General features: G+C 47.8%; 45 protein-coding genes and 1 pseudogene (1 of these 46 running past the window's edge). 38 read left to right on the plus strand and 8 right to left on the minus strand.

Annotated elements, in window-relative coordinates:
- The coding region (locus tag M3194_RS24025) for a suppressor of fused domain protein (RefSeq protein WP_251656632.1) at positions 1 to 236 on the plus strand (236 nt) is incomplete at its 5' end.
- 182 nt (positions 237 to 418) lie between these two features.
- Positions 419 to 943 (plus strand): GNAT family N-acetyltransferase, encoded by a 525-nt coding sequence (locus M3194_RS24030; protein WP_251656633.1) that lies wholly within the window; start codon positions 419 to 421, stop codon positions 941 to 943.
- A gap of 194 nt (positions 944 to 1,137) precedes the next feature.
- Here M3194_RS24030 and M3194_RS24035 read toward each other — a convergent pair whose 3' ends face one another.
- On the minus strand, positions 1,138 to 2,340 hold the full coding sequence (locus M3194_RS24035; protein ID WP_251656634.1) for an IS110 family RNA-guided transposase: 1,203 nt from the start codon (positions 2,338 to 2,340) through the stop codon (positions 1,138 to 1,140).
- A gap of 779 nt (positions 2,341 to 3,119) precedes the next feature.
- Between M3194_RS24035 and M3194_RS24040 the strand changes: the two genes are divergently transcribed.
- The 14 genes and pseudogenes from M3194_RS24040 (at position 3,120) to M3194_RS24105 (ending at position 14,368) form a co-directional block, all read left to right on the plus strand.
- Positions 3,120 to 3,581 (plus strand): hypothetical protein, encoded by a 462-nt coding sequence (locus M3194_RS24040; protein WP_251656635.1) that lies wholly within the window; start codon positions 3,120 to 3,122, stop codon positions 3,579 to 3,581.
- 182 nt (positions 3,582 to 3,763) lie between these two features.
- Positions 3,764 to 4,402 (plus strand): immunity protein Imm33 domain-containing protein, encoded by a 639-nt coding sequence (locus M3194_RS24045; protein ID WP_251656636.1) that lies wholly within the window; start codon positions 3,764 to 3,766, stop codon positions 4,400 to 4,402.
- Between the two features lie 137 nt (positions 4,403 to 4,539).
- Positions 4,540 to 5,010, plus strand: a complete 471-nt coding sequence (locus tag M3194_RS24050; RefSeq protein ID WP_251656637.1) for a DUF2691 family protein — start codon at positions 4,540 to 4,542, stop codon at positions 5,008 to 5,010.
- A 43-nt stretch (positions 5,011 to 5,053) separates the two neighbouring features.
- Entirely contained in the window at positions 5,054 to 5,425 is a 372-nt protein-coding gene (locus M3194_RS24055; protein ID WP_251656638.1) for a hypothetical protein, read from the plus strand.
- Positions 5,426 to 5,542: 117 nt separating this feature from the next.
- Positions 5,543 to 5,791: a DUF7336 domain-containing protein gene (locus tag M3194_RS24060; protein WP_251656639.1), complete on the plus strand. Its 249-nt coding sequence runs from the start codon at positions 5,543 to 5,545 to the stop codon at positions 5,789 to 5,791.
- A gap of 169 nt (positions 5,792 to 5,960) precedes the next feature.
- Positions 5,961 to 6,569: a YdcF family protein gene (locus M3194_RS24065; RefSeq protein ID WP_251656640.1), complete on the plus strand. Its 609-nt coding sequence runs from the start codon at positions 5,961 to 5,963 to the stop codon at positions 6,567 to 6,569.
- A 124-nt stretch (positions 6,570 to 6,693) separates the two neighbouring features.
- Positions 6,694 to 7,248 carry a hypothetical protein gene (locus M3194_RS24070; protein WP_251656641.1) on the plus strand — a complete coding sequence of 185 codons (555 nt, stop codon included), beginning with the start codon at positions 6,694 to 6,696 and terminating at the stop codon, positions 7,246 to 7,248.
- Between the two features lie 193 nt (positions 7,249 to 7,441).
- A complete protein-coding gene (locus tag M3194_RS24075) occupies positions 7,442 to 7,912 on the plus strand; it encodes a hypothetical protein (protein ID WP_251656642.1) in 471 nt (156 codons plus the stop codon).
- 131 nt (positions 7,913 to 8,043) lie between these two features.
- Positions 8,044 to 8,262 (plus strand): hypothetical protein, encoded by a 219-nt coding sequence (locus M3194_RS24080; RefSeq protein WP_251656643.1) that lies wholly within the window; start codon positions 8,044 to 8,046, stop codon positions 8,260 to 8,262.
- 482 nt (positions 8,263 to 8,744) lie between these two features.
- A complete protein-coding gene (locus M3194_RS24085; protein ID WP_251656644.1) occupies positions 8,745 to 9,260 on the plus strand; it encodes an RNA polymerase sigma factor in 516 nt (171 codons plus the stop codon).
- The gene (locus M3194_RS24090; protein ID WP_251656645.1) at positions 9,260 to 10,162 is read left to right on the plus strand and encodes a hypothetical protein; all 903 of its coding nucleotides are present in this window, start codon (positions 9,260 to 9,262) and stop codon (positions 10,160 to 10,162) included. The genes M3194_RS24085 and M3194_RS24090 overlap by 1 nt, the downstream gene beginning before the upstream one ends.
- 617 nt (positions 10,163 to 10,779) lie before the next feature.
- Complete coding sequence (locus M3194_RS24095; RefSeq protein ID WP_251656646.1) at positions 10,780 to 12,693, plus strand: ABC-F family ATP-binding cassette domain-containing protein; 1,914 nt, start codon at positions 10,780 to 10,782, stop codon at positions 12,691 to 12,693.
- Positions 12,694 to 13,558: 865 nt separating this feature from the next.
- Positions 13,559 to 14,117, plus strand: a pseudogene (locus M3194_RS31840) (IS110 family transposase); the annotation flags it as partial.
- 56 nt (positions 14,118 to 14,173) lie between these two features.
- Entirely contained in the window at positions 14,174 to 14,368 is a 195-nt protein-coding gene (locus M3194_RS24105) for a hypothetical protein (RefSeq protein WP_251656805.1), read from the plus strand.
- 237 nt (positions 14,369 to 14,605) lie between these two features.
- Here M3194_RS24105 and M3194_RS24110 read toward each other — a convergent pair whose 3' ends face one another.
- The gene (locus M3194_RS24110) at positions 14,606 to 18,037 is read right to left on the minus strand and encodes an S-layer homology domain-containing protein (RefSeq protein ID WP_251656647.1); all 3,432 of its coding nucleotides are present in this window, start codon (positions 18,035 to 18,037) and stop codon (positions 14,606 to 14,608) included.
- Between the two features lie 555 nt (positions 18,038 to 18,592).
- Here M3194_RS24110 and M3194_RS24115 point away from each other — a divergent pair.
- The 6 genes from M3194_RS24115 (at position 18,593) to M3194_RS24140 (ending at position 25,576) form a co-directional block, all read left to right on the plus strand.
- Positions 18,593 to 19,051, plus strand: coding sequence for a hypothetical protein (locus tag M3194_RS24115; protein WP_251656648.1), 459 nt, complete (start codon positions 18,593 to 18,595; stop codon positions 19,049 to 19,051).
- A gap of 54 nt (positions 19,052 to 19,105) precedes the next feature.
- Entirely contained in the window at positions 19,106 to 19,576 is a 471-nt protein-coding gene (locus tag M3194_RS24120) for an SRPBCC family protein (protein ID WP_251656649.1), read from the plus strand.
- A 346-nt stretch (positions 19,577 to 19,922) separates the two neighbouring features.
- Positions 19,923 to 20,717, plus strand: coding sequence for an endonuclease/exonuclease/phosphatase family protein (locus M3194_RS24125; RefSeq protein WP_251656650.1), 795 nt, complete (start codon positions 19,923 to 19,925; stop codon positions 20,715 to 20,717).
- 86 nt (positions 20,718 to 20,803) lie between these two features.
- Positions 20,804 to 21,106 (plus strand): Dabb family protein, encoded by a 303-nt coding sequence (locus M3194_RS24130; protein ID WP_251656651.1) that lies wholly within the window; start codon positions 20,804 to 20,806, stop codon positions 21,104 to 21,106.
- A gap of 304 nt (positions 21,107 to 21,410) precedes the next feature.
- Entirely contained in the window at positions 21,411 to 22,439 is a 1,029-nt protein-coding gene (locus M3194_RS24135) for a LacI family DNA-binding transcriptional regulator (protein WP_285889531.1), read from the plus strand.
- 287 nt (positions 22,440 to 22,726) lie between these two features.
- On the plus strand, positions 22,727 to 25,576 hold the full coding sequence (locus M3194_RS24140; protein WP_251656653.1) for a fibronectin type III domain-containing protein: 2,850 nt from the start codon (positions 22,727 to 22,729) through the stop codon (positions 25,574 to 25,576).
- A gap of 47 nt (positions 25,577 to 25,623) precedes the next feature.
- On the opposite strand, the gene M3194_RS24145 is transcribed toward M3194_RS24140, so the two are convergent.
- On the minus strand, positions 25,624 to 26,919 hold the full coding sequence (locus M3194_RS24145) for a Gfo/Idh/MocA family protein (RefSeq protein ID WP_251656654.1): 1,296 nt from the start codon (positions 26,917 to 26,919) through the stop codon (positions 25,624 to 25,626).
- A gap of 28 nt (positions 26,920 to 26,947) precedes the next feature.
- Entirely contained in the window at positions 26,948 to 28,483 is a 1,536-nt protein-coding gene (locus M3194_RS24150; protein ID WP_251656655.1) for a glycoside hydrolase family 31 protein, read from the minus strand.
- A 244-nt stretch (positions 28,484 to 28,727) separates the two neighbouring features.
- On the opposite strand from M3194_RS24150, the gene M3194_RS24155 reads away from it, so the two are divergent.
- From M3194_RS24155 to M3194_RS24210, 12 genes are all read left to right on the plus strand, one after another.
- Entirely contained in the window at positions 28,728 to 30,071 is a 1,344-nt protein-coding gene (locus M3194_RS24155; protein WP_251656656.1) for an ABC transporter substrate-binding protein, read from the plus strand.
- 70 nt (positions 30,072 to 30,141) lie between these two features.
- Positions 30,142 to 31,017: a carbohydrate ABC transporter permease gene (locus tag M3194_RS24160; protein WP_251656806.1), complete on the plus strand. Its 876-nt coding sequence runs from the start codon at positions 30,142 to 30,144 to the stop codon at positions 31,015 to 31,017.
- Between the two features lie 20 nt (positions 31,018 to 31,037).
- Positions 31,038 to 31,868, plus strand: a complete 831-nt coding sequence (locus M3194_RS24165) for a carbohydrate ABC transporter permease (RefSeq protein WP_251656657.1) — start codon at positions 31,038 to 31,040, stop codon at positions 31,866 to 31,868.
- Positions 31,869 to 31,946: 78 nt separating this feature from the next.
- Complete coding sequence (locus M3194_RS24170; protein WP_251656658.1) at positions 31,947 to 38,351, plus strand: S-layer homology domain-containing protein; 6,405 nt, start codon at positions 31,947 to 31,949, stop codon at positions 38,349 to 38,351.
- A gap of 132 nt (positions 38,352 to 38,483) precedes the next feature.
- The gene (locus tag M3194_RS24175; protein ID WP_251656659.1) at positions 38,484 to 40,010 is read left to right on the plus strand and encodes an ABC transporter substrate-binding protein; all 1,527 of its coding nucleotides are present in this window, start codon (positions 38,484 to 38,486) and stop codon (positions 40,008 to 40,010) included.
- 14 nt (positions 40,011 to 40,024) lie between these two features.
- A complete protein-coding gene (locus tag M3194_RS24180; RefSeq protein WP_251656660.1) occupies positions 40,025 to 41,734 on the plus strand; it encodes a sensor histidine kinase in 1,710 nt (569 codons plus the stop codon).
- A gap of 2 nt (positions 41,735 to 41,736) precedes the next feature.
- On the plus strand, positions 41,737 to 43,350 hold the full coding sequence (locus M3194_RS24185) for a response regulator transcription factor (protein ID WP_251656661.1): 1,614 nt from the start codon (positions 41,737 to 41,739) through the stop codon (positions 43,348 to 43,350).
- Positions 43,351 to 43,371: 21 nt separating this feature from the next.
- Positions 43,372 to 44,193 (plus strand): acyltransferase domain-containing protein, encoded by an 822-nt coding sequence (locus M3194_RS24190; RefSeq protein ID WP_251656662.1) that lies wholly within the window; start codon positions 43,372 to 43,374, stop codon positions 44,191 to 44,193.
- Between the two features lie 99 nt (positions 44,194 to 44,292).
- Positions 44,293 to 45,150, plus strand: coding sequence for a sugar phosphate isomerase/epimerase family protein (locus M3194_RS24195; RefSeq protein WP_251656663.1), 858 nt, complete (start codon positions 44,293 to 44,295; stop codon positions 45,148 to 45,150).
- 200 nt (positions 45,151 to 45,350) lie between these two features.
- Entirely contained in the window at positions 45,351 to 46,823 is a 1,473-nt protein-coding gene (locus M3194_RS24200) for a PAS domain-containing sensor histidine kinase (protein WP_251656664.1), read from the plus strand.
- Between the two features lie 121 nt (positions 46,824 to 46,944).
- On the plus strand, positions 46,945 to 47,781 hold the full coding sequence (locus M3194_RS24205; protein ID WP_251656665.1) for an SPL family radical SAM protein: 837 nt from the start codon (positions 46,945 to 46,947) through the stop codon (positions 47,779 to 47,781).
- Positions 47,782 to 47,884: 103 nt separating this feature from the next.
- Positions 47,885 to 48,544 (plus strand): SGNH/GDSL hydrolase family protein, encoded by a 660-nt coding sequence (locus M3194_RS24210; RefSeq protein WP_251656666.1) that lies wholly within the window; start codon positions 47,885 to 47,887, stop codon positions 48,542 to 48,544.
- Between the two features lie 70 nt (positions 48,545 to 48,614).
- Here M3194_RS24210 and M3194_RS24215 read toward each other — a convergent pair whose 3' ends face one another.
- The 4 genes from M3194_RS24215 to M3194_RS24230 form a co-directional block, all read right to left on the minus strand.
- Positions 48,615 to 50,972 (minus strand): MMPL family transporter, encoded by a 2,358-nt coding sequence (locus M3194_RS24215; RefSeq protein WP_251656667.1) that lies wholly within the window; start codon positions 50,970 to 50,972, stop codon positions 48,615 to 48,617.
- 37 nt (positions 50,973 to 51,009) lie between these two features.
- A complete protein-coding gene (locus tag M3194_RS24220; protein WP_251656668.1) occupies positions 51,010 to 51,624 on the minus strand; it encodes a TetR/AcrR family transcriptional regulator in 615 nt (204 codons plus the stop codon).
- A 193-nt stretch (positions 51,625 to 51,817) separates the two neighbouring features.
- Positions 51,818 to 52,621, minus strand: coding sequence for an alpha/beta hydrolase (locus tag M3194_RS24225; protein ID WP_251656669.1), 804 nt, complete (start codon positions 52,619 to 52,621; stop codon positions 51,818 to 51,820).
- Positions 52,622 to 52,790: 169 nt separating this feature from the next.
- On the minus strand, positions 52,791 to 53,108 hold the full coding sequence (locus M3194_RS24230; RefSeq protein WP_251656670.1) for a cupin domain-containing protein: 318 nt from the start codon (positions 53,106 to 53,108) through the stop codon (positions 52,791 to 52,793).
- Positions 53,109 to 53,310: 202 nt separating this feature from the next.
- On the opposite strand from M3194_RS24230, the gene M3194_RS24235 reads away from it, so the two are divergent.
- The 4 genes from M3194_RS24235 to M3194_RS24250 form a co-directional block, all read left to right on the plus strand.
- Positions 53,311 to 53,808, plus strand: coding sequence for a TRAP transporter small permease (locus M3194_RS24235; RefSeq protein WP_251656671.1), 498 nt, complete (start codon positions 53,311 to 53,313; stop codon positions 53,806 to 53,808).
- The gene (locus tag M3194_RS24240) at positions 53,808 to 55,103 is read left to right on the plus strand and encodes a TRAP transporter large permease (RefSeq protein ID WP_251656672.1); all 1,296 of its coding nucleotides are present in this window, start codon (positions 53,808 to 53,810) and stop codon (positions 55,101 to 55,103) included. The genes M3194_RS24235 and M3194_RS24240 overlap by 1 nt, the downstream gene beginning before the upstream one ends.
- A 102-nt stretch (positions 55,104 to 55,205) precedes the next feature.
- Positions 55,206 to 56,234, plus strand: a complete 1,029-nt coding sequence (locus tag M3194_RS24245; RefSeq protein ID WP_251656673.1) for a TRAP transporter substrate-binding protein — start codon at positions 55,206 to 55,208, stop codon at positions 56,232 to 56,234.
- Between the two features lie 76 nt (positions 56,235 to 56,310).
- On the plus strand, positions 56,311 to 57,671 hold the 5' portion of the coding sequence (locus tag M3194_RS24250) for a sensor histidine kinase (protein WP_251656674.1). The gene runs 478 nt beyond the window's last position; the window shows 1,361 of its 1,839 coding nt (coding positions 1–1,361); it begins with the start codon at positions 56,311 to 56,313; its stop codon lies off the right edge, out of view.

Genomic DNA, 57,671 nt, shown 5'->3' on the forward strand with positions numbered 1-57,671 from the left:
TTTACTTACCTGAAAGTCCATTACGGGACATCATGCTGGTTTCACCGTTTCTATGGGAAGAGAAGCTAACAAGCATCCAGTTCACAGACAAAACGGTTTCATGGCTAATGATTATTCCGATTTCAGAGGAAGAAAGTGCTTATGCAAACAAACACGGTTCAGATGCTTTAGAGGAGTTATTCGAAAAACACCAAATCGACGTATTTGATTTAATGCGGGCATCAACTGTCTGCTAAAACAATCAAACAATCGAGCCATTGTTCAACTAACTGGGAACGATAGTTGAATAGCCATTCTGAATGAAGCTGCCGGCACTAGACTGGCAGCTTTATTACGTTAATGGGCAGTTTATTCCAATATATGGTACTATGAAAACAATAGCCTGAAAGCTCTTTTAAGTCCGATAAAGAGGTGAATAATGATCAAAATACTTGAGACAGAACGGTTATATCTAAGGGAACTTGAGATCGGTGATAAGTATGAGTTATCGAAGGTTCTATCCGATCCCGTGGCTATGCAATTTTATCCTCGGCCGTTCAATAATGAGAAAGTAGAAGAGTGGATTAAAAGGAATATTGAGAATTATAAGAAGTATAAGCATGGGCTATGGGCTGTGATATTAAAAGAAGACGGTAAATTTATTGGTGATTGTGGAATAACGATGCAAACCATAGAAACTGAAATTGTTCCAGAAATCGGTTTCCACATTAATAAGGACTACTGGAATAAAGGTTACGCTACTGAAGCAGCTTTAGCCTGCAAAGAGTATGCTTTTAACGTTTTACGTTATCCTAGTGTTTTCTCGTATACCACAATAAAAAACGTTCCGTCACAAAAAGTCGCAGAGAAAATCGGAATGCAGGTTTATAAGTTCATCGAGAAAAATAGCGAAAAGCAGATTGTTCAAGTTGCCTATAATACAGCAAACCAAATTTATGATTAAGCTATCGGCGAACGATAGCATCATAAGAACAGGCAGCCGGCAATGGCTGCCTGTCCAACTATTCCAGCTAATAGCTTGTCAATATTTAATTATTAATGGCATATTCACGAGGTGGTATACTGAAAAAAGGGTATTGCAAATAACCGTCCCTTTCGGCACAGGAAGATATTTCATATGTTTCTATAGCCTGCTACTTAATCTAAACGGAATGATTCTTTCTTAGTTAAAATGGCAAAGATCCAATGGATGAGTTTATTTACACAAGCGATTACGGCTACCCTGAACAGTTTTCCTTCAGCACGTTTTTTATCGTAGAAAGCTCTTAATTTTTTGTTTCGGTTACTACGAATGCCACATCGCACGGCTTGAAATAGAGCTGAGCGAAGCCTCCTTGAGCCGTGTTTCGTGATTCTATTTTGGGTTGATACAAATTTGCCTGAAGAGAAAACACTTGGATCGACACCAGCGAAAGCTACCAACTTCTTAGCGTGTTCGAACCGATCGATCTCTCCGATCTCTGCTAAGATTGTTGCAGCAATCTTAGTACCAATGCCGGGTATTGATTGGATTAATTCATATTCGAGCAATTCTTCAGCCAGAGCATCGACCGATTTTACGAGGTCAGCTAGATGCTCCTGGTACTGAAGAAGCAATTTAATGAGCAACTGAATAGAAACTAAATGGCTTGGGAAAGCCGTCTCTTTGAATGGATTTCGCCTTGCTGCAGCCATTAGAATTTGAGCACGTTCTAGACACCATAAAGCGGATCGACCGCGTCCGGTAAGGTTTTGGATTGCTGCTGTAATTTCGTTCTCGGTCTTTTCTAGCACATCCTTGGATGTTGCATACTTGGCCAGAAGTTTAAGAGAAACCTTTGAATACAGGTCACCAAACACACCACGGTATTCGGGAAAAACCTGATCGAGTATAGCCTGGAATTGCAATTTCACTTGGACGTACATACCTGTTAATGAGTCGTATTGGCGCGTGAGATAGCGCAAATTCATGAGATGCTGGCCACGCTTTTTGATGGGCTCAAACTCTTCTTTATAAAATAGCATCCCGAGTTGAAAAGCATCAGCAGCATCTGTCTTTACCCGTCTCAAATTAGTTTTTTTGGCTTCGAATGAGATTAACGGATTAATGACGATGGTTACATACTGGTGCTCATCCAGAAACTGAACAACAGGACTATGATAATGTCCTGTAGCTTCCATAACAACGGAGGGACGTATTCCGGCAGCAGACTCTACGTCTCTGATATAGTCAAGAAAGGATGCTAAACCCTCTAGATTATGCTGGAACTTAAAGACCTTACCGTAAGGTAATCCACGTTTTAAAAAGGCTTGTGCATGACTCTCTCCCTTAGAAATATCTACACCAATGACTGGATTCATTTCATCACTCCCAGATTAAATTCGCCGGCAGCCCCTAACCTTCTTGTTGTCCACACTATCGCATGTGATACGGGATCAATGTCCCAACCAGCCTAAACATAGTTTAACAAGTAGGGGGGACGAACAGAATAGCTTACGGGATCCGAGTCCCACGGGCAGTTACGTTCGATCCCCGGCTACTGCAATCTTACGACCCTACAAAAAAGAGGTCGACCAGAAAGATCTGGTGACCTCATAATACGAAAGGGCAGGTTAGCGTGGAAAATAAGCACGATGGTAGGTGAATTTGATTTAGATGTTGAACTAATATGAATCATTGTTTTTACGCGAGGAGACCTGAGCTATTGAAGCTTTTTGCAAAGGAAGTTAAGAAGATTATAGTCAATAATTACGAGTTTCTTTGCGTAATTGACCAACGACCTGAAAGGGAATTTATTAGTTTTAAAATATACCCGTCCAATACGAAAACGTCGTGCTTTTCAATAATGTTCTCTTGGAAGGCCAACTGGAAAACCAATCTTTGTCGACCGATGGTTTGTGCAAAGTTAATTCGACATGCCATAAACAGTGGATGGGACTATAAAATTAAAAATGCTTTAGCTAAGATCCAAGATGGAGACATCTTAATTACGAACTTAGGTTTAGATGAGTTAGAATAATGTCTTTAATCGTTAAACTATCGGGGAACTTTAGTTCAACAATCCAGGAGCAGATTGCCACTGCGGCAGCTGCTCTTTGTGTCGGAAAGCGATGCAGTCAACAAAATGGAGGTGCACCTTTTGAAGAAGTTTCGCGGTAAAAAAAGATACTTCAGAAAACTATGGTCATCGGTAGAAAATTTTCAGGCACATGTTGACGATGACTCTTGGTATGATTATTGGCACAGACATCTCGACTTCTGGGGCTTAGGAAATGATAGTTTAAAAATAAGAAGGGCACACATTAAAGCACATATCTTACTATATACAAGAATTTTAAAACAACTTGAGCAACTAAATAAGCCGTATCAAACATGGGTATGTATTCATGATGAAGATACGGGAGCAGATGCAGTCTACATACACACACCAAACCCTAATGCGGCCGATTTTCCAGCGAACTTTGATTTTCTCAAATTGGATTGTAAGCTTCCAAATGCCTTTTCTGACCTTATAGATACAGCTCAATTCAATATTGGATATTATGAATCTGAGATTGAACGTGTTTATTACATACAATCAAAAAACCTCAAATTTCAATAAATCTGTTATTAAACTATCGGGGAACGATAGCTCCACAAGCACCACGGCAGCCGCATACGATCGGGCTGCCGTTCGTCGTTGAAGTAACGGGCAGATTACTTTAACAACAAGGGATAAGGGATAGAGTGCTAGAATTTATGATTTAGGAAAATAAGCATTGATTTGATATAAGGAGAAAATGAATGATTGAATATCGTGGAGTTGAAATTTTGTTTGAAAATCGATACATCGGGACAAATGGACTGTCTAAAATGATTGAAAAAGAATTCATTATTTCCATTAAAAAAAGGTCACATGATGAGTATGTAGAGCTAATCAGATACTTAATTGATTATGTAATTGATTCTAAGCCATCAATTAAGCCTGACCAAACTATTGCATACCATTCTTGGCTGCTCAAATGTTGTGAACTTTCTAAACTTAATTATGAAATATGGGAAGTCCAAAGTAATGGTGAAGGTTTTGAAGAAGGCGCAGACTATGCAATTAAAGTAGTTCAAGAACAAAAACAAGAATGTCAGAAATACGGGGCAAATCCCCAATTTCCGATTTTCAATCAAATGATGGTTATTTCTAAAGGTGTGTATGAGGGATTAGCGGTCGATGCAGTGAGGTATCCATCACCAGATCATATGTCGGGATGGTGGCTTACAACTGACCTGTATGATGAAAACATAGAATCTTTCATGAACGTTCATTATTACCATGTAGCATTTATGAGACCAGAAATAATCAAATATTTTGCTTTACCATACGGTTATAGATTTTATAAAACAGATAACGAACAAGATATTTGGTTCGATGAAGATGCATTAAAATAACCAATTTCCTCGTAGTTAGTCGATTACACTACCGGGGAACTTTAGTTCAACTTAAAAACAGAGCAGTTGGTCGAAGCCAATTGCTCTGTTTTTAAGCTATTGGACAGTAGAGATCAACAACCGAAGGGAGAACTCAAATGAAAAGAGGAATCCAGTTAGAAATACCTAATGAATGGGGGAGGCATCTTGGAGAGGTACTGGAGCCTATTAACATAAGTAACTTCGATTGGTACATTGGTGGAGAAGAGGCATATCAGAAAACTGGGGAGGGCGAATTCGAACCTTTGTTCCAAGGTGAGATATACGGAATGAAGGGACAAGAACTCAGCGAAATTCTGAAATCATCAAGTGAATATTACATAATCTTCGCGAATTTTAAAGCATATCCACAAGGTGAAAGTATTCAAAATGTACTCACCTACGAAGAATTTTTAAATAGTCAGTGCCAGTTGGTTCTGTTGGTCTTTGATTCCTCTTATGTTGCGCTTTATTGTAAAGACAACAACATGATAGATGATTTGTATCTGAATGCCACCAGAATAGGCTTTAAAAACGTTGAGTATATTACCAATGAAAATGATTTTAGAACAAAGCTATCTGTTTGGTAAACAGCGTTCTGTTAAACTATCGAGGAACGATAGTCGATAATCGATGTTGGCGGTGAGATTACTGAATAACGGGAACTACGAAGAAATTAACGGATATGATCAAAGAAAAACTTTCGATGACTTGCATTCGGGTGAAAGTAAAAAAGTTGTAAATGCTCTGCTATCACATTCCTTTCATGAAGATGATTGGAAACAGGTACAGGATATCTGTATTCATCACAGTTCAGATCAAAATTCAAACGTACGAGGGATAGCGATTCTTTGTTTTGGTCACCTTGCCAGAATTCATGGTGAATTAGAATTGGAACATGTTCTTCCTATCGTAAAAAAAGCTTTAAATGATCCAAGTGAATTTGTTAGATCGCATGCAACAAGTGCTTTGGACGATATTAAATTTTTCCTGGATTTACGATAATTCATTAAGCTAACTGGGAACGTTAGTTCAGCCATCTAGGAGCAGTTTGTCACAACGGCAGCTGCTCTATTTTTATTTTAAGATAATTTCAACGAATTCAACTACTGAGGTGAGGATATGAAAACTATATTTATTGTTCAGCATTCTTATGAGGTCGGGGAAGACGGATTATATGATGAGACAAAACTAATAGGAGTTTATTCCTCTAAAGAAAAAGCTGAATCAGTAGTTAAAAGATACAAAAGACTTCCCGGTTTTAAAGATTATTTAGATGCTTTTTATATTAGTGAGTATGAAATTGATAAAGATAATTGGACAGAAGGATTTATTAAATGGTCAGATGCGAATGATGAACAAGTGGATTAGTAACTTGGTCTAACGTTAGTTGAGCTAACGTAAGAATGATAGCTCAAGACAATACGACGGCAGTTGGAATGATTGTGATGCCGTTATATTAAAGTAACGGGCAGGATAAAGAAGTGCAATTAAGTTCTGCGTGTTACAATAAAAGGAAAATGTTGCTGGAGGGATAAAATTGCTAATATCACAATTCGACCCAGAGAACCTTCTCCCAAATCATATTGACTCGATATTATTTAATAATCTGGTGGATGATGGTTCTAAAGGCGATGTTATTTTTGTATTTGGAAGCCAAAAATCTTTAAAATATCGGGTACCAGAAGCAATTAGGTTGCACAAGCAAAACCGTGCTCCAATAATTTTGTTTTCAGGTGGGCATCAATGGGACGGACAAAGTGATGTTGAGGCAAAATTGATGAGAGAAGAAGCAATAAAACAAGGCATTCCTAAAGAGAATATTTTAATCGAAGCATTCTCTAAGTACACAAAAGAAAATGTTATATGTTCCTCAGAAGTATTGGAGAGCAGTATCGGATTAGCTAATGTTAAAAGAATTTTGATTGTTACAACTGCTTATCATATGAGGCGTTGCCATTTAACCATGAAGACATTTCTACCCGATTCAATTTCTTATATATTTTGTCCAGTCAATGACGTGGATACGAGAAGAGACACTTGGTCTACGAATGAATTAGGAACAACAAGAGTGAGAGAAGAGTGCAAAAAACTAATTACATACATTAGGAACAAACAATTGATTGACTTTGATGTTGAGTTAAGCTAACGGAGAACGTTAGTTCAGCTATCCAAGAGCAATTTATCGCAACTTGTACGCCTAACATTATTATTTAATGAGCACCCCTATTCAAAATTATTAACTCTAAGATGATGAAGGGGGATGAAGTTTATTGAGGAAGAAGATCATTATGCTTCTCGGACTCGGAGTCTTTTTAACTGCTTTGACAGCTGGTATTTGGCTCTACTTACCGCGTGAAGTGGATGTAAGTCTGGAAGGGGTAAAATACCGTCTAGGCACGGAGAATGCCCTAGAAGTCGAATCCGTCACCATTCAAATCGGAGGAACCTTCCGTCGAACGCTGAACGGGCAGCGATTGTTTCGGGGAACGCTAGAAATTGAAGGCGAGCCGTTGCCTGTACCAAAGGAACAACTGACGAATCGCACGTTTAACGCTCGAAAGGGAGAAGGTTTTCTGATAGTGTACCAATGGTTTGAAGGCGGGAGCATAGGGAAAAGTTTTTCGTTAGGAACGTTATATGCCGATGATAATTTCCGTCAAATTACTCTTACACTTTTTGAACAGCAAGAAGATAGTAAGTCTAGTAATTGGAGTGGTGAGGACGGTCTAATGCTTTCAGCCCCGGCGAAAGACCGAACAGAGGCTTTACGTTTAGCAAACAAATTAATGGCGAATTTATTAAAAGGACTTAAACCATTGAAATAACGAAGGAACGTTAGCTCAATATCAAGTAAAAAAGGCTACGGAGCAAGGATCAAATAAACAGAGTCCAACGACGAGTCTTTGAAGATATGCTTAATGCCAAAACAAATATACTTAGAACTTAAATACCTAAATGGTTAAACTATCGGGAAACTGCAGTCTAATCATTAATGCGGCGGCTGGAGCGAGGTGACAAATGCAGGTTATTAAATATCTATGCTTGGTCTTATTGATTGTTGTACTCTCTGGATGCAATAACATTGACAAATCAACAATAAATTCTTATTTATCTCTGATGGGAGAAAGTGAAACATGGAAAGTAGAACAATATAAAATCTCCATAACCTCGGAAATTCTTAAAGCAGGCAACGGAATTCTAAAAATAAAAGATAAAAAACAATATACTACTGATTTTTTCGATCTCGAAGTACATGCTGTCATGAATAACGACGATAGGGTTATACAGAAAAAAACAATAACAGGGAGAGAAAATCTAACAGATGTGACGACTGGAACAATTGAAGGCGGTATGTACTTAGATAAAGATGGAAAAGCATTCGTATCAGATAACATTAGTGAGGTTTATATGATTGTTGAGTGGCAAAACATGAACAAAGGCAAGAGGGTAATAGAAAGAATTGATTTATTTAAACGGTCATTAAAGTAACGGAGAACGATAGTTCAGCCGTCCAGGAGCAGTTTGCCACAACGGCAGCTGCTCTATTTTTATTAACGCAACTTTCCAGGTAATGGAAACGTAAAATAGGCAGGAAATTATTCTAAAGGAGGATAGTTGATATGAAACCGAATCAATCAGTATTTCTTCTCTGCAGTCTTATCATCGGCATACTCATCGCGCTTTCGCCCGTTATAGTGACAGGCAACTGGTACGATACTACACATGTCATGGGGGATTTATTGGTTGCTGAATTTATTCTAAGAACCCTTGCAATTGTTATCGGACTACTTGTTATCTTTAGTGGGTTAAAGAACTATTTTCTTTTTAAGGATAAATAGCAGGACACCCTTCTCATTCTACTTCAGGTGGGGATTACGCTGGAGACGTTAATAGAACGTACCATCGAGCAGTTTGCCGCCGGGAGATGCTTTTTTTCATTATTAACGGGCAGATTACGCTTGTAACACGATGTATACTTTTTTTAATACATGAAGTAAGGGAGCAATTGCTCACTGTGACTGTAAATAAGAAGACACCAGAAGTCCCGGCAAAAAATCAAATAAGCTGACCGGTCATCAACAAGTGCTTGAATTTCTAAATCATCTAGAGTTTCCCTTAAAAGAGGAAATCGAAGAAGTACGGAACATCATATTAAGCGCCAATGATTCCCTTACCGAAATAGCTCCAACAATTGGTATCATCTGAATGGTGATAATCAATTGACCTAGTTTATTATGCTATTTTTAGTGCAACAGGGAACTTTTAGCTCTTTTCCTTGTCTAATAGGTTGGAAGGACGGGATAATATGGAGTCTGGATACTTGAAGTATATCCAAGAAGTCGACAGTACGGAGCTATATAATCTAATGACCCAATACGGGGATGATGTATGGCGATACGCCTACGCGTTAACCAACAATTATGAGCAGGCAAGCGATATTGCGCAGGAAGTGTTTATTAAGGTCCATCTCAACCTGTCTACATTCCGTGGTCGGTCATCTTTTAAAACTTGGCTATTCTCCATCACCCGAAATCTGGCGATTAATGAGCTGAAGTCGAATTATGTTCGAAGAGTTCTACTGTTCGGGCAGGTCAAATCGCTCCAGACCACGCAATCTGCTGAGGGGGCGTATATGGCTAGTCAAGCAGCTGAGGAAATACGAGCTATTGTTATGGGGCTGTCACGCAAACTTAGAGAGGTACTGCTGCTGCAACTGGAGCATGATATGTCAATTCATGAAATGGCACAACTGCTGGAGATATCCGAAGGAACGGTCAAATCCAGACTGAACAGGGCACGTAAACAAGTCGAGAAGAGATGGAGGGAATCGAAATAATGAACAGAGAGAAGTCTCATTGGACAAACTTAGTCAAGGCAAGCTCGGCCAGACAGGGTGTGTTTTCGGAAGAAATGAAGGAAGCTGTGATCAACCAGATCCAGCAGAAGCAGAGGGGGAGACATCCTTTTTCTTATATCGCAATTCCTTTACTTGGTCTACTGCTGTGCCTCTTCTTTCTTCCTTTTATTGATCGTGAATTGGCAGGTGGTTTATCCTCAAAAACAGCCTCGCCGGTTGATCACAAGATAGCCCTGCATTATGAGCCTGCGAAAAATTTGACCGTAATTCCGGAGTCAGATAAAGGTATTCGAAGTGCGACTTTGCGGCTTATACCGCTATCCTCCGTCCATATCAACAATGCCGTAACCATTAATACTCTACTCAAGTATGTAGATTACACCAAGCCAGGTGATGATTCGATCTCCTATTTTGGATTCGCGCTCTCTAACCAGTTCAATTTGGTAAATCAGGAGTTTTATGAGATCGGTTACGGAAAAATGAGTGATCTAATGGTTCAGGAGAGTGACGCCTTTGGACTGTCGAGTCTCAGAATGGACGGGAAATGCGGTCCGGACAGAAGATGCGTATATTGGCTCTCTATTGATCAGGATAAAGTTACAGCGTACGAGCAATTGGATGCGTCTACGATCTATGAGCAGGATCTGGATGGTGATGGCAGAACTGAAGTAATCGTCTTGACCTATGCTAGCGATATTTATGTTTATAAATATATAACTGGTCAAATTCAGTCGGTGCGTGTACAGGACGCACTAAGAGCCGAGTATGGAGAAACGGTTACCTATAATCCGCAAAATAAGGAGTTTTGGGTAACAAGTGGGAAAGTTACGAAGAGATATCAGTATACAGATGAAGAAGATCAACTAGAGCAAGTTAATTAGGTTTAAAGATATTTATATCCACCCGGAAAGTAGAATTTCAACATCTAATAAGCTTTATGATATTGAGACTGAGACTTATGCTGTGAATATATACCGTATGGGTGATATCACAGATGAAGCGGATAATAGTGAACTGAACGAACGGGAGGATAGTTTAAGATCATTCACGCTGAACCCTAAAGTTTTTTGCGGAATTCCTTGCAGCGAATGGGTTTGTGTATGGTTGTAGACTACACAATAATGAAGAGGACATCGGGGGCAGAGAAGCTGCCTACTAGGCTGAAAAAGTCAAGAATGAATGCTGGGTGAACGTTGCCGAAGCGTGTTTGAATGTAGTATAGTTGGAATGAAGTACGTAAAAGGAGGTGAAGGTAGGATGAATCGAGAGCGCGTGAATAATCAAGTGAGCCGGCTGCCCATCGCGATGGCTGGCATCGTTCATGGTTATAAGCAAGACGGGAGAAGTCTGTCCATTTTTAACCATACGATTTCACAACTCGCGAAAAGGCTCCTACCTTAACCTGAACGGATCGATTCGGAAAGGGCGTAGGGAATTTTCCCTGCGTCCTTTTTTATTTGGTTGATGACGGTAGGGCCTCGCACTTGGAGGAACCCTCATGTTAACGATAAATTGTCAAAAAGTAAAAAAATATAACGCCGCCCATCTTGTCTTGGAAAGCGTAACCTTCGAGCTGAATCACGGCGAAAAGGCAGGGCTTGTCGGTCGCAATGGGTGCGGCAAGACGACGTTGCTACGCATGATCGCCAAGCTGGAGGTTCCGGACGATGGCATGCTGACCGTACGGAAGAACGCGCGTATCGGCTATCTCAGGCAAATCCCGGACTTGGAAGCGGGCATGACCGTTCTGGAAGTGCTGGCGAATGGCTTCCGGGAGCTACTCGCTTGCCGGGAACGGATGACCTTGCTTGAATCAGCGATGTCATCGCCGGAACTGGCTCCGCAACGATTAGAGGATCTGCTGGTAGAGTATGCAAAGCTGCAAGCACGCTATGATCGGGATGGGGGTTATGAATTCGATGCCCGCATCGATCAGGTCGCGGACGGTTTGCGCATCCCGAGGTCGTGGTATTCCCGGGCTTACGATTCGTTGTCCGGCGGGGAACGAACGAAGGTGGGTCTCGCCTCGCAACTTCTGACGGAGCCCGAGCTGTTGCTGCTCGACGAGCCGACGAACCATCTCGATATGGCTGCCGTTGAGTGGCTGGAGGAATTCCTGCTGAAATACAGGGGAGCTTGCCTCATCGTTTCACATGATCGCTACTTCCTCGACAAGGTCGTTACGAAGATCGTGGAGATCGAGGACGGAGAATCGACCGTGTTCCATGCAAACTACATGCAGTACTTGAAGGAAAAGGAGGAGCTACTTCTCCGACAGTTCGCCGACTATCAAGAGCAACAGAAGAAGATCAAGAAAATGCGCGAGACGATCAAGCAGCTGCTCCAATGGGGGGGAATCGGCGATAACGGGAAGTTCTTCCGAAGGGCGGCCAGCATGCAGAAAGCGCTCGACCGCATGGAGAAGTTGAAGCGTCCGGCGATCGATCGCAAGGAGGCCGAGTTCGGGCTGCGGCCTTCCGAGCGTTCCGGGAAACAAGTCGTCATCCTCGATGGTGTGGAGAAGCGTTATGGGCCGAAGACCGTTCTGGCGGGTGTATCGGGAGAGCTTCATTATGGCGAGAAAGCCGTGCTAATCGGGAATAATGGCTCTGGCAAGTCGACCCTGATGAAGATCATGCTTGGAGAGGTTACCGCAGACGACGGAGTAGTGCGGCTCGGCTCCCGAGTCAACGTCGGCTATCTCGCTCAACAGCAGCTGCCGGACGATCCGGAACAGTCCGTGTTGGATTACTACCGGGGGGGAGCCGGACTAGATGAAGGTGAAGCTCGTAACCGGCTGGCAGCCTACCTGTTCTATGGTGCTGACGTATTTAAGCCTATTCGTCTGCTCTCAGGCGGAGAATGGACTCGTCTAAGGTTGGCGCTGCTCGTGCATAGGAAGCCTAACCTGCTTATTCTGGACGAACCGACCAACCATATGGATATCGCATCGAGGGAAGCGCTCGAGGAGGCGTTGGAGGATTTCCCAGGAACGATTCTGATCGTGACCCACGACCGGTATCTCATGAACAGACTGGCCCGCAAAATCTGGGAGTTGGAGCAAGGTCGTCTCTCGATGTATTTGGGCGGCTTCGATGATTATAAGGCGGAAAGCCGGCGAAGGAATGCCCCGTCCGTCGCAGGCGATGCAGAAGATCGGCAGAGACAGCGGTCGGAACCGAATCGAACGGTCGCGATCAGAAGCGAGAAGGGTAGTCAGTCAGGCAGGAAGCTCGATGAGGAGATCGAAGAGACGGAACGACGGCTGGCAGAGCTCGATGCCGCGCTAGGTGAACTGGGGCAAGACGCGGAAGCGGTATCCCGATTGGAGAGGGACTGGACGGAAAGAGAGATTCTTCGGGAGCGACTGGATCAACTGATCGAGCGTTGGATGGAGGTACAGGGGGAATAGCCGGCATTTAGAATAAAGGGGCTGTGTCAAGGGATGTCCCGAGAGACAGCCCCTTACTTGCCGTTACAGACAGCACGGTGAACCGTATCACAAGTAGTGGTAACAGTATAGTTGATTAAGCTCCCTCGGTGAACGATAGTTCAGAAACACTATAGCAGCCGGCGTATTACGTTCGGCTGCGTTTTTGTTGAACGAAAGGGCAGAAGAGTAGTTCAACAGCCCAAGGAAACATAAACTAACAACTGGGTAGAAATAAAGAACGGATGGGACCTACGTAATTTAGTACTGCTTATCACAATAACATCCTGATACAATTGAGGAGAGGAGAACGCGTTTATAGGGGGATGTGTTTGGTGAATAACAGAGTAGTTATAAGCCTAACTTCTGGTACCGCAGTGACTGCCTCTTTACCTTTGATACTTTTGACCTTCTTCTCAGAATCCAAATTGAAGTTTTTGGACTATCTCTTCGCTGTTCTGTATGTCATGTTATTTGTTATGACTTATGGTTTGTTGGTTTCGTTACTTGCTTTAAGAATAGCAAAATTGAGAAATGTAAGGGCAACGGGTATACGCTTTTTGATTATGACATTTTTCGGTGTATTACCTTACTTTTATGACCACTCTCTAGGATACTGCTCAATCATTGCCTCAATTCAATACTTTGGCTTCAACGAATTGCTATACAGAATACCAACGAAAAGATATCATTCCCCATAACGGCATTACTCTATCTGGGAACGATAGTTCCAAACAAACACGACAGCAGCCAAAAGTAAACGGGTGCTGTTTTTGCTGAAGTAACGGGCAGCATTCTTATAATGAAGAAATGCGAGGTTTGAGAAACAAAAAGACTCCTTGGTATGATGTATGAGGATCCCAGATGCTCGCCAGCGACCGGATCCAAATACAAACCAAGGAGACTACAAAATGAACGTATTAATCAAATTACTTCTTCTACCTTAATTGTCGGTGTAGACATTGCTAAATTCAAACACGTTGCTCGAGCACAAGACTACCGCGGAGTCGAGCTCGGAAGCCCATTACGTTTGAGAACAATCGAGAAGGCTTCGAAATGTTCGTAAGCTGGTTCGAAAGATTGCGATGGAGCAGGATTTCCAGGACGTTGTTGTCGGCATGGAACCGACTGGGTTCTACTGGCGGAACCTGGCCCATTTTCTAAGAGAACAGCACGTTACGTGCGCTGTGGTTAATTCACTCCACGTGAAGAAAAGCAAAGAATTGGATGACAATTCACCAACCAAGAATGACATCAAAGATGCTAAAGTCATCACACAGCTTGTCAAAGACGGAAGATATGCTGTACCCAACCTTCCCCAGGGCATCTATGCCGAACTAAGGGAAGCGATGAAAAATCGCGATCATCTGTCGACTGATCTGCGTGTGGTGCAAGGCTGCGTCCATTTCAGTGGGTTGCCGTTAAGCCGCAATATCAAGGACTAGGGCTTGGTAAAGCGTTAATTGCGCAAGGCGTGAGACATATGATCAATCTAGAAGGCGATCAGATAATGTATATGCCTACATCAACATGCGCTTATAAAGCAATAAAACTATATAAATGGGCAGGATTTGAGTTAGAACTTAATGAAGATGCACCAGGAGGTTATAAGAATCAAACTGTACAGGCATTGGAACTTTTAAGAGGCCATACATAAGTCATACATTGTTGAAGTAACGGAAAACGTTCAATATACAGCGGCAGTTTTGGACTTCATATCTGAATCCAAGGCCACCGCTGTTTCTATTTTTAAGCAGTCTAATCGTGCACCGGACGTTCGTTGAAATCGATGACAGCAGTCATCAGACCGGAGATTTTCGTTGTAAAATAGAAGGAGACCCTTCCGGTTGGATATTGTCCAGACGGAAGGGTCCGCATTTTTCTGTTTACGCTTTTACTTAGCCAGATATTCGACGAACCTTACAAAGATAGTGGCTACTTCGGCGCGGGTGGCGGTGGCGTTGGGGTCAAAGAGGTTGTTCGGCTTGCCTGATACAATGCCGATGCCCTGCAGCGCCTGAACGGCCTCCAATGCCCATGAGCTGATCTCACTCTCGTCCGCGAAGGAGTTAGTTTGGCTTTCAGGTATCTCATAGCCCTTGTACTTCATGTAGTTGTACAGGATCACCAGCATCTGCTCGCGTGTCATCGGTGAATGGGGATCAAACAGGTCTGCGTTTATACCGTTGACTATGCCGCTTTCGGCCGCCCACTCGACTGCCGCCGTGTACCATTGCCCGTCCGTCACGTCGCTAAAGCGGGAACTCGTGTAGCCGGAGCGGTTTACTTTCTCAAGATTGGCTAGTACCTGCACGAACATCGCGCGCGTCATTGAGATGCCCGGTGAGAACGTCGTGGACGTCGTGCCGTTGAAAAGACCGTAGGTGTAGGCGAAGTTTACGTAGCTGTAGAACCAGACGTCCATGTTGACATCCCTGAAAGGATTGCCCGACATCACGAGGAAGCCCAGCGGGGTGTCGTCATCGAACACAAGCTCCGTACCCTCATGGATGTTCAGCGACTTGCCGCCGGGTAGTATCACTTCGGCGCTCTTGCCCGCCGGAATGGTCACCTTATCGTTTGAGTCTATTGTTGTGCCTTCGGGCACCTTAATTTTCGTCCCACCCTTGATCGCGATCTCGCCGCCGCCGGGTAGGGTGGTGTTGCCGTTTTTGTCTGTGACCGCGGGCTTATCCTTAGGTGTATTCACAGTGTAGTTCGACTTCGATCCCGCGTCTGTCCCGTTGCCCGTATTTCCGCTGTTGCCATCAGAAGGAATGGGCACAGTAGGAGTTGTCGTCTTCGTCGGCGTAGCCGTTGAACTGATCTCCGCGCCTTCGCCCTTCGCATTTACCGCAACGATCTTGAAGGTGTAGGCTTGGTCGTTTGTCAGGCCCGTGAAGGTATATTTGGTCTCTGCCGCACTCAGTGTGACTAGCGTCACGCTGCCGTACCAGACCTTGTAACCCAATATCGCGCTCCCACCGTCGTCAGCCGGAGCAGTCCAGCTTAATGTGACCTGTCCGTCGCCCGCCGTTGCTTTGAAGTCGCCCGGAGCACCGGGCCCGTCCGTTTTTCTCTGCGCGAACATCCAATCAAAGACGTCTGTGTAGTCATTGTTCCAAGCCGGCAAATTAGGGGACTGCGCCGTGGGAGCTATGCTCCAAGTCCCCATCGTTATCTGGTTGTAAAGAACCGCAGCTTCAACCTCGTGCGCTATATAATCAGGCAGGGCAGGTGTGTTGTTCGGATTCGGCCTCTGACTCGGCTGATCATATTGATTGTAGGGCCATGTAAGAGCCTCATTGCTCTCAAAGCGGGAAGCTCTCGCGTTGGTCATTTTCGGCATATTGGTGTTTATGAAGGTAGCGAGGTTAGTCTGGTATATTCCAACGTTATTAGCATTGATAAACATCCAATAGGCCAGTTTGGCGTGAGCGTCGTTGGTGCTCGCGTTCGGTGATCCGTTTACCGGAGACATAGGTGCTGCGGCCGCGAAGAAGCCGGGGAAGTCGTTAACTAAGGTGTTCGTATACAGGCCACCCCATGAGAAGCCGGCCACGTAAATACGGTTAGGGTCTACTGCGCCGCTTGCAACCAGGTCATCTATAACCTTCTTAACATTGGCTGTGGAGGGAGTAGATACGCCATTATAGGAAATATTCAGGATATGGCTGGCGTATTTTTTGGGATTTTCATCCATTTTCTTCATTAAAGCGACCGAGCCATTGGCGGATTTCATGGCCGCTTTGGGGTCTGTTTCAGCGTTTGTGCCGCCGCGTGACCTGCCGTGGGTATAGACATACAGCGGCAATCGTTGCACCACATTACCGTTGCCATCCTTGTGAAGGTAGAGCGCGCGATTGACCGAATCGCCCGTAGGTGTTGTAAACTTGTCAAGGATCGGATTCACAACTTTGTCCTGTTCAAAAACCACGTTGCGAAGCGAACTCCCATCTGTTAGTTGGATCTCGTCGTTCTGGACGATGTTGTAAACTTGCTTTGTCGAATTACTGTTGCCGTCCAGCGTTATATTGCCGCCGCTCTCTGAATAAAACTCAAACTCAACTACGATGTAACGGCCGCTTGCCAGTCCTTCCAGATAATCCGGTGAATGGCTTACCGTCCCCAGATAGCCGCGTACCTTTGGTTCGTTGTTGGCGTATACCCTTGTGATCTTGCGCGTCCCTTCAAAGGTCACCGAGTCGCCGCTGAGGGTCGTGTTCCTAGCCGAGACGGTAAACAAGCCCGGTTTAAGCGCGGAGCCTAACGCCGCCTTCCCATCGCCTAAGTCAATGATGACGGCCGTCGTGTACTCGCCACGGGCGAAGTTGTCATTCCATACGATAAAGGGAAGCTGCTTCGCGTTCGGATCGTTTTTGAATGTCACGTGAATGGTATGGTCAGCCTCTACATTTGCAAAGGTATAAGTGCCAGCAGTTAGAGTCACCGCCTCGCCGTCTACCGTTACGGTATCCACAATTTTGCCGTGATTGGGGGTAAACGTAAATGGTTTGCTTGAGCCCTTAGCAAGTCTCAGAACATCGCCGGGTGGGTCCGGCGTTATTATACCGCCCGGTCCCGCCGTGGCGGTGATTGAGAATCTGGTGTCCGCTTCATTGGCTGAAGTGAGCTGCAGGCTGTCTGTAAATGAAGCATCGCTGGAATAACCCGCGTCCGGAACTCCGAAAGAGGAAACGACTTCATAGCGATCACCGCCCTTTTCCGTCGAGTTATTGATATAGACCTCAAAGGTAAGCTTGCCTTCCTGTAAGGTCAAGGTTCCTTTGGGTATTCTCATCTCCACGATATATCCTGTATCCGTGATCTGGGTCCACGCAGCTCTGCCAGGAGCGGACTGTCCTGAAAACACGCCCGTCGCGCTGACACGCCATTGGTTTGAGCCTCCGGATCCATTGCCGACATAAAACTCCAGGCTGTCGTACTGGTAATCTCCGCCGGCTCCCTGATATAGATTGCTGTCCTTCACAACTACGCGGGCATACAGGTAGTCGTGGTCCCAAAGGATTCTGGCTGTGCCCGTGGCATGGGGTCTGGGGTCGTCGGGTACAGTGCTTTTGTTGATGGGATGTTCCATTGTCAAGGCCCACAGTGGGTCGTCTGACCCGAGTTCGGGAGTTCCGAAAATGGCGGTCGGCGTTTCATTCGCCTGCAAGCTTGTAAGAGTTGTAGAACTGAGGTCGCCATCAAGTGCTTCTGCGTAATCCATGTTGTCAGTGGCGGCGGCAAAGCTGGCAGGCATTAACGACGCCACCATTACCAAGCAACAGAGGAACGCGAGCATTCTGCCAAATCGTTTTGACATCAAATGAAAATCCTCCTTATTTTTCGATCCGGTGCGCCCACGGCTTACCCGCATCGTATTCGGACACATTGTCAATTTGACAAACGCCCAACTATAAGGATGTGGTATATTTACGAGGTTTTCAACCTGTCAAAATATAGAATCTTTGGAAACGCTTGCTCCGAGAAATCTTTAATAATAATCATGATTCAATTCAAATAGATGCTGATGGTAAATTGGCTTATTTATCTCAGATTCAAGGCGAAATGCTACGATTTCGTTGTTCCATAAATCCTTGATAACACATAAATAGAAGAGGCTGATCAGAAAATGCCGTATTAAAAACACGGAATAAGAAAACTTGTTGAATCAGATGTAATTCCGTACGATTTTCTAGGAAGCAAACCATAAAAACATATAACTCATTGAAGTAACGGAGAACGAGTTCAGCTATCCAGGAGCAGTTTGCCACCACGGCAGCTGCTCTTTTTTTAAAGCTTGAGGGCAGTTTCGCGCAACAATTGATTACATTTTGCGTCCTAATTTATGGGAAATTCACGAAAGGTGGTGACGCATTTGAAGAAAATTTATCTGCGGTGTTCTATAACTGTTTTATTGTTTATTGCAGCTCTTATTGTTTGGAACTTGCAAAGAGAAGAATCAATAAATCGTCAGGCTAAGATTCAAATTGAAGCGGCACTACATGCTGGTATCGTGGACATTGCGCTAGCTGCGCCAAGAGAGTATTTAAAAGAGAATAATGCTTTTTATCCTGTTATTTCGCCGTTTACCGCTTCCCAAGAAGATAAAGCTAAACTATATGATATGGTGTTTAGTAAAATTAACGAGGATGCAAACTCCCCAATTTCTAAAATAGTAGAAGTCGACTTACATGACGACCTTGGTTATATTTCAGCTAGAGCAAAAGTTCAACATAAAAACTTGTTTGGCATGACGAAAACAAAGAGTTATGGAGCATCTGAACCGGTTCCAGCATTTGTTGCAAAGACCGGAAAAGAAGAAAAGATAATCTAAACGGTTATTCAATTAACGGGAGTTCAGTTTTTTTTCGCCAAAGAGGTGTCTAATATGATTACAGTCACAACACAAACTGAAATTAATGCTCCTATTGCATTTTGTTTTGATTTGGCTAGAGATATTGAAATTCATACTCAAACAGTTTGGAAACATACAAATGAGACGGCGATAGGTGGAAGAACAACGGGTTTGATAAGTATAAATGAAACCGTTACATTTCAGGCAACTCATTTCATGATCAGACAAAGGCTAACCTCTAAAATTACTGAATATCAAAGGCCTTATCACTTTTCTGATGAGATGTTGAAAGGTGCATTTAAAAGTATGAAACACAAACATGAGTTTGAAGAACGAAATGGAATAACAGTAATGAAAGACACATTACTATTTGAAGCTCCCCTTGGTTTACTTGGACGGGCCATAGAGAAAATAATTCTTAAGAAGTATATGAGATCTTTTTTGGAATATAGGAACGAAAAGTTAAAACAAATAGCTGAAGAAGGAATATTGAACTTTATTTGAATGGATTTGATCGGGCCTCTGTTAAATAGAAGCATTTTGTTAGGACACTTTAGCGTAATCACACGATACAGCAATGACACTAAAATCTGGCGGATTTTAGGTGGATTTATTGGATTAATTTTAGTGGTCTTGTGGAAATACCTTTGTCGGTTCGTAAACAATGCTGCTTCTAGCCAAAGCGAAAAGGCGTATTCTGGCGAGCTGAACTCATGTGAGACATTATGCACTTTCTTAGGTTGGTGAAAACGATGTAAAATATAGGTGGATGTAATCGTTTTTGTTTTCCATGGCATTATATTAGGTTCAGTGTACTATTGAAAATAATAGAAAAGAGGACTGCATAGTTATGTTAGAAATCTCTGTTATGACTTTCAATTTGCGCTATCCAGAAATCAATGATGGCTCCGATTATTGGCCGGAACGAATCGACCGAGCTACCGCCGTTATCAAAGAACATCATCCTATGCTTATCGGTACGCAGGAAGGTTACCACTCGATGCTCAAAGATTTGGGGACTCAATTGAATGAATATGATTGGGTCGGGCAAGGTCGATTCGGGGAGCATGAGAATGAGCACAATGCCATTTTTTATAACCGCGAAGAATTAACAATGGAAGAAAACGGACAGTTTTGGCTGTCAGAAACACCTGAGTCGGTAGCTTCGATTAGTTGGAATAGCGCGTTTCCGAGAATCTGTACGTGGGCGCGTTTCCTTCATCGAAAGTCAGGCAAGTCCTTCTATTTTTACAACACTCATCTGGATCATCACAGCCAGGAAGCGAAAGATCTTGGGATTCAAAAAGTATGGGAATACATGAATATGAAGCGCGCTTTAGATGGGCTTCCGGCGTTGCTTTCAGGGGATTTCAACTCGGTTCCTAGTGAATTCCCGATTCGCTTTTTGCGAGGAGAGATTGAGGTTGACGGCAAGAAAAGCGATTTGAAGGACGCTTATTCTCTGGTCAAAGGGAATCCGGGTCTTACATTCCATGGCTTTAAAGGCGGCAATTCGGGAGAACCGATCGACTATATATTTGCTACCGCCGAATTCGAACTCTTGAAGGTGCAGATCGATCGCTGCCAAATAAACGGTGGCTATCCTTCGGACCATTATCCAGTTGTGGCGAACTTCCAATTCTAGGAATGATCTACGGATTAAAAGTTACATAATGGCGATAAATGGATAACATTTGATAACCAATTGAGAATATATGGGGGTAAAAAGCTATGTACGAACATCTCGTCGTTTTCAAGTTTAATAGTAATGCCACACCTGCCAAGCAACAGGAGCTGCTGGGTCAATTGCTGGGGTTCCAGGATCGTATCCCCGGAATTCTGGATATAAGTGCAGGCCTCAATGAAACGGAGGAAAAGGAAAACGTACACGGCTACACGCTAGGATTACGGGTTACATTCGATAGCCTTGAATCGCTTCGTTCATATGGACCACATCCTGTCCATCAGGAATTTGTAAAATCACTAGACGGATTGCTGGAAAATGTTATAGTCGTTGATTACCCAAAGGTCTAGTTCGCCTTTAAAGAGAAGCGCTAGCCTAATTCGTATATGGTAGATGTTTATAATTTTTTATAATGGCTATACTGTAAAAATAACTATCGATTGTGTTTAACTGATATTCATGACTAAACTGTGCAAGTCGGACCGTCTGAAGGTGCTGACAAAGAATATACATTAGATCAACGATAAAGAAGCCGCCAAGGCATTGTGCCCTGGCGGTTTCTTGCTTTTACAATTCAGATTCTATGGCTCATGATTGACTGGATAAGATAAGAAACGATATAATTTCCTTATTGTGCAAAAATTTTCTTAAGAATTGGAGGGGGCTCGTATTAAACTAAAAGAAATTGCAAAAAAAGCAAATGTTTCGATTAGCACGGTTTCCAGAATTATAAACAATCAGGGCAATTTCAGCGAGGAGACTCGCAGAAAAGTATTGGATATTGCGAACGAGCATTTAAAACCGGGGATCGCTCCCTCCAAGCAGGTAGGCATATCCTATAATATAGTCGTCATCGTACCGGGCAATAACGACTTTTTCGATAATGACCCTTCTACCTCTGCGGACCTCAATCACTTAAAGGATGAATTTGAAGCATACGGTCATCAGATTCATATCGTAAAGCATTACACGGACTTGCAGTCCTCTCCGGCCTATAAGCTTTTGAGCGAGGAAAAAGTGGACGCGGCCATCATATTTGACCCTTTTGCGGGCGATAAGCTGTTTGAAGAATTTAATAGGCTCGGAATCCCGTATGTGTTTACGAATGGAAGAACCTATACGAGCGGTCAGAACTATATTGACTACGATAACCGGAAAGGCGCCTATGAGGTGATTCGATATTTGCACCGATTAGGCCATCGGAAAATCGGGATGATTGCGGGGCCAAAGAATCATCTGGTGAATTTAAACCGGCTGGACGGGTGCAAAGACGCCTTTCGCGATTTAGAACTGTCGTGGAACGACGCCAATGTCTTAATGGGGGCATTTGATCCTGCGCACGGTTATGAGGCAGTAAAGCAATTAATGTCGGAGCAGCCGTCTATAACGGCGATATTCGCCTTTAACGATATCATCGCTTACGGGGCGATGAAGGCGTTGGCGGAGATGAACCTCCGCATTCCCAAGGACGTGTCGCTGGTTGGCTTTGATGATCTTAAGCTGTCGGAGTTTATGGTGCCGCCGTTAACGACCGTACGAAGATTTAGATACGACATAAGCTCAATCATCGTAAAAGTGCTGACGGAATTGATAACGAACAAGAATATTTCGGAAGTGTACATTAGTTTAAAGACCGAGATCATCGAGCGGGAGTCTTGCTCAAAAGTGGCGGGCAAGCATTAATACGCTCTCTCGCGAAGGGATCGCAAATAGCCGTTCTCAGGTAATGATTATCTGAGGGCGGCTATTTGCGTTTTTCTTATTGTGGCTGCAGCTGCCGACGGAATCTGTGATTGACGAAGTAAACGCTGGTAGAATATACTAAGAGCGCAAATAAATTGCGCAATTTATTTGCATAAAATTTACTACCGCGGGAGGGATGATTGATGAGAAGCATGGGTTCGAGGTCAGTCTTGAAAGCGTTTACTGTTTTATTGTCGTTTGTTTTATTGACAGGAGGTTCGTTTGCATTGCCGTTTCCTGATAAGGCATCAGCAGCTGTTGGTCCAATTACGGTTAACTTAACGGAAACGCCTGAGGCGTTCAAGAATCCCTTGAAGGGATTCCGGCCAACCCGGTTCATGAATGACACCGGTTTTTCCAATCATGAATACGGGACCGTGTTTAAGCACTACATCAAATACACGGATTTGGAGAATGCGGCTTCCGATTCCGTTCAGAAGATCAAGGATTGGAGCAATACCGCTTGGGCAGGGATTGAAAGCCAGAATAAAAAGGTCATTCCCCGCGTATTCATCGTCTATCCAAACGGTGGGGAGTATTGGCCGCAAGGCGTTCCTCATGGAGACGTAACGACGCAGTGGACAACGGAAACCTTGAAGAGCCGTCTGACAGCCATTATCCAGAAGCTTGGTCAAGCTTGGGATAATGATCCGAGAGTTGCTTATATCGAGCTGGGTTTATGGGGGAACTGGGGAGAGCATCATATTTGGCCGGATAAGCTGGCCGACGGGACGGACCGGATGCCGCTCACCTTCCAGACCGCGTTAGGCGACGCGGCTTCGCAGGCTTTTCAGAACAAGAAGGTCCAGGTGCGCTATCCCGATACCTTCACCAATTATAACTTTGGCTTCCTGTGGGACTCATTCGCATTAATCGATGACCTGTCGGGCGGGGAAGGCATCGTTGCAAGAAACGTATGGAGAACGCAAGTGAACGGCGGCGAGGTTGCCTACGATTGGGGGCAAAAGCAAATTCAGCCGGGTGATTCCCCGAATGACACGTTAAGCGATCCGAACCATCGGAACTATGTGATCGACTGGATCAAAAAAACACATACAACAAGCTTGGGATGGATTGATCTGTACGATGCAGGCAATTCTGCCGTCTCGCAAGGCGCTGCCTTGATGCAGAAGGAATTCGGCTATCAATTCGTCATCAACCAGGCTACTTATTCCGGCAGCGTGCAGCCCGGCGGGGCGATGAACGTATCCTTCTCGGTGGTGAATAAAGGTTCGGCGCCATTCTATTATAACTGGCCAGTGGAAGCCAGCTTGCTGAGAAGCGACCGTACCGTAGCTTGGAAGGGCCTCTTCAATGGCGTGGACATACGGAACTGGATGCCGGGTGACGATTGGAACGCCGCGACGCGCCAATACAATCAAGCGCCAGCCGTGCAACAGGTTTCGGGGGCTTTTGCCATTCCGTCCAATATGCCGGCGGGAACCTACACCTTGGCGCTTTCCATATTGGATCCATACGGCTATAAGCCAAGCGCCAGATTTGCCAACACGAACTATTATACGGGCGGCAGAACACCGCTTGGCAAAGTGGGTATCGGCATGGATCCCGCGGATCAGAACATTGGACCTTTCGATCAGCTGAAGCCGGATAATACATTGTCTTATAGCTTGACCCAAACGGCTTATGATGGCGGCTACAGCGGCGGGGGAAGCACGGATACTCAAGCTCCGAGCGTTCCGGGTAATCTGGCGGTAAGCGGTACGACGTCAAGCAGCGTCAGCTTGACGTGGTCGGCTTCAACCGACAACGTAGGCGTGACCGGCTATGATATTTACCGCGGAGGAGTATTGGCAGGCTCTGCGACAGGTACGACTTTTACCGATACCGGCCTAAATCCTAGTACGAATTACGCCTATACCGTTAGAGCCAAGGATGGAGCGGGCAACGTATCCGGCGCAAGCAGCTCCGTAAGCGCGACAACTAACGCTTCCGGCGGAGGCGGTAATCAGGCGGCCTATGAAGCAGAGGCTGCGGCGAATACGCGAACCGGAGCGGCGGTCGTGTCCTCGTGCAGCACCTGTTCGGGAGGCTCGAAAGTAGGGTATGTCGGCAATAATGACGGTACGCTCCAATTTAACGGAGTAAGCGCGTCAGCGGCGGGAACGTATACGATGACCGTGTCTTATCTCAGCGGCGAGGCGCGTTCCGCTCAAATACGCGTTAACGGCGGATCGCCTGTTACGCTTAACCTGCCAAGCACGGGAAGCTGGACTGCCATTGGCACCGTTCAGACGCAAGTACAGTTGAACGCGGGCAATAATACCATCCACTTCTCTAACCCGACAGGCTGGGCGCCCGACTTTGACCGTATTCAGATTAGCGGAGGCGGCAGCGGCGGTGATACGCAGGCGCCAACTGCGCCAACCAATCTGAGCGTATCCGGCAAAACCTCCAGCAGCGTCAGCTTAGCATGGAGCGCTTCGACGGACAATGTCGGCGTTGCGCAGTATGTGATCTACAGAAACGGGAATCAAGCCGGCACGTCAACCGCAACCGGCTTTACCGATAGCGGATTAGCTGCCAACACGGCATACGCGTATACGGTGAAGGCGAAGGACGCAGCGGGCAATCTATCCGCGGCTAGCACGGGAATTAATGTAACGACAAATGCCGCGGGCGGAACCAATGCTTTGCTGCTGGATAACTTCGATAACTCGCCGAGCTGGCCGGGAAGCAATGATCTCGGCAAGTGGGCGGGCGCAAACAGCTTCGTAAACAATGCGGGAGTAATTGATTCAGGAGCATTGAAGCTGGAGTACAACAACAACGGGTGGTTGGGAACGGATATTACCCAAAACATCGGAAGCTACTCGAAGATGGTGATTCGCATCAAAGGCGCGAATGGCGGCGAGCAAAGTCATATTCAGCTCACGATCGGCGGAGTGACCAAGACGCTGGCGGATTTCAGCGGGGATACCGTTACGACAAGCTACAAGGATCTCAATATTAATCTGGCGGCAAACGGTGTTGATCGCAGCAGCCCCGGACAATTGACGATGACCTTCTGGCATGGAGGCAACAGCTCCGTCTGGATAGACGAGATTCGTTTCGAGTAAAAAATAAGGCTGGCCCGCAGTTGCGCGGGCCAGCCTTTTCGTTCTTTTTAAACAGCGGTATCGCTTGGTAAGGTTGCGCTTGGCGCAAGAGATTGACGGAAGAGCTTCATGTCTACAAGGGCGCCGCCATTGAGCCTTGAATTCTCGGCGGCAAAAGCCATTAAGTGGCTTTCCAGGGAGGCTTGCGCCGAGGTTAAGGTGCCGATATACCGTTCGTTCCGGAGGTCGGACACAAATTGCCGCATGATTCCGTCGTCGCCGCCTTGATGACCGCTCTCGCTGACGGGGATTTGAATGACCGACTGCTTGCCGGACGAGAAATCGAACAGCTCGATACGGCCGTTTAAGAGATCGCCGCGAATTTCCCCTTTGGTCCCCATGATTTGAACGATGCGGTTAATATCCCGCGTAAACCCGCTCATGCTGAACATAACGGTAACGCCGTTCTCGAATTCCATGTTTACCGTTTGATGATCGACTACATTATTATCCGTTCTGTATACGCATTTGCCGTAAGGACCGTCTATAATCGCCTTCATTCTATTTATCTCGGTAGGAGGATCCGCGATAAGTGCCGCAAAAGGATTGGATTCCGTGTCCTGCATGTAGAACCGCAATGCCGAATAGGGGCAGGAGGCTTCAACTTTGCAGCCATCCGTGCAGCGGTTGGTCGATCCTTCTGGCGCATTCTCAAGCCGGAAGTGGCTTAACGAGCCAAAGGAGCTGACCTTCGCGCAATCCGCGTCAACAAGCCAGCGAATGAGATCCATGTCATGACAAGATTTTGCCAGAATCATTGGACTTGAGAGCGTATCGTTTCGCCAGTTGCCCCGCACAAAGCTGTGAGCGTAATGGAGGTAACCGACGTTTTCGTTATGTTGAATGGACATGACGTCTCCGATGGAACCGTTACTGATAAGCTGCTTCATTTTTTCCCAGAAAGGGGTATATCGCGAAACATGGCAGATCGAGAGCAAGCGCCCCTCTTCGCGGGCTACGGCTTCCATTTCCACGCACTCGCGGGGGCTGTTCGACATCGGTTTCTCCAGAAGGACATGATACCCTTTTCTAAGAGCGGCGACCGTAGGCTCGTAATGCATCTGATCCTGCGTGCAGATAAGGAGCGCATCGCAAAGCTTGGGTTGGCTTAGCAGCTCTTCCCAGGTTGAATAGAGCTGATCCGCAGTCAGGTTTAACGCTTCCGCAAATCTCGTTCTTCTCTCCAGGCTTGGCTCCGCAACGGCGACGACCTCTACCTCGCCCGGAAATTTTTGAACATACGGCATATAGGACAGGAAACCCCGCGCTCCTGCTCCTATGACGGCAAGCTTGATTGTTTTCATCCAAAGATCACCTTCCTCGAAGCACGATTTAGATTTTTCGATACCACGGCAGCCGGGAGAGCGGCGCATGGACTTCTGCCTGAATAGGGCCTTCTACTACACTTTCGTCATCGCCGAGCCATCGGCCTTCCGGAAATTGAATCATTCGAGTCCGCTGTCCCTTCATCAAGACAGGGGCTACCAGAATGGAGTCGCCAACCATGAATTGATCCTGAACGGCATGATAGCCTTGATTCGAGAACACGAATTCCAGGCTGCGCAGGATGGGAAGTCCATCTTCCGCAGCTTGGCCCGCAAGCTCGAAGAGCAGAGGACCCAGCTTCGTCCGGAGCTGTACCGCTTCCATGCACCAGGACAATTCTTCACCGCTCAGCACTCGCCAAGGAGCCATCGAGAACTGCATGGCGGGGAATAACGCCGAGCATTGAACAAAACGGATAAACAGCTCGGAATCAAATCGGAAATCAGGCGAGTTAATATCCCCATCCATTCCTCCGCCAATCATATCCGGACAATTATAGGCATATCCCATGAGTCCTTGAGCAATAGCATTGGGGATGAGCCCCCCAAGTCCAGTCGCATCCCACGTATGCGTTTTGTCCCGCTGCCGCTGAATGAGCGCTTGCCCTCCGAGCTTCCAGCACATGCGCAGCTCGCTAAGCGCGTATCCGATTCCCAGCCGGGCATAGCATTCGCAATCCTCCATGGGGAGGATAGGACGCGACCACGCGACATCCTGCGAGACGTCATTCAGCAAGCCGGGCAGCACCGGCTCTCCTGCATCAAGCTTAAAGCCGTCAACCCCGTAATCCGCAATAAGCCTGTCTAACTGCTGCTTAAACCATGCGGATCCTTCCGCGCTTGTATAATCAACGACCGCGCTGTAGCCATTCCACCATCTTCTTAGGACAGGCGTGCCGTCGGCATGCTTCATTAAAAGGCCTTTGTCGCGTAATTGGCGGAACGTGATGCTGTCTGGGCTTACGTACGGACATACCCAAAGCATGATTTTGAATCCTAACTCGTGCAAGGAGTTGATCATTCCCGCAGGATCGGGGAATCGATGCTTCTCGAAATCCCAGGTTCCATAGTCTTGCATCCAATTATCGTCAATGATTAACACGCCTGGAGGAAAGCCGTTCCGAATAATGGATTTTGCGTAATGAAGAAGCTTCTCCTGTGTCGGTTCGTAAAACATTTCTACCCAAGTGCAGTATTGCGGAGCCGTAAAGGCTATTTGGTCAGGCGTAACGCCCGAAGGAGGGAAATGCTTCTTGGATGCGTGCCGATAAGCGCCTTGAAGAGTCTCATGCCCTTCTTCAATCTCGATCCTCTGCTCGTGATTAATCGTGAGGGTGTTCTCATTAAAGGAGAAGGCAAACGGCTCCTCGCACCAAATAGATCTTCCCCGATTAGAAAGCAATAAGGGCGAAGCCTGGTTATCATCCGTCAAACGCAAATCGCGAGAATGGGGCTGCCCGCCAAAAGGCATGAGATGCCCTTCGTTTATTACGCCTCCCCACCAGAATTCTCCCGGCTCTCTTTGCAACACCGTAATTGTCATCGCAGACACTTCCAATCTGTATTATGAAATAATTTGCGCAATTATTTATTGATATTATGGATGAATAAGGATTTGAATGCAAACCTTTTTTCATCTTAACATTTAGGCATATGATCTTAAAAATGAGGCATTTAAAGCATTTATGCAAATGGTTTAAACTAAGTGTGTAAGAGGCAAGCGGGTTTGCGGAGGATAGAGATTGCGCAAATTTTTTGCCTAAATCAATCATTAGGGGGATGTCTATATGGCGAAAAGAAACAAATTTTCATTCTTGCTTGTGGCTGTCATGATGATTTTGTCTTTAATCACTGCTGCATGCGGCAACAACTCGAACAACACGAACAACAAACCGAGTAACGATCCGGGCAATAGTGCGAGCAACAATGCCGGGGAAGCGACTGAAGCGCCCAAGAAGAACGTAACGCTTACTTACGCGATCTGGGATAAAATTCAACAGCCGGCGATGGAAGCCATCGCGACAGAGTTTACGGCTCAAAATCCGAATATTAAGGTGAAGGTCGAAGTTATCCCATGGGGCGATTATTGGACGAAAATGTCCGCTGCCGCTCCTGCTGGCACACTGCCAGACGTGTTCTGGATGCACGGAGGTCAATTTGCTACTTATGCATCCGGTAAATTCCTTGAGCCGATCACAAGCAAGGTTGAGGCTGGAGAAATCGATCTGAAAAACTATGCCGCGAATCTTGCTTCCATTTATACGCTGAACGGCGAGAACTATGGCATTCCGAAGGATTTTGACACGATTGGTTTGGCCTATAACAAAGAGCTGTTCGATCAAGCGGGCATTCCTTATCCGGACGACACTTGGACTTACGCCAAGCTGGCCGAGGTTGCCAAACAGCTGAGCCAGCCTGACAAAGGCATCTACGGTTTCGGAGCGAAGATGGACACGCAAACCGGCTATTGGAACGATATTTTGGCTAACGGCGGCAAAATTATTGCCGATGACATGAGCAAGTCGGGGTACGATGATCCGGCTGCTGTCGAAGCATTGCAAGCCCGCTATCAAATGACGGTTGACGGCGCTTCTCCAACTCATCAGCAAATGACGGATGTGGAAGCAACCGAGATGTTCAAATCCGGCAAATTGGCGATGATCTTCGACGGATCCTGGCGGATCAGCGATATTGATAGCAGCGAAATTATCAAGGGGAAATGGGATTGGGCGAAATTGCCTATCGGCAAAGCGAAAAGAGCCAATATCATTAACGGCCTCGGCAACGTGATGTCCGCAAGCGGCAAAAACAAAGAAGAGGCTTGGCTGTTCCTCAAGTTCCTGGGATCGCAAAAAGCCGCTGAAATTACGGCGCAAATGGGCGCGGCTATTCCGGCATACAACGGCACGCAGGATGCTTGGCTGACTTCCAGACCGCATTTGAATCTGAAAGTATTCACGGAGCAAGTGGCGGATGCCACTCCGTATCCAAGTGGTTCGATGGCGTATCCGGTATGGTTCGCGAAAGAGCCTGAGATTATGTCCCAAGCATGGGGCGGAGCGATCTCGGTAGAAGAGGCCGCGAAGAAGGTTGCGGAGATGATGAATCAAGCCATCGCGGACGCCAAATAAGTACCGCTTAATAGGAAGGAAATCGGGAGGCGTTCCTGCTGACGGGAGCGTCTCCGATGAATAGGGAGTGGTGAAATTGAATTCCAGAAGCAGATATGTGTGGGCCTATTTCATGATTGCGCCAACTCTCATAGGCACATTGGTTTTCTGGGGTTGGCCGGTTGTTCAATCGATTTTGCTGGGATTCCAGCATTCTTCAAATTTTGGAACCGATAACCATTGGGTTGGATTCGATAACTACGTCAAGCTGGTCCATGACGAAGAGTTCTGGCAGAATCTGCGTAACACCCTGATTTATGTAGCTATGTTTGTGCCCGTTACGCTGGTGCTCTCTACCTTGTTTGCCGTCCTGCTAAATACGAAGATCAAAGGGGTTTCCCTTTATCGCGTCATCTTTTTCTTGCCTCAAGTGACCATGCCCGCCGCGGCAGCGATGGTATGGGTTGTCTTGTTCGCCCAGGATTTCGGACTCATCAACCATTTATTGGGGACGCGTATGGCGTGGCTGTCTAATGGCCATTATGCCATGCTTGTGCTCGTTATCGTTGGCGTGTGGGGGGCAATCGGCATGAATATGCTGCTCATTCTCGCAGGCTTGCAAGGAATACCGAGATCTCTTTATGAAGCGGCGGATATTGACGGCGCCAAGCGATTCAACAAGTTTCGATTTATTACGATTCCGATGTTAACGCCAACCTTGTTTTTCACGAGCATCATTCTATTCATTGGAGCTACGCAGATCTTCGACTCGATCTATCTGATTATCGGCAAGACGAATGTCGCGCTTCCGTCGGTTCGCTCGCTTGTGTATGCCTATTACCAAAACAGCTTCATTTATAATGACCGCAACTATGGCGCGGCAATCATCAATGTGTTGCTGGTCATTAACCTTGCGCTGACAGGCATTCAGTTCGCCTTTCAGAAGAAATGGGTCCACTACGACTAAGGAAGGGGGAAGACCTAAATATGCACAGCTTAACGTCTAAGAAGATCAACCTGGTTGTTCATATCATTCTTATTATCAGCGCCATCGCTATGCTTGTGCCATTTATTTGGATGGTGCTGACTTCGCTGAAGACAACGACGGAAGCTACGCAAATTCCGATCCGTTATTTTCCGGATGCCCCCAGCTTTAGAGGTTATATTGAAGCGATCAAGCAATCGGAGTTTCCGCATTATTACATGAATACGATCATATCGGCGGTAATGAAGACCGTGTTTCCCGTTATCTTTAGTTCAATGGCGGCGTATGCTTTTGCCCGGATCCGGTTTCCGGGAAGCTCTCTGCTGTTTATCCTGATTCTATCGGTCATGATGGTGCCGAATCCCGTTTTCTATACGCCGCAATACATGATGATGAGCGAATTGGGACTCGTGAATACCGTTACCGCGCTTTGGATTGCTTCATTAATCAGCCCCTTTGCTACATTTCTTCTAAGGCAATTTTTCATGGGCATATCCAAGGAATTGGAAGAGGCCTCCGTTCTGGACGGCTGCAATCCGTTCCAAATATATTGGCATATCATGCTTCCTTTAGTCAGGTCGGCTTTGGTAGCTATCGTTATTATTCAGCTTCAGTGGGCCTGGAACGAATTGCAATGGCCGCTTATTATTAACAGCTCTCCCGAGAAGATGACCCTGTCATCCGGCATAGCTACGCTGGTATCCATGTTCGGAACCGATTACCCGGTGTTAATGGCTGGTGCCTTTATGGCGGTCGTTCCGATGATTATTCTCTTCTTTATATTCCAAAAGCAGTTTATTGAAGGGATCGCCTTCAGTGCGACAAAAGGTTAATAGGTATCCGGACTTCTGTGAGTCCGGATTGATTTGTTCGATGTTGACAGCGCTTTCAGATTTAAAAGGAGGATTTTGATGAAACCATTAGCCATGCATGAGATCAGGAGTACGTCACTCAAAGTGATGCTCGTCGTAAGCTTGTTATTGAGCACGTTCTTTGGGAATAGTCCGAGCCGAGTAAGCGCGGACCCGGCCCCAGCCCAAGCTGGTGTACCAACAAATCCATTTCCGAGCCCTGCGGTGGATAGTGCTCTAACGAAGCATGACCTGACCTATGCTCCAAGCCCGCTGGACAATCCGCTGAAAGGATTCGCGCCGTTCTATCCGTGGGAAACGGAGACTTCATTCCCCCACAGCTTGGAGTGGTATTATGTCCCGCTTAAAGCGGTGATGAATGGCCCGGATTCTTATACCTTTGACGCTGGTCTTGAACCGGCGCTGGATGCCATTGCGGCAAGAGGGAATCAGGCGGCGATTAGAGTCTATCTGGAGTATCCCGGCAAAGAGGATGCCATGCCGGCGTTTATTCGCGACAGCGGCGTTGCCATGCGTCACAACGATACGTTTGACCAAGACGAGCCGGATTATGACGATCCGTTAATGGTCGCGTATCTGACAAACTTTATTAAAGCCTTTGGCGCAAAATATGACGGTGATCCGCGTATCGGCTTTATTCATATGGGCCTCGTTGGTTTATGGGGGGAATGGCATACTTACCCTTATGATGAGGATGCTGCAGACGGATTGCCGAATTATATGCCTAGCGCGGATACCATCGAGGAGCTTTTCGGCGCCTATGATACAGCCTTCAACTACACGAAGCTGGAGGTCCGGTATCCCGGCTTGCCTGGCGCATCGGAATACAACATGGGCTACCATGACGACTCCTTTGGTTATAAGGAAGGCGATCCGCTGCAAAGCGTAACGCAGCCCGAAAGTATGGGCGGAGCCTATTATTCGTTCCTGACCAAAATGCTGGAGGCCGGATCGGAGAATAAATGGATAACGGAATCGGTTGGCGGAGAGGTGCGTCCGGAAATTCAGAGCAGCTTCTTTTCCGGCGGAGCTAACGTTGATGATGCCATGGACGATATTGAACTGACTCATGCGACGTGGATGATTAACCAGGGCGGTATCAGCAACTATGATGCTGACAATGCAGCCGTTGCCGCAGGCGTGAGAAAGATGGGCTACGATCTGAATGTGAAGAGCGCCCATTATAATGATGTTGCGCAAGGCGACCCGCTTAAGGTTGGCGTAACCATTCAAAATAATGGCGTCGCTCCCTTTGCTTATCCTTGGAAGGTAGAGCTGGGAGTGAAGAATGCAACGGGTAAGCTTGTGAAACAGTGGGATACAACCTGGGATATGACGAAGGTTATGCCATCGCAGATCAGAACGTACCCGGAATGGAATGTGGCTGGCGATCCGAAGTACGTATCATTCGGTGAACCCTATTATTTCGATGCGACAATTGCGGCTCCAGGTCTAAATGACGGTTACTATTATTTGGTTATGAAGGTCGTTAACCCGTTAGAGGCTATTAGCGGCAAGGCGAAAAAAGTAGGCTTTGCGAACACGGATCAAGACAAGGAAGGCTGGCTGAATTTGGGGCCGGTACGAATAGGGGATTGCGCAGCCCCTTGTTCCGAGCCTCCAACATCGCCGCCGGCGCCGCCAAAGCGCTTGCTCGTGGATGATTATGACGGAACGCCGGCATGGTCCGGAAGCACTCAAAATGATCTCAACCAATGGACCGGATCAAGCGGATTTGCCAATGGGAGTGGCGCCGGTGTTGTGGAGAACGGCGTTTTAACGCTGCAATATCAGAATATGTCCCGGATGGAAACGAATATCGGCCGAAATCTTGCGGATACGGGCAAACTGGTCATTCGGGTAAAAGGAGCAGCCGGTGGCGAAGAGAATCAGGTCAATATCGGCATTGGCGGCGTAACGAAAACGCTCGGTCAATTCAGCGGCGATACGGTAACGACAAGCTACAAAGACATTGTGATCGACTTGCCTAATCAAGGGGTAGATTTATCGCAGACGATCTGGAGCATTGCAATCTCCCAAGCCACGTGGGGGACGACGGGAACCATCTCTATCGATGAGATCTACTTTACGGATAAGTACGAATCGGACACGGATCCCGGTACCGATCCCGGTACCGATCCCGGCACCGATCCTGGGTCAGACAAACCGGGGCTCATAGACGATTTCGAGTCCTATGCGGATAATGCTGCGCTTGGGCAAGCATGGACGGAAGCATGGTCAGACAAACCGGGTTCGGTTACAAGAGCGCTTGGAGAGTCAAGCGGAAGCAAGGGGCTCAAGCTGTCGACTGCAATCGCGGATTCGGAATGGTCGAATATTATCCATGCCATCCCTTCCGACAAGAAAGATTGGTCGAAGTATGACGGCTTAAGCTTCTGGGTGGACAATGCAACGAACGACAATAAGGATTTCAGCTTAAATGTCGCGCTTCAAACGCCAGTCGCCAAAGGCGAGTTTGGTTTGAAGGAAGGCGGGCATGCCTTAACTATCGCAGCTGACGGAAGCTGGCATCCTGCCGCGTTTAACGGAAGCTCGCTCAATGTTCCTGCGGGATTCCAAGGCGTAGTCAAAATCTCTTGGGATCAATTCGCTCAATCCGCATGGCAGTGTGACGGTGTTCAAGCAGACTGCGCAGCCGCGCTTGATCCAAGCGAAGTAACCGGACTTCAGTTCGGATACCCGCCAGCGGGTTATAGCCATAACGTCATCACCATTGACGACATCTTGCTCTATCGGGCTGACAAAGTATTGGACGATTTCGAATCTTATGCTGACGATGCCGCTTTGCAGAGCATCTGGAGAATAGACTGGGAATCCGGAGAGCCGTCCACCCTTCGCACGATTGACCATGCGAATGTATCGAATGGCAGTCAAGCGATGAAGCTTTCCGTTACTCCTCCTCCGGGCAAACCCGTATCCGATTGGGTAAACATTAAACGCGTCGCCTTTAGCGGAGCGGATTCGGATTGGTCCGCATTTGACGGACTCACCTTCTGGGTTAATAATGTCTCGCCGACCAGCAAAAGCATGGATTTGAATCTTTCGCTTGTTACGGATGCGCCAAAGGGCGAATTTTCTTTAAAACAAGGCGGAGCCGTACAGTTCTATGATGCCGATGGCGGCTGGAAGACAACCACGCTTGGCGGAGGCTCCCTATCCGTCGCTGCCGGCTACAAAGGAATGGTTCGAATTCCTTGGAGCGCATTCGCCCAATCCGCATGGCAAGGCTGCGATGCTTGCGACGCGGAGTTCGATGCAAGCAAGGTTCTTCAAATTCAATTCGGCTTTGGCCCGAACAATCAAACGGACAATGTGCTCAGTATTGACCAGATTGGTCTCTATGCATTAGCCGGCAGAACCGGCGGATCGGGAGAAGGACCAACAACAGATCCCGTTGACCATCCAGCGGCGCCTGCTTGGGCAACGGCAGCGGGAACGGAGGCGCTAACCTATCAGCATGCACCTGTAGACAATCCGCTCAAAGGCTTCCTTCCCTTCTACGATGCAGCGGAGGAAACCTATTTCAGGGAAGGCGATGATTGGAGAGACCGGCCAACGCAATTGCCTTATAGCATGGAGTTCTTCTACTTGCCGCTTAATAAGCTGATGAACAACCTGAATGATTTTAATTGGGCGGAGCTGGACAAACGGCTTGACGCCGTCGCGTCCAGAGGCAACCAAGCCGTATTCAGGGTTTATCTGGACTATCCGAATAAACCGTCCGGAATCCCGCAATTCCTTCTGGATGAAGGGCTGGAGACTTATGCTTATTCGGAATACAACAACGGCAAGGATGCAACGAGCTTAGCGCCTAATTATAATGACGAGCATTTAATGGGAGCGTTGGACAATTTCATTCACGCGCTTGGAGCGCGTTATGACGGCGATCCCCGTATCGGCTTCCTGACAATCGGATTGATCGGTTTCTGGGGCGAGTGGCATACGTATCCTTATGACGGGAACATCAAATCACCAAATCTGATGCCATCCGACGCCAACCTGAAGCGGGTTCTTACCGATATGGATAATGCTTTTAACGAAACGCAGCTCGTCTTGCGTTATCCGATGGACAACAGCATCTTAAAAACCAAAAACTTCGACGTCGGATACCATGATGATTCCTTTGCGTTCCAGACGCTCCCGCCAAGCCTCGGCGGGCAAGGCTGGCATTTCTGGGGAAGAGTCAATGACGCAGGGGTAACGGATTTCTGGAAAACGAACAGCATGGGCGGAGAGATGAGACCGGAAATTCAATTGAAAATGTGGAACAATGATCCGCCTAAATACAATGAACCGTCGGCCCCTATCGAGGGGGCGCAAGGAGAAGATTATTACACCAGCTTGAACTTAACCCATGCCTCTTGGCTGATTACGCAAGGAATTTTCCAAACTCCTCTGGAGGCTGAACCGCTGGCAAGAGCTGCGGAAGGATCGCGGAGATTGGGCTATGAATATTACGTACCAGCCGCTTACCTGGACGCGTCGGACGGAAATCTGAAGGTAGGAGTAGAGCTGGAGAACAAAGGAGCAGCGCCATTCTACTACAACTGGAAGGTAGAGCTTGCGGCCAAATCAGACAATGGAATTGTGAAAGTATGGGAGCCGGGCTGGGATCTGAAAGACATTCTTCCGAATACGAATGGCTTTGACAACAATAAGCTGTTTGAATCGACCGGCAATCCGGCATTAAGCAACGGCAGGTATCAAATCTTGATGCGGTACGTGAATCCGCTGGAGGATATCAACGCGGACGCCAAGAAATTCCGCTTCGCCAATACGGAGCAGAATAGCGACGGGTGGCTGGAGCTGGGCAGCGTGGACGTATCGAATAGTTCTGCCGAGGCTCCAATAAGGGTTACGGGTTTAACGGCGAATACGCCAAGCCAGCTTCAATTGTCCCCTAACGCCAGCGCACAAATCAATGTTACGGTAGCACCGGCAGGAGCGGGCAATAACAGAGTGGTGTGGTCTTCGGCCAATACGAAGGTGGCCTATGTGTCTGCAACAGGCTTGGTCAAGGCTGTTGGTGTCGGTACCGCTGTCATTACGGCTAAGTCTTCCGACGGCAATCTGGAGAAGCAATTCCAAGTGACCGTTGCTTCCGATTCAGGCTCGAACCCGTCCTCTGGCGGATCAACAACTCAGCCAGGACTGGAACATACGGATAAAGGAATCAAGCTGGGGCAGGATGCGGCAACCATTGCGCGATCAACGAACGGAAACGGCATAAATGAGACAACCGCGACCGTTGACGCGAAAAAGCTTCAGGATGCCTTCCAAGCTCTTCGCAACAAACCGTCTAGCGTACAATCCAATTCCGTCATTATCGAATTGGAAAACAATGGAGGAAGCGTGAAGGTAAATATCCCGTCATCTGCCCTTGCAAATGTTGGGGATGCGCTGCCGGACGCGTCGATTCTTGTGCAGACGGATTTCGGAAGCTACAAGGTTCCCGTTAAAGCTCTAGGTTTGGCTGCTTTAGCTCAGAAGCTTGGCGCGAGCCCAGAGGAGATGACGATTCGTATCGTCATTGACAGAGTGGCAGGCAGTGCGGCGGATCTACTGGCTGCACAGGCAGGCAAAGAGGGACTGACCTTGCTTGTTCCCGCGCTGGATTACAAAATCTTTGCCCAAGCAAACGGGCAGTCCATCGAGATAACCAGCTTCGGCAGCACCTATGTCGAGAGAACGGTTATTGTGCCGGGAACCCTTGATCAAGCGAATGCGACGGCCCTTCTATTCGACCCGGTTACAGGGGCATTTACTTTTGTTCCATCGATTATTCAAGAAAACGGCGGGCATAAAGAAGTTGTCATTAAACGAAACGGGAATAGCATTTATGCGGTTGTTTCGAGTTCGGGCAGCAGAACGTTCGCTGATCTCCAAGGCCACTGGGCGAAATCGGATGTCGAATTGCTGGCCTCCAAACGAATAATCAACGGTGCTGCGCCTGACCGCTTCTCGCCGGACAAACCGATTACCCGCGCGGAATTTACGGCTATCCTTGTCCGCTCCCTTGGACTCAGCTCCTCGGATGCGAAGTCCGTTTTTGGTGACGTAGCCAAAGGAGACTGGTACGCAGACGTGATTGCAACGGCGGTTGAGGCGGGACTCATTAATGGCTACGCCGATGGTACGTTCAAACCAAATGAACAAATCACCCGCGAACAAATAGCCGTTATGATCGCAAGAGCCTTGAGCTATGTGAATAAATCCGTTCAAGTCAACGAAGATGCTCTTAAAAGGTATGCGGATAACGGCTCCGTTAGCGCATGGGCTAAACAGTCGATAGCCGAATTGCTCGCAGCTCAAATTATGAAAGGGAAATCCGAGACAACAATCGATCCGGCCGCGCTTGCAAGCCGAGCTGAAGCCGCGGTTATGATCAAACGGTTTCTGCAATTCGTCCAATTCATGAACTAAATGCCGGAAGGAATAAAGGAGCACATCGCGTAAGCGCATGTGCTCCTGTTCTATGACGGTAATCATATTCACGCTATTAGAATTAGTGTAGACTAGCATTGAGTCTCTATGGTAAAGAGGGAGCGTTATAAGATGAAGCCTATTGTTATCGGTACGGTTGCGATACTGTCCCTATCTCTTGCGTATATCCTGTTCAGCCACTATATCAGCCCGGGCTTATCCAATCCGAAAGGCTCCCATAACGCCGATGCAGCGAACAACACGGGAAAAGACGCGCCTGAATCATTTGTCACCTTGAAGGTGATTATGCCTGGCGACCAGTCGGCGCGCATGGGTGACTTCGTTGAGAACGAACTAAACGAGAGATTAAAGAAAGATTTGAATATGAATCTTGAATTGACATATATCCCATGGTCGAATTACCAGCAAAAGCTGGAGCTCGCCTTATCCACCGGAGAAGATTACGATTTGTTCTGGTATGGCGCGCCATTCGTCTCCGTCTATTACAGCAAAGGTTATATTCAACCGTTAGACGAGCTTCTGGACAAATACGGACCCGATCTGATTAAACATATCCCCGATGATAATTTCAAGCAGAACCGGATCGAAGGGAAGCTTTGGGCGATTCCGTCCCAAGCCTTTACGTCCGCCGGGAAATTCTCTTCGGTTATGGTCCGCCAGGACTTGCTGGAGAAGGTCGACATGACAGACATCAAGACGATAGCCGACTTGGAAAAATTCTATCAAAAGATGCAGGCGATAGATTCAAGCTACTACGGTTACTTGGAAACGGATCGCGGGCATGAATTGCTGTGGCGCGAATTGACGGATCGTAACTATTCATCCCTGGATGAGAGAATGTTATTTATGGTGGATGAGGACTCGGGAGAGATGCTCAGCTACGTGGAATCCGATTTATATAAGAAAGTAGCTCAGCTGCGCGAGTCATGGGTCAACAAGGGGATTATTAACAAGGACCTTGTCGGCAATCCGGCGGCGAAGATTGATCAGGAGAATGCGGGCAAGCTTCTATTCCGCGTAGGCGCGGTATCCCGAGCGATGGAAAATCTGCAGACGGCTCGGAATGCCGATCCGAATGCGAGGCTTCGCGAATATTATCTGGCAAAGGACAAGCCGAAGTACATTACGACCCCAAGCAATGAAGCCTTTATGATTACATCCGCCTCGCAAAACCCTGAACGCGCCATGATGTTCATGAATTGGATTCTGCAAAGCAAAGAAAATTATAACTTTATTATTTATGGGGTAGAGGGTAAGGATTATGAACTGGACAACGGTAAAATCAAGCAATTGACCAATGACCAGCTGATGTACGAATGGATGTGGCGGAACAAGGACTATTTCATCGCGCCTGCCAGCGTAGAAGATAACATTATCGATGATATGCTTGCCAATGACGAGAATTCCCGCATCTCCAAGCTATTCGGGTTTCATTTCAACGAGGCCTCCGTCAAGAACGAGATCGCGCAAGTCATGGCGGTCTATAAGGAAAAATTCGAGCCGATCAATTTTGGACTGGCCAGCTACGATCAATATTATGAAGATGCCCTCGCAGCTCTCAAGAAGGCGGGCTTTGACATTGTTTTTGCCGAACTGAAAAAGCAATTCTCGGAATTTCAACTCCAAGCCCGCAGCTGAGAGGACGATTGATCATGAGCAGGTTCAATATCTTTACCAAGTTGATAGCTACTTTGCTGATTTTGCTTATTCCGATCATGCTTCTGTTTGCCGTGTCGAACCGAACAAGCACGGAGGTATTGACCGACGAAATTATTAAGGTAAAGCGCTATCAGATTGAAACGTTTGCCAACCAGCTGGATCAATTGTTTTTCCGGCTGGATACCTATAAGAAAATGCTGTACGAAAGCACGGATGTGCGAAATTTAGCTTATCCCGATTTGCTGGACGACGTCTTGGACAAATACAGAATTAACCGAACCGTCTCGGAAGAAATAAATCGTCTGGCCGGTTATGGCGATTGGAAAGCCGTGATCGCCGTGCTTTATCCTAGGACCGGAATCGTCATCAAGAGCAACTCCAGCTTGAATGCGCTTCCAAAGGAACTTCCCTTGCAGGATACCTTTTGGCAATACTACTCCGATCCGAGCGAGGATTATTTCATGGGCATCTTATCTTATCCCGAGAACTCGGCGGAGACGGGCGAGGCGCACATGAGAGTCGTGCTGAAGTTCGGCGTGGCCGCGCTGCGAAGCGCTTTATCCGAATTCAAAGCCAATGGCTCGGGAGATCCGTTCCTGTACCATCCCGGGTCAGCTCCTATCTATAATTATTCGGTTAACGTGAAGCAGATTGACGAATTTCTCCCCCGGCTTAAGGAGATTGATCCTTCGACGGAAAGCGGGTACATGCTGCTTCAATCCGACAAGACGAAGTTTCAGGTTCATTATCAAAAGCTGGAGTCTTTGGGCTGGTATCTGGTTGACTACGTACCCATCAGCAATATCATGGCGCCAATCAGCCGGAACCAGACCATGTTTTACGTCATAAGCGGCATGCTTTTGTTTATGGGGGCGTATCTTGCCTTTGTGATGTATCGCAATATTCAGATTCCGTTCCGGAAAATGATCCGCAACATGAATTTAATCGAGAAAGGCATTTATTCCGTAAGGATGGTAGACAAGCCCAAAGGGGAGTACCGGTTTTTGTATGACCGATTTAACTCCATGGCGTCAAAAATAGAGGAGCTGATTGTCGATGTATATAAAGAACAGCTTCGGTCGAAGGATGCGACGCTAAAGCAGCTGCAATCGCAGATTAACCCGCATTTTCTCTACAACACGCTTGCTTATATTAAAAGCATGATTGAACTAAATGAACAGCATGCCGCTATTTCAATGACCATGAATTTGAGCAAGTATTACCGGTATACGACCAAGACGGGAAATAAGATGGTGCGGTTAAGAGAGGAACTGGACTTGATCCATTTCTATCTGGAGATTCATTGCATGCTGAGAGACGACTTTGAATTTCATATCGAGATCGAGCCGCAGATGGAGAATCTTGAGGTTCCCAGATTAATCGTACAGCCGCTTGTTGAGAATGTAATCCTTCATTCGTTTAATCAGCAATCCGAATACGGAATGATTCAAATAAAGTGCTGGAGCGAAGATGGAGTGCACCATGTAGCCGTAGAAGATACGGGCAGCGGAATGGATTATTCCATGCTCGAGTCTATCCGGAAGAAGATTTATTCGAGCGGCGAAGAGATTGAATCGGGGCTGAAAAATGTCCATCAACGTCTGCGGTTAATGTACGGCGGCGACTCGGGCCTGCAGCTTAGCCAATCGAAGTTAGGCGGGCTTTGCGCACAGTTAAGCTGGAGCGATAAGGAAGGTGTATAAGCATGTACGAAATATTAATCGTGGACGATCACACGCACTTGGTTGACAGCCTGGCGATTGGACTTCCGTGGGAGCAAATGGGGGTCTCCCATGTCTACAAAGCCTATTCCGGCGAAGAGGCGCTGGAGCTGTTAAATTACCGTTCGGTTGATATCGTGGTAACGGACATCCATATGAACGGAATGACCGGACTCGAATTAATTGCCCGCATCAACGAGAAATGGAAGAACACAAAGGCGGTAATCATAACCGGCTATGATGAATTTCAATATGCGAGAGAAGCCCTTCAACAGCAGGTCTGCGATTATTTATTGAAGCCGGTATCGAACGAGGAGCTGGAACAGACTCTTCGCAATATCATTGAGAGAATTACGGAAGAAGGCAACGAGCTCTTAAATCAGCAGAAATTTGTATACCGTTTCCGGGAAAGCTTGCCCAAATTAAGAGAAATGCTCTTGTTTGACCTGATCTCCGGCAAGAATCACCCACTATCTGATTTGGAGGATAAGATCGGTTTATACGGACTTCCCTTTTCTGTTGAAAGGGAGGCCATCCTCTTATGCATGCGAGTGGAGGAGGACTATTCGAATAAGGATCTTTATAGTCTCTCTCTAATCGAATACGCCATGTTTAACATTGTGGAAGAGGTTTTTGCGGATAGATTTCATGTGATGTATTGCAAGGATTCGCATGATTACTTGATATTCCTGGTCCAATCCAATCAACTGGAGCCGTCCGGCAAAGACAGCTCTGCTGCCATTGAAGATCTAGCCAGGCTCTCCCAGCATCAAATCAAATTATATTTAAAGTCGAAGGTTTCGATCGTATTAAGTAACTGGGGAGCGTTGCCGAAAGACATACAGCCCATGTATCACTCTGCTCTATCGATTTATACCGACTACATTGGCTATCAGACGGAAAGCTTTTTCCATGTGACGCAAAAGAAAGAAGCATTCGATATTCAGCCGCTTGCGGAGCTTTATCGTTCCCAAACCTTTATGGAATTAATAGATTTCGAGCAGTGGACGGCATTTGAGACGAAGCTTAGCCGGATATTCGATGAGCTCGAAGGCGCGGGCAGCGGAGCCCGGGAATACGGGCTTGAAATCTACGTCACGCTGCTGCAGGCGTACTCCTATTATTTGCACAAGAAAGGCAAGCGGATCTTAGAAGTGTTTGGAAGAGACATCGAGAAGATGCTGAAGATTGATGCCAGCTGGAGCGTGGATCCGTTGAAGGAATGGGCCTTCGGCAGCTATGTGCAAATCAAAGCATACAGCGACAGGCGTTCGGATCATATACGGTCTGACTTAATGGAGCGGATCCGCCGGTTTATACAAGACCATCTAATCGATATAACCCTTCAAACGGTGGCCGACCATGTCAATCTGCATCCCGTATATGTATCAAACCTGTTTAAGCAGGAGGCGGGAGAGAATTTCTCCAACTACGTGCTTCGCCTGCGAATGGAGAAGGCGCTTCAACTGCTGAAGCACAAGGATTTGAGAATCAGTCAAATCGCACATGAGGTTGGCTATCAGAAGCCGCAGTATTTCATTAAGCTGTTTAAATCGCAATACGGAATGACGCCGCAAGAGTTTAAGAATAGCTTATGACTATGGAGGAGCAATGATTTTATGCAATTAAGGGAGCTTTGCGAAGGAATACGATTAGGAGAGGAAGCCAGCCGAATTCTATTTGATTTCCGAATGGAAGAAGGGGAATATGAGAGGCTGAAGCAGCATTTTCAAACGGACCGCCATTCGTTCTTCCGTCAGGTGACGGGAGAAGCGGGATATAGGCAAAAGCTGCTTTATCTATTCGCGAGATTTGCCGTGGATGCGTATGAAGAATACCGGATGCGGGGAATTGAGGATCGCATTTATTTCGATACGTTCACGGATATCCGGATTTGGAGCGAAGCCTGCCACCGAGATTTCGGCGAACATGGCATTGAAGAGTACAACTGGCTTCAGGAGCATGTCAGGCTCCGGTTATTTCGTCTGGGACGACTGCAGTTTCAACCCATGGCTTTTGAGGGAGAGAGCTTAAGGGCAGGGAATCGTTCGGTGGAAAAGCATCAGCTGGTGCTGAATATTCACATTCCGGAAGGGGAGTCTTTGACGCCGCATGAGGTGTCCCATTCTTTGCAATTAGCCCGGACGTTCTTTCGGGGAATCCCTCCGGTATATATTTGCAGTTCATGGCTGCTGTACCCCGGTCTCGATAAGGTGTTGAAGGCGGAATCCAACATTCTGAGATTTCAACGGCTATTCCATACGTATGAAGTCGACGAAGAATCAAGGCAAGCGGAGCAAAGAATATTCTATCGGTTAATGGCGAAGCCAGAAGATTACAAGGAAGAAACGAGCCTGCAGCGGGCTGCAAAAGCTTTATTGCTTAGCGGCGGGAGACTCGGGAGCGGAAGCGGCGTGCATATACCGGAGGAAGCCAATTAACGGATTGGACGTTTCCTAGTGAAGTGGCTATTTAATCGTGCTATTATTTAATAGATATTTCCATTAAGGAGTCAGCCATACTGGGAGGGAGATTCAGCTATGAAGTTTGGAGTCAGTACTTATAGCTATTATCAAGCATTGCAGTCCGGGGAAATGGACGTTCTTGATGTCATTGCTACCATTGCGGCCATTGGCGGCGAGCATGTGGAGATTGTTCCGCTTGGCTTCAATTTGACCGATAATCCGGGGCTGATCGAAGATATTCGCCGCAAAGCCGATGAGGTCGGCATTGATATCTCGAATTACCTGATTGGCGCAAACTTTGCCGACAAGAGCGAAGAGGAATACGAGCAGGAGATCGAACGCGTTAAGCGGGAAGTGGACATCGCGGCGAAGCTTGGCGTAGGGTTGATGCGTCACGATGTGGCTTCGTCACCGGATACGTCAATTGGTCATTTCAATAACGAACTGCCAAAGCTAGCGGAGGCTTGCCGCCGGATTACGGATTACGCGGCAACGAAGGGTATTATAACAACCGTTGAGAATCATGGCTATTTCCTCCAAGCAAGCGATCGTGTACAGGCTCTCATTCATGCCACGGACCGAGGCAATTTCAGAACAACCGTGGACGTAGGCAACTTCCTTTGCGTGGACGAGGATTCGGCGGCCGGTGTCTCCAATAACATCGCTTACGCTTCCATGGTACATATTAAAGATTTCTATGTGCGCCATCCCGAAAGCAAGCTGGGAGAGGGATGGTTCCGTTCCTCCCACGGCAATTACTTGCGGGGGGCTATCGTAGGTCATGGCGATATCGATATGCGGCGCGTGCTGGGCATCGTGAAGCAATCCGGCTATGACGGTTATATCTCCGTCGAGTTCGAAGGTCTGGAGCCTTGCCGGTTTGCCGTGCAGCAGGGTCTCAACCAGCTGAGAACGATTTGGGGAACACTATAAATTTATGACTTCGTACATTTGATTCTTGCACTCATAACGCTTGAATAAGCTGGTTTCGGCAACTGCCGGAGCCGGCTTATTTTGTTTGCGCCGCCCGCCTTATCTGTCAGATAAATTTGTTTTCCGCTATTCCATTTTCAAGTAGAAGTGTATAATCACTACTATATAAATATAGATCGGAAACGTAGGAGGAAACCATCTTGTCACTTAGAGATCGCTTTAAACACGAGCTTTTTGTGAATAAAAACAGTGAGCTGACTCAGTTGATGCTGAATCGCATTCTAAATATGAAATCCGAATTTATCTGCATTACAACTTTCCAGGATGGCGAATTTATTTATGCGAACGATTCGGTTTTTCAACGGTTGGGTTACGGTGACGATGAGCTCTTCGATCTGGATGTCTTTGACTTAGGAATCTGGACAAATAAGGACCATAGAGAGAAGATTACATCCGCGTTGCTGGACGGAGCAGTCATTCAGGATCTGGAGGTTGACGTCAAGGATAAGACTAACAAGATCATAACCTGCCTGCTGAATCTTGAGCTTGTACATATCCTGGATAGGCCTTGCATTCTCATTGCCGGAAGGGACATTACGCTCATTAAGGCTATCGAAAGAAACAAATACGAAGAGATGAAGGAAGAGCTGCTGCAGACTATCCGTTTGGTGAACGGCTTTGTCGTGCAAATGAAGATGAGAGAAGACGGAGAGCTCTATTACGTTCTGGCGGAAGGGAAGATGGCAGAGGAGATCGGATATACGACCGCTAACAGCTATGGCAAAACGGTACGGGAGATTTTCCCCCATCTCTATGAGAAGGAGGGGAAATATTACGATCAAATTCTGCAGGGCGAAACGATCAACTTTGAAACCGAGATCTACGGAAGAAGTCTATTTAAGACGCTGACCCCCTATTACAACAACCAGGGCCGCATTACGGGAATCATCGCAACTGCCGTAGATATATCCGAACGCAAAAACATGGAGAAGATGCTGCGCTTATCGGAGATGAACGCCGCGCTTGGCGAGCTGGCCGTCGGGGTGGCGCATGAAATCCGCAATCCTCTGACCGGGATTAGAGGGTTTGTTCAGCTCTTGGGAGAAGCGCTGAAGAGAAACGGCATTGACAAAGAGCAGGAATACGTGGACCTGATTCTGACCGAGCTGTCCCGGATCAATGAGCTGGTCAGTGAGATGCTATGGCTTCGGAAGCCCAAAGAGAGCAGTATGGAACATTTAGACATGACTAGACTAATGAACGATATCCTTCCGCTCATCCAGGTGGATACGAATATGAAGAACATTCATTTGGACACCTGCGGAATCGCTCCGGGAAAATCGGTTAAAGCGAATATGTCGCTGTTAAAGCAGGTCATTCTTAATCTCTGCAAAAATAGCATTGAAGCGATGGAAACCGGAGGCAGGCTGGTCTTGGGCTTAAGAGAAGACCATGAATCCGTGACCATCTTTGTGCAGGATTCCGGACCCGGCATTTCAGCCGAAGTGATGGAAAAGCTCTTTACGCCGTTTTTCACGACGAAGCTGACCGGTAATGGCCTCGGTCTGTTTATTTCCAAGCAAATCATCATTGATATGGGAGGGGAATTGACAATTCATTCCACCCCTTCGGGCACGGTAGCTTCCGTTACTTTGCCGGGCGAAACGCATTAAGCTGCGTTCGTTGAATTCTCCGTTCAATTATTCCGCGGAATCTTTTTGTTTGAATATTAGATTCGCTTTGCGTATAATATAAGAACAAATGTTCCTATCTTTTTGAGCGGAGGGAATGAAGATGCTTGTTGAAGTTAGAGATATCCAATCCAAGACGATCCTTAGCGAAGCAAAAGGTTATTTAGATATAGGCTTTACCCATTCCCTGAACCCGTATAGCGGTTGCGCGTTCGCGTGTAAATATTGCTATGTCAGAGAAATGCCGATACAGAAGTTTAAGCAGATTCCTTGGGGAGAATGGGTGGACATCAAGAGGAATGCGGCGGATATTTACCGGAAGGAAGCAATTAAGCTTCGCCGGAAGAATAAGCCGATTAACATCTTTATGTCTTCGGCAACGGATCCCTATCAGCCCATTGAACGGGAAGCGGGGATTACCCGGCGGCTTCTGGAGGAAATGCTGGAGTCACCGCCCGATTTGCTGCAGATTCAGACGCGAAGCCCGCTTATCCTGAAGGATCTGGACCTTATCGTGCAGCTGAAGGATAAATGCGAGGTGCTGGTATCGATGACGGTAGAGACGGACCGCGAGGATATGAAGCAGCTGTTTGCTCCGTACGCGCCGGGCATCAAGATGCGACTGAAAGCCTTACGGGATGTTCATGATGCCGGAATTATGACGCAGGCCGCCATATCGCCGGTGCTCCCGTTTACGCCTGATTTTCCGAAGGCCTTGGAAGGAATTGCGGACCGGATCTGGATCGATACGTTAAATATCGGAGACGGCTCCATGGGGAAAAGGTCGAAGCGGTTAGGGATGCCGCAGCTGTTTGATGATCATGATCTTGCGGATTGGTACCGCAGCGATATTCATGAGAGAGTGGAGACGTATTTCCGTTCCTTCTATCCGGCAGAGATGATTTACGTGTCGAAGAGCGAAGCTTTTCCGCTGAGCTAGATTGAAAAAGGCAGGACCTGCCATTAAACTTGGATTTGAGCATGAATGAATTCAATTGCTGCCTAATTATCCGGGATGTTTAATGACAGGGGAGGAACAATCAATGTTGTTGGGGCAAAAGTCGAAGCTGGTTATGATCGGGGATTCCATTACGGACTGCGAACGGGCTAGACCTAGAGGAGAAGGGCTGTTTGGAGCTAACGGGAAGGGTTATGTTTCGCTTGTGGACGCGTTGCTGACGGCGGCTTATCCGGAGCTTGGCATTCGCGTGGTGAACATGGGGACAAGCGGCAATAACGTTCGGGATTTGACGGACCGCTGGCAGACGGATGTGCTGGATCTGGAGCCGGATTGGCTGTCTATTATGATCGGCACTAACGATGTGTGGAGGCAATATGATTTGCCGGCTCAAACCGAGCAGCATGTCTATCTGGAGGAATATGAAGCCAAGCTGGAGGCGCTGGTAGAGCGTACAAGGCCGCAGCTGCAAGGGCTTGTGTTAATGACTCCATTCTATATTGAACCAAATGAAGCGGATCCGATGCGCAGAGCGATGGATCGGTACGGTGAAGTTGTCCGCAAGCTGGCAGCCAAGTACGATGCTCGGTTTGTGGATACGCAAGCTGCGTTTAACCGGGTACTTGACCATATTTATCCGGCAACTCTCGCTTGGGACCGTGTGCATCCAACGATGTCGGGGCATGCCGTTCTCGCCCGCGCGTTTCTGAAGGCTATTGATTATGATTACAATCGCGGATTGTAAAAAAGAGTTATAGACAAGAAAAGGAAAGGACTACTGACAACAGTGGTCCTTTCCTTTTGTATTTATACTTTTAATGCGCTCGGCTTGGTTTAGCCTTGACCTTGTTATCCTTCTGATGCGTAGACTTGTTAAGCTCGGCAATCAGCTTGTCGCCTTCCACGTCCAGGTTCGGCAGAATGCGGTCAAGCCATCTCGGCATGCCCCAGGCTTTGTCGCCAAAGACGGCCATAATCGCCGGAACAAGCGCCATGCGAACGAAGAAAGCGTCGATCAGTATGCCGATGGTGAGAGCGAAGCCGATTTGCTTGAGCATAATATCCTCGGTCAGGATAAAGCCGGCGAAGACGGATACCATGATCACGGCTGCTGCTACAACGACGCGGCTCGCTTGCTTGTATCCGTCGATAACGCTCGAGGATCCTTTATGTCCGTGTACGTAAGCTTCGCGCATGGAGCTGACCAAGAATACCTGATAGTCCATCGCGAGACCGTACAGAATGCCGGATACCATAATCGGCATAAAGCTCAGAAGCGGACCGCCGGTATCGAAGCCAAACAGGTCATGCAGCCAGCCCCATTGGAAGACCGCCGTTGTAATGCCGAAGGTAGCCTGAATACTAAGCAGGAAGCCAATTGTCGCTTTGACCGGTACGATAATCGACCGGAAGACGAGAAGCAGAATGATCAGCGACAGGATGAGGATGATGCCGATGTAGATCGGGAACACCTCGGCCAGCTTCGCCGACATATCGATGTTAATTGCGGTAAATCCGGTTACGCCAAGCGTCACTTTATTGCTTTGCGAAATACTGGAGTCATGATCGCGAAGCTCCTTAACGAGCTTTTTCGTTGCGTCATCCGTTGGCCCGGACTTCGGAATAACGCTGATTATGCCGATGTCTCCGGTTTGGTTAATGCCCATTGGAGAAACGACCGCGACATCGTCATGCCGCTGGATATCCTGGACAAGCTTGCCAAGAAGTTCAGGCGTGACCTTGTCCGAGGAGTTTGCAGGCTCGGCAACCAGAAGCAGCGGCGAGTTAAAGCCTTTACCGAAGCCGGCGGAGATGGCATCAAAGCTTTGTCTGGCCGGCGTATCGAGGTTTGCCGTATCGCCGGAAGGCATGCCCAGCTTCATGTCGGCTGCCGGAATGGCGGCAGCGCCAAGGACGACGATAACACCCAGAATAACGAGCCAGCGGCGTCTTACAACCCCATTAGCCCAGCGATGAGCCGTGCCTTGACGGGCAACATTCGTTTGTTCTTTATTTTTCTTGCGTGCTTTCTCGGAGCAGATTCGCTCGCCAACAAGGCCCAGCAATGCGGGCAGCAGCGTCAAGGCTACAAGGACGTTAATGAAGACGCTCGCCGCCGCGACAAGAGCCATGGCAGTCAAGAAATCGATATTCATAACGACCATGCCGCATAACGCGATAATAACGGTTAAACCCGCGAAGAATACCGCGCTGCCGGCCGTGCCAACCGCTCTGCTGGCCGCTTCCCGCGCGCTCAGGCCTTGATCCAGGATCATGCGGCGTTGACGGTTCACGATAAATAAGGAGTAGTCGATACCGACTGCAAGACCAACCATCATGGCAAGCGCCGGCGTGATATCGGTCATCGGAATAAATTTGGAGAGAGAGTAAGCACCGCCTACGCTAATCCCTACACCCAGAAGGGCCGTAATAAGCGGAAGACCGGCTGCAACAACGGAGCCTAGCGTAATAAACAATACGACTGCGGCAACGACAATGCCGATTCCTTCGGTTGCGCCGATAGCCGGCTTGCCAACAAGCGTGTCGCTTGGCAATGCTTTGATGCCTAAGTTGGCTTGTTCAACGGCCGTTACAGATTCAACGACATTGTCGATGACCTCTTGCGGCAGCGACATCTGCTGTACGGTGAATTGGAATTGGAACAAAGCGACGTTGCCGTCAGCGGAAATCATGACGCCAGGTACCGGATTACCGTCTACCATCAGAGGGCCATATGGAGGAGCCGCCTGGTTCGACTCCGCGGAGCCTTGTTGTGCGGCACTGCCGGAAGCAGCGCCGGATTGAGCGGCATCCGTTGCCGTTGCGCCTGCTGCTGCAGCTGCTTCGATCGGATTGATGACATATTCAATCCCGTACACGTCATTAATCGCTTTCGTAACGGCTGCGATTCGCTCCGGCGTGTCCAGCCGTTCGCCTTGAGGAGCGGTGAATACGACGCTTGCCTGACCGCCGGAAGCCTCCGGCAGCTCTTTGGCCAGCTGGTCCAATACTTTTTGCGCTTCCGTGCCTTTGATTTTCATCTCGGAGCTGGTGTGGATGCCGTTAATGCCGATCAAGGCACCAACAACGCCAAGAATGGCGATCCAGGCAATGATGAAATGCCAAGGCTTGTTATAGGCGGTCTTGCCTATTTTGTACAAGAAAGTAGACATAACAGTGTGGCTCTCCTTTTATATAGGGGATGATGAATCAAAAACCTTTTTTCAAATAACCAAACATGTCATCCAAATACTGATCTAACGGGATGGAATCGGGCGAATCCTCGCTTGATTGACCCGGAAAACGGATGTTGCTGCTGCCGTAAAGCATCGGAAGGGCAGCGCCATAAGCAGCGCCAACAAGCAGCTGGATGTAGCCCTGCGCATATTGGTCCTCAAATAAGTCGAGCAGTAATTGCTGGGCAAGCCCTTGATGACTGTGAAGAGCGCTCAGGATATAAGGCTCCAAGGTTGGATGCTGCTTGGACAGCTTAACGAGTTCACGCGTTTTTTGGAACAATCCCGCGGTAAGCTCCATCCGGACCAGATGCTCCATTACCTCAAGCGGGGTAGAATTCTCCGTCAGGCTCTCGAACAGCTGCTGCACTTCATCGACATTATTGAAGGCAGATGCACCCATCACGACTGCTTCTTCCTTGCAGGAGAAATGGTTCGCGAACGTTCTTCTCGAATATCCCGCGCGCTGCACAACATCCTCCACGACAAAGTTGTCCATTCCGCGCTCCATGGCGAGATCGAATGCCGCTTCGGCGAGTGCGTTAGCCGTCGCCTCCCGTTTGACATCACGCAAGCTTTGCTTATTCATCGTACATCGGCCGTGTGCCTTCACCTCACTTTCATTGCCCAATGAGCAATGAGTATATAATTATATTATTGCCCATTGGGCAGTGATGCACAATGAGAAGAGTTTGACGGTTTTGTGGCAATAGGAAAGGGCTGCTTCTTATGCCAATGGCATTGGAAGCAGCCCTTCTGCGTGCTGTAGCGAATTTCGATATTTATTCCAGACCAAACCCGATGGAGTCCAGCCATTCGACGCATAAGCCGAACCAATGCGCGCAGTGCGGATTAGGCGTATGTACTTCATCGTTGCACATGGACAGCCCATGTTGCCCTTTATTAAAGATATGGCATTCGAAAGGGACCTGGTTTTTGCGCAGAGCGCTGATCAAAAGCAGGGCGTTCTCGACGGTCACGGCCGGATCATCCTCCGTATGCCAAATGAAGGTAGGAGGCGTATCGCTCGCCACTCTTTGCTCAATGGAAAAGAAGCGGGCCGCTTCATCGTCCTCGTGGGAGCCGCTCAGGTTGTAGAACGAACCCCGATGAGCGAATTCGCCTGAGGAGATTACGGGATATCCGAGGATCAGCGCATTGGGCCTCAGAATATCTCCGGTGTAGCTCAGCCGTTCCATAAGCGCCGGTTCATTCCACATCGTGCCGGCTGCCGCCGCCAAATGTCCGCCGGCCGAGAAGCCGCAGACCGCGATTTTGTCATGGGCAATCAGCCATTCCCCGCTATGCTCTCTCAATATTCGAATGGATTCTAACGCTTCGACCATCGGCTGCATCTCTCTGGCATCTTCCCCGACGGAATATCGGAGAATAGCCGCATGGTAGCCGGCATTGTAGAAGGCGATGGCAATGGGCTCCGCTTCCCGCTCGGACACCATCCCGTACCCGCCGCCGGGCGTAATCAGAATAAGAGGGCGCGGCTTATCTCTTAGCTCCATAATGTCATGCAGATAGACGGTTAAGGCTGCTTGTTTGCTATGCTCCAGCTTGATTGTTTCCAGTCTCATGAGCGAATTCCTCCCGTATCGGAACGTGATCTATACGAACTCTCCCAAGTTTAGCTTATATGAAGCCGGGCTTCTCGCTCGATTTTGTGCAATTTACGAGACTTGTGCAGATTTTGTCCTCAAGAAGCAGAAGAGGGTGCCCGACTTCGGACACCCTCTCATTCCATGACTAACGCTTGAGCAAATCCTCGCGCACGGGCGTAAATACATCAAGCAGCACAGAGGCTTCCAGGGCGGTCACGCCATGTCTTGCTTCGCTGGGAATGCAGATCGTATCGCCCTCCTCGAGCACCGTCTCTACGCCGTCAATTCGGAACGCGATTCGTCCTTTCATGCAATAGCTCATCTGCTCATGCGGGTGGCTGTGCTCATAGCCTTCCGCCCCAGGATCGAAATGCACCTCCATCATCATCAGGCTTTGGCCGGCCCGCTTGATACAACGGGTAACGCCAGGCTCCGCTTGTTCCCATACTCCGATGTTGCTCATATCCGTTCACTCTCCCAAGTCTCGAATTTATCCAGCCTTATACGTGCAGTGTAGCGCACATTACAGCGGCATGGCAGTGCCGATCCGAAGAAACTAAGAAAACTACAAAAAATCATAAAATTACTCAAATACGGCTTCAAGCGCCTAGTCGCTACAATAAAAGCGCAGGCCATGTGCCTTATAAACCGTAGGGGGAGGATAAATGAAAACGCTTAAAAAAATAGCGCTTGCGATAGACACCTTGCTGGAATCCATTACGCTTATCGGCCTTTTAACGATGATCATCATTGTAACGGTGCAAGTGTTTACCCGCAAGGTGTTCAGCTTTGTATTTCACAGCTCGGAAGAAATTACGATGCTGCTGATGGTCTGGTTTTCGTTTCTTGGCATCGCGTTTGGCTTCCGGGAGCATCTGCATATGGGAATTGATTCGTTTACCTCCAAGCTGCCGAAGGCGGTTAACCTCGTACTGGACAAATTGATTGGCGCAGCTATCTTTGCCTTTGGCGTCTATCTCGTTTATTACGGCTGGGACTTTACGAAGCTGATGAGCGAATCAGAGCTTCCGGCGACCGGTTGGCCGAACAGTCTGCTGTACCTCGTTATGCCGATTACGGGAGTGCTCGTCTGCATCTACGCCATTCTTCAATTAATCGGGATCGACACCAGAAGGCACCGGCAGATAGGAGGGCATGAATAATGGACAGCACGGCAATTGCCACATGCATTCTGGCGGGCAGCTTTATCCTGTTCGTCCTGCTCAGGTTCCCGATCGCGCTTGGGCTGGCAGGCTCCTCGATTCTGACTTTGCTGTACCTGAAGGTGCCTCTTGCCACGGTTGGCCAGACAATGATTCAGGGCATGAACTCGTACTCCTTGTTAACGATTCCGTTCTTTATTCTGGCCGGGCAGATCATGAGCGAGGGGAAAATGGCGCTGCGCCTCATTAATCTGGCTCAGCTCTTTGTGGGAGGCATCCGCGGCGGGCTGGCTATGGTGAACTGCGTGGCCTGCATGTTCTTCGGCAATATTTCCGGTTCAGCTATCGCGGATGTCTCGTCTATCGGTTCAGTTATGATTCCGTCCATGAAGAAGAAGGGCTACGATACCGATTATTCGGTTGGCGTCACGGTATCCTCCGCCATCCAGGGCGTCGTTGTTCCTCCGAGTCACAATCTGGTCTTGTATTCCCTTGCTGCCGGAGGAGGCATCTCCATTACGAGCTTGTTCCTTGCCGGAATTGTGCCCGGCATTCTCATGTGCATTTCGCTTATGGCAACCAGCTACGTCTTTGCCGTGAAGCGCGGGTATGAGAAGGGCGATCCTGTCTCCCGCAAGGATATCCCGCGAATTCTGCGCGATGGCTTCATGTCGCTGCTTACGGCGGTTATTATATTGGGAGGCATCTTTACGGGTTGGTTTACGGCAACGGAGAGCGGGGCAATCGCCTGCCTCTATGCCTTTGTGCTCACGTTCTTTATTTACAGAGATATCCCGCTCAAGCGAATGACAGTGATTCTAAAAAGAACATTCCGGACGGTATCGATGGTCTTGTTCCTCATTGCGGCCTCCGCCGCGTTCAGCTGGGTGCTTGCCTATTTGCAGGTGCCGGGCATGATTACCGATTGGATGCTTGCGATCTCGGATAATCCGATTTTGATCCTGCTTATCATTAATATTGTCCTGCTGCTGCTTGGCGCGCCTATGGATATGGCGCCGCTGATCCTGATTATGACGCCAATTCTTCTGCCTGTTGTGACGTCTATCGGGATGGACCCGGTTCATTTCGGCATTATCCTGATGCTGAACCTTGGCATCGGCCTGCTGACGCCTCCGGTTGGTACCGTATTGTTCGTAGGCGCGGCAATCGGCAACATCTCTATCTCGCAGGCGACCAAAGCGATGATGCCGTTTTTTTACGTGTTATGCATCGTCCTTCTCATACTGACCTATATTCCGGGAATCGTCATGTGGCTGCCCAATCTGGTGCAATAGGCTGTGCGCAATTGGAATGATTTAATAGGTTTTAATAATGTATGCGCTTTCCCAATAGGGAGGCCGTATCGTATAATTCAAAAATAGAGGAGCGATCTTGTTATGATGAATGGGAAATGGAGATCCGTCCTGGCCGTATCTTTGCTTGCCGTTACGCTTGCCGGCTGCAGTTCCAATACGAAGGAAACGATCGACAGCTCTAACTCGGGAGGCAGCGCCTCCGATGGGCCCAAATATACGTTCCGCCTTGCGGATACGCATCCGGAAGGTTATCCGACGGTAGTTGGCGACCGGAAGTTTGCGGATCTGGTGAATGAAAAGTCCGGAGGCCGCATTAAAATCGAGGTTTTCCCTGCCTCCCAGCTGGGCGAAGAGAAAGCCGTCATTGAACAGGTTCAGCTTGGCGCCATTGAGCTTACCCGTGTCAGCACGGGAGCGATGGGCGGATTTAATAAGGAATACGAAGTATTCAGCTTGCCCTATATCTTCAATAGCGACGAGCATCTGTGGAAGTTCCTCGAGAGCGACAAAGGCTCGGCTCTGCTGGACAGTCTCGAATCCTCCCGCATGAAGGGACTTGCGTATTACAGCTCCGGCGCCCGGAATTTCTATTCGACGAAGCCTCTTGCCGGCATTGCGGATATGAAGGGGCTGAAGGTGCGCGTCATTCAAAATAAAGTAAATATCGATCTGATGGAGGCGCTTGGAGCAAACGCTACTCCGATGGCTTACGGCGAAGTGTTTGGCGCTTTGCAGACCGGCATCATTGATGCGGCAGAGAACAATTACCCGAGCTATGATACGTCGAACCATTACCAGCAAGCCAAAAATCTCATTCTTGATCAGCATCAGCGCGTACCTGAAGTGCTTTTGATCAGCAAGATCACTTGGGATAAGCTTTCGGATGCGGACAAGAAGATTATCAGCGAAGCCGCGCAAGAATCGGTAGCGACTCAGCGGGCAGAGTGGGACCGGTTCGAGAAGCAGTCGGAAGAGAAGATTAAGGCAGCCGGCGTCACCATTACCGAAGTAACGGACTTCGCGCCTTGGAGAGAAGCGGTGAAGCCGGTTATTGAGAAGTACCGCGCGGATTACAGCGATATTCTGGACGCGATCGAGAAAGCGGAATAATAGAGAAGCGAGGCTGCCTCCGGTTTCCTTCTGCTAGAGTCGATTTGGCGACGCGTCTATTCAGGGGGAATCGGTTATGCGCCTCAAACAAGCCTATCGCTTTGGGCAAGCGCTGTATAAAATCATGTATTTGAAGGACCGGCCGCTGTCGGTTAAGCTGCTCGTATTTCTGGCCATGCTGGTGGTTGTGCCATTAACCGTTGTTGGCTTGATCTCCTACAGCAACTCGTCGGCGAGTCTGAAGGATGCCGCCAGCCGCAGCAGCTGGCAAATTATCGAGCAGGTGAAATCGCATATCGAGTACTACATCCGCGATTTCGAGATTGATTCGATTAAGCTGCTGAATCAGCCTGAGATGAAGAGCATTGTTATGACGGGCAGTCTGGAGGAGCTCCGGAATGCCCGTCCTTCTATCATCCAGCTGTTTAAGGACGTTGCTTATTCCCGGCCCGACATCTCCCGCATTACGCTGCTAATGGAGAACAAAGCCATATTTGATACGGGAGAAGAAACGAATATGCGTTACGCCGGGGAGCTGGAACAAGAATCCTGGTACAGCTCCGTTCCGATGAACGGCGATATCCGCCTGATCAGCCGCCTCTCCAGCCGGGACGGGAATGATTCCGAACCGGTCATCTCTATCGTCAAACGCATTATCGATCCAAGGACGCTGGAACCTGTCGGCATGCTGATCATGGACATTAACTTCAAGCGGATTCAGGAAATCGCCTATAACGTTACGGTTGGCCGTTCGGGGTATATGGCGATTCTGGACGAGAAGGGATCGTACATCTATCATCCGGATCCATCCATGATTGGCCAAAAGGCGGATTTCCGTTACGCCGACTGGATGCTGCAGCAGGATGACGGGTATTTCCAGAGCGGGAAAGGGCCTTTTTATACCTTTAACCGATCCTCCTATTTGAACTGGCATCTGGTAACCATTATGCCGAATGAAGAGCTCAACCGCGGCGTCGCTTATATCGGGCGCACGATTTGGCTTACCGTACTCCTTACGCTGGTGATGGCCTATTTGCTGGCGGTTGGCTTTGCGGCCAGTATCGTTGCTCCAATCCGCAAGCTGCAGTTCTTCATGAAACGGGTGAAGGACGGCAATTTCTCGGAGCGCGCAAAGGTCGAGTCCAAGGACGAAATCGGTATTCTGACGAATGACTTTAATCAGATGGTCGAGAAGGTGGAGCAGCTCATGAAGGAGGTCTATACCGCCAAGCTGCGGGAAGCCGATCTGTCGCTTAGGCAGAAGGAATCGGAGCTGAAGGTACTCCAGTCGCAGGTGAATCCTCACTTTCTGTACAATGCGCTGGAAACGGTCAGGGGAATGGCGCTGGAGCAAGGCATTACGGACATCTCCAAGCTGGTTACATCACTCGCCAAGATGCTCCGTTATAACCTTGGGCATGCTTCTCCCGTCGTGAC

Origin of the sequence: Paenibacillus glycanilyticus (genome assembly GCF_023715145.1) — a bacterium.
GTDB classification, from domain to species: Bacteria; Bacillota; Bacilli; order Paenibacillales; family Paenibacillaceae; genus Pristimantibacillus; species Pristimantibacillus glycanilyticus_A.

Excerpts from the sequence above, each read along its gene's own strand:
- M3194_RS24030 (WP_251656633.1), top strand. The coding sequence starts at position 419 with ATGATCAAAATACTTGAGACAGAACGGTTATATCTAAGGGAACTTGAG.
- M3194_RS24035 (WP_251656634.1), bottom strand. The coding sequence starts at position 2,340 with ATGAATCCAGTCATTGGTGTAGATATTTCTAAGGGAGAGAGTCATGCA.
- M3194_RS24045 (WP_251656636.1), top strand. The coding sequence starts at position 3,764 with ATGATTGAATATCGTGGAGTTGAAATTTTGTTTGAAAATCGATACATC.
- M3194_RS24050 (WP_251656637.1), top strand. The coding sequence starts at position 4,540 with ATGAAAAGAGGAATCCAGTTAGAAATACCTAATGAATGGGGGAGGCAT.
- M3194_RS24055 (WP_251656638.1), top strand. The coding sequence starts at position 5,054 with ATGTTGGCGGTGAGATTACTGAATAACGGGAACTACGAAGAAATTAAC.
- M3194_RS24060 (WP_251656639.1), top strand. The coding sequence starts at position 5,543 with ATGAAAACTATATTTATTGTTCAGCATTCTTATGAGGTCGGGGAAGAC.
- M3194_RS24075 (WP_251656642.1), top strand. The coding sequence starts at position 7,442 with ATGCAGGTTATTAAATATCTATGCTTGGTCTTATTGATTGTTGTACTC.
- M3194_RS24080 (WP_251656643.1), top strand. The coding sequence starts at position 8,044 with ATGAAACCGAATCAATCAGTATTTCTTCTCTGCAGTCTTATCATCGGC.
- M3194_RS24090 (WP_251656645.1), top strand. The coding sequence starts at position 9,260 with ATGAACAGAGAGAAGTCTCATTGGACAAACTTAGTCAAGGCAAGCTCG.
- M3194_RS24095 (WP_251656646.1), top strand. The coding sequence starts at position 10,780 with ATGTTAACGATAAATTGTCAAAAAGTAAAAAAATATAACGCCGCCCAT.
- M3194_RS24110 (WP_251656647.1), bottom strand. The coding sequence starts at position 18,037 with ATGTCAAAACGATTTGGCAGAATGCTCGCGTTCCTCTGTTGCTTGGTA.
- M3194_RS24120 (WP_251656649.1), top strand. The coding sequence starts at position 19,106 with ATGATTACAGTCACAACACAAACTGAAATTAATGCTCCTATTGCATTT.
- M3194_RS24125 (WP_251656650.1), top strand. The coding sequence starts at position 19,923 with ATGTTAGAAATCTCTGTTATGACTTTCAATTTGCGCTATCCAGAAATC.
- M3194_RS24130 (WP_251656651.1), top strand. The coding sequence starts at position 20,804 with ATGTACGAACATCTCGTCGTTTTCAAGTTTAATAGTAATGCCACACCT.
- M3194_RS24145 (WP_251656654.1), bottom strand. The coding sequence starts at position 26,919 with ATGAAAACAATCAAGCTTGCCGTCATAGGAGCAGGAGCGCGGGGTTTC.
- M3194_RS24150 (WP_251656655.1), bottom strand. The coding sequence starts at position 28,483 with ATGACAATTACGGTGTTGCAAAGAGAGCCGGGAGAATTCTGGTGGGGA.
- M3194_RS24155 (WP_251656656.1), top strand. The coding sequence starts at position 28,728 with ATGGCGAAAAGAAACAAATTTTCATTCTTGCTTGTGGCTGTCATGATG.
- M3194_RS24165 (WP_251656657.1), top strand. The coding sequence starts at position 31,038 with ATGCACAGCTTAACGTCTAAGAAGATCAACCTGGTTGTTCATATCATT.
- M3194_RS24170 (WP_251656658.1), top strand. The coding sequence starts at position 31,947 with ATGAAACCATTAGCCATGCATGAGATCAGGAGTACGTCACTCAAAGTG.
- M3194_RS24175 (WP_251656659.1), top strand. The coding sequence starts at position 38,484 with ATGAAGCCTATTGTTATCGGTACGGTTGCGATACTGTCCCTATCTCTT.
- M3194_RS24180 (WP_251656660.1), top strand. The coding sequence starts at position 40,025 with ATGAGCAGGTTCAATATCTTTACCAAGTTGATAGCTACTTTGCTGATT.
- M3194_RS24185 (WP_251656661.1), top strand. The coding sequence starts at position 41,737 with ATGTACGAAATATTAATCGTGGACGATCACACGCACTTGGTTGACAGC.
- M3194_RS24190 (WP_251656662.1), top strand. The coding sequence starts at position 43,372 with ATGCAATTAAGGGAGCTTTGCGAAGGAATACGATTAGGAGAGGAAGCC.
- M3194_RS24195 (WP_251656663.1), top strand. The coding sequence starts at position 44,293 with ATGAAGTTTGGAGTCAGTACTTATAGCTATTATCAAGCATTGCAGTCC.
- M3194_RS24205 (WP_251656665.1), top strand. The coding sequence starts at position 46,945 with ATGCTTGTTGAAGTTAGAGATATCCAATCCAAGACGATCCTTAGCGAA.
- M3194_RS24210 (WP_251656666.1), top strand. The coding sequence starts at position 47,885 with ATGTTGTTGGGGCAAAAGTCGAAGCTGGTTATGATCGGGGATTCCATT.
- M3194_RS24215 (WP_251656667.1), bottom strand. The coding sequence starts at position 50,972 with ATGTCTACTTTCTTGTACAAAATAGGCAAGACCGCCTATAACAAGCCT.
- M3194_RS24220 (WP_251656668.1), bottom strand. The coding sequence starts at position 51,624 with ATGAATAAGCAAAGCTTGCGTGATGTCAAACGGGAGGCGACGGCTAAC.
- M3194_RS24225 (WP_251656669.1), bottom strand. The coding sequence starts at position 52,621 with ATGAGACTGGAAACAATCAAGCTGGAGCATAGCAAACAAGCAGCCTTA.
- M3194_RS24230 (WP_251656670.1), bottom strand. The coding sequence starts at position 53,108 with ATGAGCAACATCGGAGTATGGGAACAAGCGGAGCCTGGCGTTACCCGT.
- M3194_RS24235 (WP_251656671.1), top strand. The coding sequence starts at position 53,311 with ATGAAAACGCTTAAAAAAATAGCGCTTGCGATAGACACCTTGCTGGAA.
- M3194_RS24240 (WP_251656672.1), top strand. The coding sequence starts at position 53,808 with ATGGACAGCACGGCAATTGCCACATGCATTCTGGCGGGCAGCTTTATC.
- M3194_RS24245 (WP_251656673.1), top strand. The coding sequence starts at position 55,206 with ATGATGAATGGGAAATGGAGATCCGTCCTGGCCGTATCTTTGCTTGCC.